This is a genomic window from Streptomyces sp. NPDC001450, assembly GCF_053597295.1.
The window spans coordinates 96,471-139,866 of the sequence record NZ_JBSFHY010000025.1 but is presented as its reverse complement, the minus strand read 5'-3'; the positions used below and the strand labels follow the sequence as shown (position 1 = coordinate 139,866).

Sequence of the window (43,396 nt, the reverse complement as noted above, 5' to 3'; positions counted from 1 at the left end):
AACGGTCGCTTCCTTTGTACTCACCCTCTCGGGCTTTCCTCCGGGCTTCCCTTCGGTGTTTCCGACTCTATCAGATCTTTTCTCGATCCGATTTCCTCGGTGCTTTCCAGGTTTCCGCTCTCGCGGTTTCCTTTCCGGCGGTTCCGACTTTATCAGAAGTTCTGAGCCGGATTTCCCACCCGCTCCGGGGCACCGTCGTCCAGTGCGTGAGGCACTGGGGTTCCCGGTTGGGCGGAGCCGTAAACGTACTGGAGCGGGGCTCCCCGATGCAAATCGAGGGGCCCCGCTCCAAGTTCATACCGACGAGGCGTCAGACCTCCACCACGACCGGCAGGATCATCGGCCTGCGGCGATACGTGTCGGAGACCCACTTGCCGAGGGTGCGCCGGACGAGTTGCTGCAGCTGGTGGGGCTCCACCACGCCGTCCTGGGCCGAGCGCTCCAGGGCCTCAGTGATCTTCGGGAGGACGTCGGCGAAGGCGGAGTCCTCGATGCCCGAACCGCGGGCCTGGACGTGCGGGCCACCCGTGATCTTGCCGGTGGAGGAGTCCACCACCACGAAGACCGAGATGATGCCCTCGTCGCCGAGGATCTTGCGGTCCTTCAGGGCCGGCTCGCCGACGTCGCCGACGGAGAGACCGTCGACGTAGACGTAACCCGCCTGGACCTTGCCCGAGATCTTGGCCTTGCCCTCGATCAGGTCGACCGCCACGCCGTCCTCGGCGATGACGATCCGGTCGTGCGGGACACCCGTCAGCGCGCCCAGCTCGGCGTTGGCGCGCAGATGGCGCCATTCGCCGTGGACCGGCATCAGGTTCCTCGGGCGGCAGATGTTGTAGAAGTACAGCAACTCGCCCGCGGAGGCGTGGCCGGAAACATGCACCTTGGCGTTGCCCTTGTGGACGACGTTGGCGCCCCAGCGGGTCAGGCCGTTGATCACGCGGTAGACCGCGTTCTCGTTTCCGGGGATGAGGGACGAGGCCAGGATGACCGTGTCGCCCTCGACGATGCGGATCTGGTGGTCGCGGTTGGCCATGCGGGACAGGGCCGCCATCGGCTCGCCCTGGGAGCCCGTGCAGACCAGGACCACCTCGTGGTCCGGCAGGTCGTCCAGCGTCTTGACGTCGACGACCAGACCCGCCGGGACCTTCAGGTAGCCGAGGTCGCGGGCGATGCCCATGTTGCGGACCATGGAGCGGCCGACGAAGGCGACCCGGCGGCCGTACTCGTGCGCCGCGTCCAGGATCTGCTGGATGCGGTGGACGTGGCTGGCGAAGCTCGCCACGATGATCCGCTTGCGGGCGCCGGCGAAGACCTGGCGCAGGACGTTGGAGATGTCCCGCTCGTGCGGGGTGAAGCCCGGGACCTCGGCGTTCGTGGAGTCGGTGAGCAGGAGGTCGATGCCCTCTTCGCTCAGCCGTGCGAACGCGTGCAGGTCGGTGAGGCGGTTGTCCAGCGGGAGCTGGTCCATCTTGAAGTCGCCGGTGTGCACCGCCATGCCGGCGGGGGTGCGGATGGCGACGGCCAGGGCGTCCGGGATGGAGTGGTTGACCGCGATGAACTCGCAGTCGAAGGGGCCGATGCGCTCGCGGTTCCCCTCCGCCACCTCCAGGGTGTACGGGCGGATCCGGTGCTCCTGGAGCTTGGCTTCGATGAGGGCGAGGGTCAGCTTGGAGCCGATCAGCGGGATGTCCGGCTTCTCGCGGAGAAGGAAGGGGACGCCGCCGATGTGGTCCTCGTGGCCGTGCGTGAGGACGATGCCCTCGATGTCGTCGAGGCGGTCCCGGATGGACGAGAAGTCCGGCAGGATCAGGTCGATTCCGGGCTGCTCCTCCTCGGGGAAGAGCACTCCGCAGTCGACGATCAGGAGACGGCCGCCGTACTCGAAGACCGTCATGTTTCGGCCGATCTCACCGAGACCGCCGAGCGGGGTGACTCGCAGGCCGCCCTCGGGGAGCGGCGGGGGCGTGCCGAGTTCAGGATGCGGATGACTCAAAAGACTCTCCTCACCATGCGCGCCACGTACCGGTCGGGCACGTGGCGCGCATGACGTTCGTGCAGAAGCAGTTGTCGTTGTGGGGTGCGGGCACCGGTGGCCCGCTTATGCGGTTGTGGATTCAGTTGTGAAGCTCGGGTGGTGCCAAGTCTGTTGTCAGAGCTGTACCCCGCCGGCGGCAAGATCGATCTTGAGCTGGGCGATCTCCTCGGCCGAGCACTCGACCATGGGGGCGCGCAGGGGACCGGCGGGGAGCCCCTGGAGGGCGAGCGCCGCCTTGGTGGTCATCACGCCCTGGGTGCGGAACATGCCGGTGTAGACCGGGAGCAGCTTCTGGTGGATCTCGGTGGCCTTGACGACGTCGCCCGAGGTGTACGCGTCGACGAGGGCGCGCAGGTCGGGGGTGACGAGGTGGCCGACGACCGAGACGAAGCCGACCGCGCCCACGGAGAGCAGGGGCAGGTTCAGCATGTCGTCGCCGGAGTACCAGGCGAGGCCGGACTGGGCGATGGCCCAGCTGGCGCGGCCGAGGTCGCCCTTGGCGTCCTTGTTGGCGACGATCCGGGGGTGCTCGGCGAGGCGGACGAGCGTCTCGGTGTTGATCGGGACACCGCTGCGGCCGGGGATGTCGTAGAGCATGACCGGCAGCCCGGTGGCGTCCGCGACGGCCGTGAAGTGCCGGTACAGGCCCTCCTGTGGGGGCTTGTTGTAGTACGGCGTGACGACCAGCAGGCCGTGTGCGCCGACGCGCTCGGCTTCGCGGGCCAGCTCGATGCTGTGGTGGGTGTCGTTGGTGCCGACGCCGGCGACGATGTGGGCGCGGTCGCCGACCGCCTCCAGTACGGCTCGTACGAGGTCCGATTTCTCCGCGTCGCTGGTGGTGGGGGACTCGCCGGTGGTGCCGTTGATGATCAGGCCGTCGTTGCCTGCGTCCACCAGGTGGGTGGCGAGCCGCTGCGCGCCGTCGAGGTCGAGTGCGCCGTCCGCCGTGAAGGGCGTGACCATGGCGGTGAGGACCCGCCCGAAGGGGGTCTGCGGAGTCGAGGTCGGAGCCATGGGTAACACGCTACTCGGTGCTCCATGCGTGGTCTGCCCGTGGGGTGCCGGGAAAGTAAGGACAAATGCGGAGCCCGGCACTGCCTGCTCGGGGGTTCAAGCAGTGCCGGGTCCGTTTGATCAGGCTAGATGAACTTCTCTAAATGCCGCAATACGGACACTTCGCGCGGCTGATCCGTACATCCGTTCCGCGTGGGGGAACAGGGCTTCGTTACGGGGCCACACGGCCGTTCGCATTGAAGGCGGCGTAGGTGAGCGGCATGAGCCTGGCCCACTCCGCCTCCATCTTCTCGCCGACCATCTCGATCTCCCGCTGCGGGAAGGAGGGCACCTTCGCCAGCTCGTGCTGGGTGCGCAGGCCGAGGAAGTGCATCAGCGAGCGGGCGTTGCAGGTGGCGTACATCGAGGAGAAGAGGCCGACGGGGAGGACCGAGCGGGCGACCTCGCGGGCGACGCCCTCGGCGAGGAGCTTCTGGTAGGCCGCGTACGCCTGCTCGTAGGACTCCTCGAGGGTGCCGCGCACGGTCTCGTGCTGCGCCGGGGTGCCCTCGACGAAGACGTACTTGCCCGGGCGGCCTTCCTGCACGAGCTTGCGGGACTCGTCGGGGACGTAGAAGACCGGCTCCAGCTCCCGGTAGCGGCCCGACTCCTCGTTGTACGACCAGCCGACCCGGTGCCGCATGAACTCGCGGAAGACGAAGATCGGGGCGCTGATGAAGAAGGTCATCGAGTTGTGCTCGAACGGGCTGCCGTGCCGGTCGCGCATCAGGTAGTTGATCAGGCCCTTGGAGCGCTCGGGGTCCTTCTTCAGCTCGTCCAGGGACTGCTCGCCGAGCGTGGAGACTCGGGCGGCGAAGAGGACGTCGGCGTCCGAAGCGCTGGATTTCACCAGCTCGACGGTGACGTCACTGCGGAGCGTGAGCTGCTCGGGGGTGGTCACGGGGGTCCTTCCCATCACTGCTTGAGGTTCGCGCCCACTGTACGGGGGACCACTGACAGACCCGAACGGTGACCTCGTCGTGGATTTTTTCGGACATGGGCACCTTTTGTGTCACTCGAGCGTCTGTATAGGTGAGGTCTGCACATTCGACCCCGACTTACACGTTCGGCACTGATAGGAGACGTACCCCCATGTTCCGTCGGCGTGAGCCCGTGCCCTTCGCCTTTGTGGCCGAGGCGGACAGGTTCCGCAGCAATGTCGCTCCACCGCCCCGCCAGCGGGCGTCCGCCGGCCAGATAGCCGGGGGCTGGCTGCTGGGCCTCACCATCGTGGCCGGGCTCGTCGGCTCGGTGGTCCTCGGCATGCCGGCCCTGTCCACGCCGTCCAGCACGCCGGTCCAGCAGTCCCAGGCCTCGCAGGGGCGCTGACCCTTCCGGCCGCCCTAGGGTGGTGAGCGGGAACACGGCCGGATAGCCTCACCGGGCACAGCCCCAGCAAGGATTGAGTGAGGACCAGCCGTGCCCCTGCCCTTCCTGACGGCCGACCGCACCTTCGAGGCGGCTTCCGAGAGCCCGCTGCCCTTCGACGACCGGGAGCGCTGGCGACGCCCCTACCGGCCGGGGCCCGGACGCGTGGGCGGGGCGGCCCTGGGGCTGCTGCTGTCCTCGTTCGTGCTGTTCGCGGCGGTCCTGATCGCCCTGACCGGCACGGTGTCCTCGGCCGGCGTGGTCCTCGGCGTGGCGCTGACGGCCATCGCCTGCACGCTGCGGATGCTGCGCATGGGCGTGTGGGTGAGCGAACACGGACTGCGCCACGTCGGCTTCCTGGTGACGCGTACGGTGCCCTGGCAGCGGGTGATCTCGGTGCGGACGGCTCAGCAGCCGGTGCGCTGGCTGGGGCTGCCCCGCACGGTGCAGGGACAGGCCCTGACGCTCGTACGCAAGGACCGGCCCACCGAGGACACGTCGCCCCTGCTGACCACGCACGGCCTGGACTTCCTGAACCGCCCCGCGGCCTTCGACCGGGCGGCGGACACGGTGGAGGCATGGGCCGCGGAGTACGGGCGCCGCTGACCGAAGCAGACATGCTGGAGGGGCCGGTCCGCTGTGCTGCGGACCGGCCCCTCCGGCGTACGGGCCTCTTCGGCGTCCTGCCGGTACGGCTCAGGCCTGGACGGGTCTGCCGTCGTGCAGGGCGATGGCGCGTTGCATCGCCTTGCGGGCGCGCGGGGTGTCCCGGGCGTCGTGGTAGGCGACGGCGAGCCGGAACCAGCTGCGCCAGTCGTCCGGGGCCGCCTCCGTCTCGGCCTTGCGCTTGGCGAACACCTCGTCGGCCGAGTCACGGTCGATACGGCCGCCCGGGGTGCGTTTCAGCTCGTCGACGGGCAGCCCGCCCTCGGCGTCGAGTTCGGCGGCGAGCTGGTTGGCCTTGCGGACGAACTGGGTGTTCTTCCACAGGAACCACAGGCCGATGACCGGCAGGATGAGCACCGCGATCCCGAAGGTGACGGTGAGGACCGTGCCGGACTGGATGAGCATGACGCCGCGGCTGCCGACCAGCACGAAGTAGAAGAGCAGGACGGCGGCCGTGACGAGGTAGGTGATCTTCGCGCGCATGACGTCTTGGGGCTCGGCTCGGGTCTCAGCTCAGGTCCAGGAAGTGCTCCAGGCCGAAGGTCAGGCCCGGAGTCGACACCACACGACGGGCGCCGAGCAGGATGCCCGGCATGAAGCTGCTGTGGTGCAGGGAGTCGTGGCGGATGGTGAGGGTCTCGCCCTCGCCGCCGAGCAGCACCTCCTGGTGGGCCAGGAGGCCGCGCAGGCGGACGGCGTGCACCGGGACGCCGTCGACGTCGGCACCCCGGGCGCCGTCGATGGCCGTCACGGTGGCGTCCGGCGCCGGGGCCGTGCCGGCGGCGCGGCGGGCCTCGGCGATGAGCTGGGCAGTGCGCGTGGCGGTCCCCGAGGGGGCGTCCACCTTGTTCGGGTGGTGCAGCTCGACGACCTCGACCGACTCGAAGTACGGCGCGGCGATCTGCGCGAACTTCATGGTCAGGACGGCTCCGATGGAGAAGTTCGGCGCGATGAGCACGCCGGTCTCCGGGGACTGGGCGAGCCAGCCCTTCAGCTGCGCGAGGCGCTCGTCGGTCCAGCCCGTCGTGCCGACGACCGCGTGGATGCCGTGGCGCACGCAGAAGTCGAGGTTGCCCATGACGGACGCGGGGGTGGTCAGCTCGACGGCGACCTGCGCGCCGGTCTCCGCCAGCGTCTCCAGCTTGTCGCCCCGGCCGAGGGCGGCCACCAGCTCCATGTCCTCGGCGGCCTCGACCGCCCGTACCGCCTCGGACCCGATCCGGCCCTTGGCACCGAGGACCGCCACGCGCAGCTTGCTCATGTTTCCTGCTTCCTAACCGGTGGTGTTTCAGGCGACGGCGTCGTGCAGACGGGAGGCCTGCTTGTCCTTCAGTGGGCCGATGACCGACAGCGACGGGCGCTGTCCCAGGATGTCGCGGGCGACCGAGCGGATCTCGTCCGAGGTGACCGCGGCTATCCGGGCCAGCATGTCGTCGACGGACATCTGCTCGCCCCAGCACAGCTCGCTCTTGCCGATACGGTTCATCAGCGCGCCGGTGTCCTCCAGGCCCAGGACGGTGGAGCCCTGGAGCTGGCCTATGGCGCGGCCGATCTCGTCGTCGGAGAGGCCGTTGGCAGCGACGTGGTCGAGTTCGTCGCGGCAGATCTTCAGCACGTCGTGCACCTGGCTCGGACGGCAGCCGGCGTACACGCCGAACAGGCCGCAGTCGGCGAAGCCGGAGGTGTACGAGTACACGCTGTAGGCGAGGCCGCGCTTCTCCCGGACCTCCTGGAAGAGCCGGGAGGACATGCCGCCGCCGAGGGCGGTGTTGAGCACGCCCATGGCCCAGCGGCGCTCGTCCGTGCGGGCCAGGCCGGGCATGCCGAGGACGACGTGCGCCTGCTCGGTCTTGCGGGCGAGCAGTTCGACCTTGCCGGCCGTGCGGATCGTACGGCGGCCGTGGCGCGGGGCGATGGGCTGCGCGTCCAGGTTCTTGAGGGCGCCCGCCTTCTCGAAGGCCGCGCGGACCTGTCGTACGACCTTGTTGTGGTCGACGTTGCCGGCGCAGGCGACCACGAGGTGGGTCGGGTCGTAGTGCTTCTTGTAGAAGCGGCGGATGCGGTCGGCGGTGAGGGCGTTGACCGTGTCGACCGTGCCGAGGACCGGGCGGCCGAGGGCGTTGTCGCCGAACATGGTGTGCGCGAACAGGTCGTGCACACAGTCGCCCGGGTCGTCCTCGGTCATCGCGATCTCTTCGAGGATCGCGCCGCGCTCGACGTTGACGTCCTCTTCGAGGATGAGCGAGCCGGTCAGCATGTCGCAGACGACGTCGATGGCGAGCGGCAGGTCGGTGTCGAGCACGCGCGCGTAGTAGCACGTGTACTCCTTGGCCGTGAACGCGTTCATCTCGCCGCCGACCGCGTCGACGGCGGAGGAGATGTCCAGCGCCGACCTGCGGTCGGTGCCCTTGAAGAGCAGATGCTCCAGGTAGTGCGTGGCGCCGTTCAGGGACGGCGTCTCGTCGCGGGAGCCGACGTGCGCCCAGATGCCGAAGGTCGCGGAGCGGACCGAGGGCAGGGTCTCGGTGACGATGCGCAGGCCGCCCGGGAGGGTGGTCTTGCGGACCGTGCCGATGCCGCTGGTGCCCTTGATCAGGGTTTGGGTACGGGCGACGGCCCGCGCCTCCGAAGAGGTGCGGGCCGTCGCCTTGGAGCTACGGGACGTCACTGCTCGGCGTCGTCCTTCTTCGTCTCGTCGCCTTCTTCGCCCTCGATCACCGGAACGAGGGACAGCTTGCCGCGGGAGTCGATCTCGGCGATCTCGACCTGGACCTTCTGGCCCACGCCGAGAACGTCCTCGACGTTCTCCACGCGCTTGCCGCCGGCGAGCTTGCGGATCTGCGAGATGTGCAGCAGACCGTCCTTGCCGGGCAGCAGGGAGACGAACGCACCGAAGGTGGTCGTCTTCACGACCGTACCGAGGTAGCGCTCGCCGACCTCGGGCATCGTCGGGTTGGCGATGCCGTTGATCGTGGCGCGGGCGGCCTCGGCGGAGGGGCCGTCGGCGGCACCGATGTAGATCGTGCCGTCGTCCTCGATGGTGATCTCGGCGCCCGTGTCCTCCTGGATCTGGTTGATCATCTTGCCCTTGGGGCCGATGACCTCACCGATCTTGTCGACCGGGATCTTGACGGTGATGATCCGCGGAGCGTGCGGGGACATCTCGTCGGGCCGGTCGATGGCCTCCATCATCACGTCGAGGATGTGGAGGCGGGCGTCGCGGGCCTGCTTGAGGGCCGCGGCGAGGACGGAGGCCGGGATGCCGTCCAGCTTGGTGTCGAGCTGGAGGGCGGTCACGAACTCCTTGGTGCCGGCGACCTTGAAGTCCATGTCACCGAAGGCGTCCTCCGCACCGAGGATGTCGGTGAGGGTGACGTAGTGCGTCTCGCCCTCGATCTCCTGGGAGATCAGACCCATGGCGATACCGGCGACCGGGGCCTTCAGCGGCACACCGGCGTTCAGCAGCGACATGGTGGAGGCGCAGACCGAGCCCATGGACGTCGAGCCGTTGGAGCTCAGCGCCTCGGAGACCTGGCGGATCGCGTACGGGAACTCCTCGCGCGTCGGCAGCACCGGCACGAGGGCGCGCTCGGCGAGGGCGCCGTGGCCGATCTCGCGGCGCTTCGGGGAGCCGACGCGGCCGGTCTCACCGGTGGAGTACGGCGGGAAGTTGTAGTTGTGCATGTAGCGCTTGCGGGTCACCGGGGAGAGGGTGTCCAGCTGCTGCTCCATGCGGAGCATGTTGAGGGTGGTGACGCCCAGGATCTGGGTCTCGCCACGCTCGAACACCGCGGAACCGTGCACCCGCGGGATGGCCTCGACCTCGGCGGCCAGCGTGCGGATGTCGGTGACACCGCGGCCGTCGATGCGCTTCTTCTCCTTGATCACGCGCTCGCGGACCAGCTGCTTGGTGAGCGAGCGGTACGCGGCGGAGATCTCCTTCTCGCGGCCCTCGAACTCCGGCAGGAGCTTCTCGGCGGCGAGCGCCTTGACGCGGTCCAGCTCGGACTCGCGCTCCTGCTTGCCCGCGATGGTCAGCGCGGAGGCGAGCTCCGGGCGGACGGCGGCGGACAGGGCCTCCAGGACGTCGTCCTGGTAGTCCAGGAAGATCGGGAACTCGGCGGTCGGCTTGGCAGCCTTCGACGCGAGGTCCGCCTGGGCCTTGCACAGGACCTTGATGAAGGGCTTCGCGGCGTCCAGACCGGCGGCGACGACCTCCTCGGTCGGCGCCTCGGCGCCGCCCTCGACCAGCTTGATGGTCCCCTCGGTGGCCTCGGCCTCGACCATCATGATCGCGACGTCGCCGTCCTCCAGGACGCGGCCGGCGACCACCATGTCGAAGACGGCGTCCTCGAGCTCGGTGTGCGTCGGGAACGCGACCCACTGGCCGCGGATCAGCGCGACGCGGACGCCGCCGATCGGGCCGGAGAAGGGCAGACCGGCCAGCTGCGTGGACGCGGACGCGGCGTTGATCGCGACGACGTCGTACAGGTGGTCGGGGTTGAGTGCCATGATCGTGGCGACGACCTGGATCTCGTTGCGCAGGCCCTTCTTGAAGGACGGGCGCAGCGGGCGGTCGATGAGGCGGCAGGTGAGGATCGCGTCCTCGGAGGGACGGCCCTCACGGCGGAAGAAGCTGCCGGGGATCTTGCCGGCGGCGTACATCCGCTCCTCGACGTCCACCGTCAGCGGGAAGAAGTCGAGCTGGTCCTTGGGGTTCTTGGAGGCGGTGGTGGCCGACAGCACCATGGTGTCGTCGTCCAGGTACGCCACGGCGGAACCGGCGGCCTGCTTGGCCAGGCGGCCCGTCTCGAAGCGGATGGTACGGGTGCCGAAGGCGCCGTTGTCGATGACGGCCTCGGCGTAGTGGGTCTCGTTCTCCACTAGCGTTTTCTCCTCGTCTTCGTCCCTGGCCTGCCCGTGTGACAGGGGGACGGTTACGGAGAAGCGCGCCGTGCTGTGCGGGCCGGTCTTCGATCGAAGCACCCGGGGCTCGCTTCCCCCCGGGGGCCACTACCGAGGACCGGCGGCGGCTAAGGAGCGCTTCTCCTCGTTCTGTGTCGTGCGTACTGCGTTGTGCTACCACACTACAAAGCGTGAGTGACACTCCGCACGTTTCCGCACGTACGACGGGGGCTTGCCTGCATACGACAGGACTTCCCCGTATACGGCAAAGGGAGCGGCCCCCGAGTCCTTCCGGGAACCGCTCCCCTCACGGCGTCTTACTTGGCGCCCGCCGCACCGCGGCGGATGCCCAGGCGGTCGACCAGCGTACGGAAGCGCTGGATGTCCTTCTTCGCCAGGTACTGCAGCAGGCGACGGCGCTGACCGACCAGGATCAGCAGACCACGGCGGGAGTGGTGGTCGTGCTTGTGGGTCTTGAGGTGCTCCGTCAGGTCGGAGATCCGACGCGAGAGCATGGCGACCTGGACCTCGGGGGAGCCGGTGTCGCCCTCCTTGGTACCGAACTCGGTGATGATCTGCTTCTTCGTAGCGGCGTCGAGCGACACGCGTACTCCTCGTAGTCTTTGCGTGGCCACCGAGTGCCCCCGGTCTTTGTCTCGGGGGAGCTTCCGTTACTCGGGAGGCGGGGATCCGCTGGGCGCGGCCTCCAGAGCCTTCTGAGAGGGCTCCGGGGGTGCGTACACAAACGGCCGTCACACAGCGTACCAGCCAGTGGCGGGAACCCTCTCCCGCCTTTCGGAACGCCCAGGGCCCGCGGGAGGCGGCCACTAGGGTGAGCGTGCTGATCGTAAGTACGTCGGGAAGGGGTCGCTTCGGGATGGCGGAGACGGAAGCGGAGATCAAGGCGCGCAAGGAGCGCGAGCGCGACGAGCTGTACGCGCTCGACATCTCGGACGTCGAGTGGCACTGCGCCCCGGGTACGGAGGAGCACGAGGAGCGGGTGGAGATCGCGTACCTCCCGGAAGGGGCGGTGGCGATGCGGTCCTCGCTCGACCACGGCACCGTGCTGCGGTACACGGAGGCGGAGTGGCGGGCGTTCGTCCTGGGTGCCCGGGACGGGGAGTTCGATCTGAAGCCGATGCCGCACCACGGCGGGCTCGCGGCGGAGTGAGCGGAACGTGAGAAAGGGCGGCACGCGCGCGTGCCGCCCTTTCTCGTTCCGTCCAGGGCCGGGGCGCGCTGGCTAGGACTGGGGCGCGCCGGCGCTCCCGATGCCCAGTTCCGCCGACACCGGCGACTTCGGGTGCTTGGGGTCCGCTGTCAGCTCCCGCTTGGCGAAGAAAACCCTACCCTTTTCCACCACAATATCCGAATCTTCCGGATTGCCGAATGCTGCGTCGTCTCCGTCCGGGAGGTTGAAGATCAGCAGCGGGGTCTCCTTGCCGGTGTGCGGGTTCCAGCTGACGATCGCGGCCGGCTCGATGTCACTGTAGGTGCGCCGGTACACGAGCAGCTCGTCGCCGCTCATCCGCAGGGGAACGATCGGCGCCTGGGGACGCCCGTCGATCTTCCGTGCCGTCCTGCCGGTCTTCAGGTCGAACGCGACGACCCAGTTCTCCGGCTGGTCGATCTCCGGCTGGTCCTTGCTCGTGACATAGACCTGGGTGCGTCCCACGACCAGTCCGTCACAGTTCTCCACCTGGCCGAAGAATCCCATCGAGCGCTGACCGCACTTGGGTTCGTAGGCATCGCCCGCCATGGAGATCGTGGTGAGGTGCCTGCCGTGGGCATCAAGGGAGATCAGGTCGGTCACCGAGGTGTCCCCGGCCGCGACGGCAAGCACGGGCGGGTCGGACGAAGGCAGGTAGACGTCCTGGACCCCGTCGGCCACCTTGTACGTCCACTGCGCCTTGCCCGTGCGGGGGTTGAGCTTCTGCACCTGGTAGTTGGTGTCGGGAGCGCTTCCGCAGCGTTGCAGGGCGAGAAGTACCCTTCCTCCGGCGAAGCCCTCGTCCTCGCATCGGGAAACGGTCGTACTGTTCCAGAGCTGCTTACCGCTCTTCATGTCGTACGCCACGGAGCCCTGGCCCCAGGCGACGGCGACCACGCCTTTGGTGAGCGTCAGGTTCGTGTCCGTCACGAAGGCGGAGTTCGCCGAGGGCATCTGGGCCTGCCACAGTTTCCTGCCGGTGTTCAGATCGAAGAACACCACCTCGTCGCAGATACCGGCTCCCTTGGTTCCCTTGCGCCTCGCCGGCTGCACCACGACCGCCGTGCGGCCGTCGGCAGTGACGTGCCTGCTGGTCGCGCAGATATGACCGTCCAGCTTGAGGGTCCAGGCCGTTTCGTCGTAGTGCGCCTCGATCTTGATGCCCACGATCCTGTTGGCCACGCCCTTGGCGAGGATCTTGCTCGTCGCCCAGGTGCCGGGCGCGTAGCGCGGGTTCGTGTCGGTGACCCCGGCGAGCCCCTCCTCGTTGTGGTCGACCACCACCTGTCCCTGGGGCGTGACCGGAGGCTTCTCGACGGTGTCCCGGACCTCGTCCGGCGCCTGTACGGCTGTCACCGGCTCGGCGTCGGCCTGACCGTCGTCGGCGCGGGTCAGGAGCCAGCCGCCGACGCCCAGGGCTGCGGCGACGGCGACCGCAGTGATGCCGAGCAACCGCCTTCGATGCTTCTTCCGCCGGTCGCCCGATGCCAGCGTGGACTGTGTGTATACGGAGGGAGGTGGGCCGAAGCTCACGCCGAGGTGCCTTTCTTCGCTGTCTGCGGGATGGTGACCGGACCGGTGGAGCTGTTCGGGGTCACTTGCCGGTCATCGCCCGCGCCGTCGCGTACACGTCGAACACCGCGAGGGTCAGCGGGATCAGCGTCAGCAGGACGAAGCCCTCACAGATCTCCAGGAAGCGGCCCCAGAAGGGGGTCAGGCCACCGCGCGGCAGGATCAGGCCCAGGGCCGTGACCAGCGCGGCGGCCGCGGCGATGACGGCGATCAGCCAGATGGTCCGGATGTCCAGGTCGGTGCGATCGCCGGCCAGCGCCGCACGCATCACCGAGTGCGGCGGGTTGAGGGCGAGACCGAGGCCCAGCAGGACCAGGGCGCCGAGGCCCGCGGCCAGGACCGAGGCCACCTGGGCGGTGTAGCGGAAGAGGCTCGCGCGCATCAGCATCGCCACACCGGTGGCGAAGGCGAGCAGCTGGGCCCAGATGTCGTCGGAGAAGCCGAGCACCGCCGCGGCGCCGACGGCGAGGAGGGCACAGCCGCCGACGAGGCCGACGAGGAGTTCGTGGCCGCGCCGGGCCTGTGCCTCGATGCGCTCGCTGTCCACGGGCTCGTGAGTGGCGGCGTCGGTGCCGTAGGCGGGACGGGGCGCACTGCTCGGGGCCTCGAAGCCGATCGGCAGCCGAGCGAAGCGCATCGACATCCCGGGCAGGAAGGCGAGACCGCCCACGGCCACAGGGGCGCACAGGCCGGCCATCTCGGTCGGGGACCAGTGGACCAGGGTCGCGACGAAGACGACGACCAGGGCGACGGCCGAGGCGAACACGAAGGCGACGAACGGGCCGTCGCCGTGCGGGGAGCACAGGGTGAGGATCAGGGCGGCAACAAGGACGGCCGCGCACGCCAGCAGGAACTGCAGCCTGCCGATCCCCTCCCCATTGGTCAGCGGCAGCAGGCCGCTGCCCGCGACACCCACGTTGGGCAGGGCTCCGAGGCCCAGGGCTACGGCCGAGCCACGGTCGTCGTAGATGCGTGCCCGCACGGCGGACAGCACGACCAGCAGGACGCCGGTGACGCCCGCGAGGATGCCGGCCAGGCCGTTCATGTCGTGGCGCGGATCGGCGGTCCAGGCGACGAAGGCGAGCAGCGCCGGCAACACCCCGCCACCGATAAGGCCCGCGGTCCGGGTCAGGTCGCCGCCCCAAAGTGTGTGCTGCTTGGTGACGGCGGACGCGACGGCCTCGGATACGTCGTCGAAGACGGCAGGCGGCAGTGATTCCGCGAAGGGGCGCAGGGTGAGGAGTTCGCCGTCGAGAATGCGCTGGGCGGCGAACGAGCGGGAACTGTCCAGCACCGTGCCGTCGGTGCGGACCAGGTGGTAGCCGACCGGAGCCCCCGCGCCGGGGCTCTGCTGGGACAGCCGGAGGATCTCCGGGTAGAGGTCGGCGACCGGGACGTCGTCGGGCAGTGCCACGTCGATGCGACTGTCCGGCGCGACGATGGTGACCCGGCAGAAACCGAGTCCCGTGCCGGATCCGGAAGGGGCTCCCGTCCCGGGTCCGCCGGTTGCGGTGGCCGTCATGCTCACCTGCTGCTCCCCCTCAGTGGTGGTGGTGCGTCTTCTTCGTGAAAGTCTCGTGTCGGTTCGCCCTGCGCGTGGCGACACGGGCGCCGAACGGCGGGATTCCGGCGCCAATCCCCGCCGATTCAGGGCGGGTTGTCCCGGTGTGTCCAGCCTGCTCGGCGTGTGCTCACGCGAACATTCGGCACCCTACCGCTCACCCGTGCTCCGTGAACTCAGTAGGATCACGCGGCGGCCTGCGCCCGCCAGACACGGGGCGGTGGGCGGAAAGCCTGGGTCGGGCAAGGGAATTGGTGAGCTGTGAGCCAGATTGTCGTCAAGCGCCCCCCTAGGGCGCTTCCGTCCGAAGTGCCCACGGAGGAGGTCGCTGTCCAGCCGCCGCCCGAGCTGCCTCGGGGGCACCAGGAGAGCGTGCTGATGCAGTTGCTGCCCACGCTCGGCATGGGTGGCTCCGTGGTCTTCTTCTTCACGAACGGTCAGCCGTTCATGAAGATCATGGGCATGATCATGATCGCCTCGACGGTGGGGATGTCCATCGCCATGGTGGTCCGCTTCCGCCGCGGCTCCCAGGGTCAGCTGGCCGACATGCGCCGCGACTACCTCAGCTATCTGTCGCAGACGCGCAAGTCCGCCGTGGAGACAGCGAAGGCGCAGCGCGACGCGCAGTACTATCTGCACCCCGCCCCCGAACAGCTGTGGGCGCTCGTCGCCGAGGGCAGCCGGGTGTGGGAACGGCGGCCCGGCGACGAGGACTTCGCGCATGTCCGCATCGGCCTCGGCCCGCAGCCGCTGGCGACTGCGCTGGTGCCCCCGCAGACGGGTCCGGTCGAGCAGCTCGAACCGCTGACCGCGGGCGCGATGCAGCGGTTCCTCGCCACGCACAGCACGATCGGCGATCTGCCGATGGCGGTCTCGCTGCGTGCCTTCTACCACGTCACGGTCAGCGGTGAGCAGCAGTCGGTACGGGCCACGGCCCGCGCCCTGGTCGGCTCGCTCGCCTCGCTGCACTCCCCTGAGGACCTGGTCATCGCGGTCGCCGCCGGGCGGGAGGCGCTGCCGCACTGGGACTGGGTGAAGTGGCTGCCCCATGTGCAGGCGCCCGGTGTGCTGGACGGTGCGGGCAGCCGTCGGCTGATCAGCGCCGACACCCGCGAGCTCGAGGACCTGCTGTCCGCCCGGCTGACCGGACGCCCGCGCTTCCACCCCGGCGCGGCCCCGCTGCTCGACGAGCCGCACATCGTGCTCGTCCTGGACGACCTGTCCCTGCTGCCCGACTCCGTGCTCGCCAATCCGGAGGGCCTGCAGGGCGTCACCGTGGTCGAGGTGGTGCCGGGCGAGCTCACGACAGCCGGCGGCGACCTGTCCGTCGTCGTACAGCCGGGATCCCTGAGCCTGGAGTCCGGGCACGGGGAGGTCTACGAGGGCACGCCCGAAACGATGTCCTACGAGTCGGCCGAGGCGCTGGCCCGGCAACTGGCGCCGCTGCGCATGGTGTCCGGCGGGGACGACGACGAACCGCTGCTCGCCAACCTGGAGTTCACCGACCTGCTGGGCCTCGGTGACGCGGCCTCCGTCGACACCAAGCGGACCTGGCGGCCGCGCGCACTGGCCGAGCGCCTGCGCGTGCCCATCGGCCTCGGCGAGGACGGCCGCCCGGTCATGCTGGACCTCAAGGAGGCCGCCCAGGAGGGTATGGGCCCGCACGGCCTGTGCGTCGGCGCGACCGGTTCCGGCAAGTCGGAGCTGCTGCGCACGCTGGTTCTCGGCCTCGCCGTGACCCACTCCTCCGAGACCCTGAACTTCGTCCTTGCCGACTTCAAGGGTGGCGCCACCTTCGCCGGCATGGCGCAGATGCCGCACGTCGCGGCCGTGATCACCAACCTGGCCGACGATCTGACGCTGGTCGACCGTATGGGCGACTCGATCCGCGGTGAGCTCAACCGGCGGCAGGAGATGCTGCGCGACGCCGGCAACTACGCCAACATCCACGACTACGAGAAGGCGCGCGCGGCGGGCGCCCCGCTGCAGCCGATCCCCTCCCTCGTCCTGGTGATCGACGAGTTCAGCGAACTGCTGACCGCGAAGCCTGACTTCATCGAGATGTTCGTGCAGATCGGCCGTATCGGCCGTTCACTGGGCGTGCACCTGCTGCTGGCCTCGCAGCGCCTCGAGGAAGGCCGGCTCCGCGGCCTGGAGACGTACCTCTCCTACCGGATCGGTCTGCGCACCTTCTCCGCGGCCGAGTCGCGCGCCGCCCTCGGTGTTCCCGACGCCTACGAGCTGCCCAACGTCCCCGGCTCGGGCTTCCTGAAGTTCGGCACGGACGAGATGGTCCGCTTCAAGGCGGCGTACGTCTCCGGCGTCTACCGCACGGGTTCGCAGCGGTCGGCGCTTCCGGGCGGCCCGCTGCCGGTGGACCGGCGGCCCGTGCTGTTCACGGCGGCGGAGGTGCCTGTGCAGTACACCGTCGTGCCGCAGCAGCGCACGGAGTCCGCGCCGGACGTGGACGACGCGCTGGCCGACACGGTCCTCGACGTGATCGTGCGCCGCCTAGAGGCCCAGGGCCCGGCCGCGCACCAGGTGTGGCTGCCGCCGCTGGAGAGTCCGCCGTCGCTGGACGCGCTGCTGCCCGGCCTCGCTGCGGTCCAGAGCCGCGGCCTGACCCAGCCCGGCTACGAGGGCGCGGGGCGCCTGGTCGTACCGGTCGGCCTGGTCGACAAGCCCTACGAGCAGCGCCGTGACCGCCTGCTGCTCGACTTCTCGGGCGCGGCCGGCCACATGCAGGTCATCGGCGGCCCGCAGTCCGGCAAGTCCACCTTCCTGCGGTCCCTGATCTGCTCCTTCGCCCTCACGCACACGCCGCACGAGGTGCAGTTCTACGGCCTCGACTTCGGTGGCGGCGGTATGGCCGCGGTGGCCGACCTGCCGCACGTGGGTGGCATCGCGTCCCGCCTGGACCCGGAACGGGTGCGCCGTACGGTCTCCGAGGTGTACAGCGTCATGACGAGCCGCGAGGAGTACTTCCGCTCGGCAGGCATCGCCTCCATCGCCGACTACCGCGCCCGCCGCGCACGCGGCGACATCTCCGTGACGGACCAGCCCTGGGGCGACGTCTTCCTCGTCATCGACGGCTGGGGCAACTTCCGTACGGACTACGAGGCTCTGGAGACGGCCGTCATCGACATCGCCGCCCGGGGTCTCGGCTACGGCATCCACGTGGTCATCACGGCGTCGCGCTCGATGGAGGTCCGGGCGAACATGAAGGACCACCTCATGAACCGCCTGGAGCTGCGGCTCGGTGACGTGATGGACTCCGAGATCGACCGCAAGGTGGCGGTGAACGTCCCCGCCGGCGTCCCCGGCCGCGGCCTCACTCCCCAGAAGCTGCACTTCATGGCGGCGGTGCCGCGGATCGACAGCCTGACCTCCGACACGGACCTCGCCGAGGCCACGGCCGCGCTGACCACCGAGGTCGGCCGGCACTGGCAGGCGCCAGGCGCGCCGAAGGTACGTCTGCTGCCGCGCCAGCTGGAGGCCGTCGAACTCCCGCCGGGCGACCGCTTCCCGAAGCGAGGCGTCGCCTTCGCGCTCGACGAGGACAACCTGGAGCCGGTGTTCGTCGACTTCGACCAGGACCCGTTCTTCCTGATCTTCGGCGAGAGCGAGTCCGGCAAGTCCAACCTGCTGCGGCTGCTCATCAAGCAGCTGACGCTGCAGTACGGAGGCGACGAGGCCAAGTTCTTCGTCGTCGACAACCGCCGCTCCCTGCTGGACATCACCCCGGCCTCGCACCTGGCCGAGTACATCCCGATGTCGAGCCAGATGGACCACCACATGGCGGCCCTGGCCGACCTGATGCAGCGCCGGACACCGACGGCCGAGGTGACCGCTCAGCAGCTGCGGGAGCGGAGCTGGTGGCGGGGCCCGCAGGTCTTCGTGGTCATCGACGACTACGACCTCGTCTCGACGTCCAGTGGCAACCCGCTGAGCGGCCTCACGGAACTCCTCCCGTTCGCCCGCGATGTGGGCGTCCGCTTCATCATCGCCCGCTCGTCGGCGGGGGCGGGGCGGGCTTCGTATGAGCCGTTCATGCAGCGGATGAAGGAACTGGGCGCGCAGGGGTTGATCCTGGCGGGCGATCCCCAGGAAGGGGATGTGCTCGGCGGGGTGCGGCCGCGGCCTATGCCGGCGGGGCGGGGTGTGTTCGTTTCCCGGAAGCGGGGGAAGCCGTTGGTTCAGACGGGGTTGGTGGACGTGGAGTACTGAGGCGCGTTGGCGGCGGTAGCTTGACGACGCTCCCGCCTCCGGGCGGGTCACGGGGACAACGGGGAGGAACCGCGCATGGCGTGGGACGAGTGGGAGCAGTTGAAGGCCGAGGCCGCAAAGGGTCAGTCGACGCACATGCGGCTGAATCAACTGCCTGCCGACGGCGGAGGCGGCGGGAACACACGCGGTGACCTCACGGTCCACCAGAAGGATCTCGCCGCAATCGGCTCAGCAGCGCACGAACTTTTCGAGGACTTCGGCCGGTACAGCGACCATGCCCGGATCTCCTCCATGAAGGCGGCGGGAGGGCTGAAGAGCGAGGGCTTCGCCCTCGGGGCCGCCCTCGATCATGTCGCCGAGCATTGGGTGGACCAGGTGCGGACGCTGCTCGACGCCTGCGCCCACATCTCCAACCATCTGCGCTACACCAAGAACCAGCACGCCGCCGACGAGTCCTACATCGCAGGCACCCTCAGCAGTATCTCCCAGCTGGACCAGGGCTTCGACGAGCGGAAGGACAGCTGACGGCGATGGATCTCAACGCACTGCGCCACGGCAACTTCTCTCAGCTCGGCGAGGCCATCACCGACTGGGAGGAGATGACCAAGAAGCTCGCGACTCTCAAAGAAGACGCCCAGAGCAACCTCAAGGTGAAGGCAGACAGGGCCCACTGGGCCGGTGTCAACGCACAGGTGAGCCGCGAGTTCATCGACAAGACCGCAAAAGAGTTCGCTGACGCCCACACCCAGGCGGACTCCATCACGAAGATTCTCAAGGACACCCGCGGCGAACTCATCGACTACCGCACCCAGCTGAACGAGGCCATCGCTCGAGGGTCGAAGAAGAACCTCACCGTCGTCGACACCGGCGACGGCACCTTCACCGTCGCCGGCAACACGCGCCCCGACTGGGGTTCCGACCCCAGTGGCAAGACGAGCGCGACCAACCAGAAGGACGTCGACGACCTCCGCGACGAGATCCAGCGCATCCTCAGCAAGGCCACCGAGAGCGACAACAGCGCAGCGAAAGTCCTCACGCTCCTTGTGGATCAGACCAAGTACGGCTTCTCCGATGCCCGCTACAAGGACCGGGACTCCGCCGCCGAGGCTGTAGATGCGGCCGACAAGCTGGCGAAGATGGCCAAGCACCCGGACCAGATGTCCGCCAAGGACATCGCCGAGTTCAACCGATACCTCGAGAAGTACCACAATGACCCTCTGTTCTCGGAGCGGTTCGCAAAGGGTCTGAGTGGCAAGGGCACACTGCAGTTCTGGACGGACATGGTGAACACCCATGCCGGCGCCAGGGGCACGGAACTCGAAAGCCTGGAGAAGCTGCAGACGAACCTGAGCCTGACGCTGGCCACGGCGTCGTTCTCCGACTCGGACGACATGAAAGCCTGGAAGACTGACCTCCTGAAGGAGATGAACACCAGTTTTCGGTCCGAGTCCAAGGACCCGTTCCAGAGTCCTGTCGGTGCGCTCGGTTCCCAGGTACTCAGCAGCCTCATGCGGCAGGGCGAGTTCGACACCGAGTTCCTTGACGACTACCGGACCAAGCTGTTCAAGCAGGACAAGGGCGCGGGCGAATCCAACACCGACTCGCTCTGGGTGAAGGGCTACGACCACATCGACCTGGTCTTCGGCGATGGGAACGGTCGCGACCCATTGGAGGGGCTCTTCGACGCCCTTTCTCACAATCCCGAGGCAGCGACCCATGCCTTCGAGTCCAAGTCGGACCTGGACCACATGCTCGGCACCACCGTGTTCACGGACCGGGGAGAGTCTCTCGGGCGGGCCCTGGAAAGTGCCGTTACCGGAGTCGCCGACGGTGACACCACTTCAGCGGCCCCGCCGCACAGCGCGGCCCAGGTCAAGATCATGGCCAACATCATGCAGGCGGTGGCCGATCCCAACGGGGGCGCGGACCTGGTGACCAAGGGCATGGGCGAGAGCTTTGGAGACATGGCGGCTGCTTATATGCCGGAGATCAGCCAGGCCCTGGCCGGTCCCAACTCGGGACCCGCTTTCCTTACGAACAGTGAAGATCCCGACGCCTTCCAAGGCGAGCGCGTCCGCGATGTGGTGAGATTCCTCTCCGCAACATCCGCAGACCCAGCGGGCAGGGCCGGGATCATTTACGGCGAGAGCATTTACACTGGCGGCCTCCTCGAATCACACCTCTCTGACCCATCTTTGTTCCACGGCTCCCGTGAGCACGTCCTCCAGGATATCGGCAGGAATGCGGGAATCATCGAAGGTATCGTCGGGCATTCCGTCGCAGACGGCGAAGTGAAGGCCGCTATCGACGGAGAGACGGACTACAACAGTGCCCTGAAGGACAAGGGAGATGCTGCCAAGAGCTGGGTCTCGATCGCTTTCAGCGGGCTCGAGCTGCCCGCAGAATATGGCGGCAAAATCATGGGATCCGTAGTCGGGGGAACAGCCGGAGCTGTCGCCAATGGGGCCGTTGACCGGCTGATCGAGGCCCAGCAGATGCACGGCGCCAAGGATCAGGGGTTGTACACGAGCGCCAAGGACCTGTATGCAATGCGGGATTCCGTCAACCAGCAAACACAGTGGTCGACTGAAGATGCGCTCGCTCGACACCATGTGAACCTGCCCAAGAACGATACCGACGATCTCATCCGCAACGCTGTCAACGCAGGCTGGGACGCCAGCAGTGAGTACTTGAGCAATACGAAGGAGCGTCCCTAATGGAAAAGTCTCAGAAGAGCCGAACGCAACTCGCTTCCTGGCGGAACGTGAGGGTCATCCTTCTGTTCTTCGTGGCTCTCGGGCTCTTCTGCGGCGCTGGATGGCTTTTCCTGAACAAAGGTCTCTATCTGCTCCCGGACAAGATGTGCGAAGGAACTCTCGAACGGGACATGGTCAAACAAGTGCTGCCCCGAGCACGATCGGCCGACAGCGGCTCCGACAGCCAGGGCGCGGGGGACGACCTCACTTTCTGGTGTCACGTCACCACCAGCGATGACGTGTCCCTCTCCGGGGAAGCGCGGGTCCAGCCCGCCTCCCGCGAGGAATGGCTCGAACACTATCGGGGGTCCGGAGTCCGGCATCAGATCATCCGCGTCTCCGTGGGCGACATAGAAGCTCTGGCCCAGATCGATCCCAGTGCGGACACGTCGTCGGTGTACGTGCCCTGTGCCCCGCCCGGCCTCCCCGAGCACGACGCCTCCCAGCCCTACGCGGTCATCGGTGAGACCCGGATCTACGGACGCTCCAAGGCCAAGGGCGTGCCATTGCGGCAGACATTGACCGACTTCGCCTACCAGCTCACCGAGCACGCATACGAACTCGCCGAGTGCAAGGATTCCCGCGACTTTCCCAAGGAACTGCCCCGCTACAAGAACAGCCAATGACGAACCAGGAGATCGTCGCGCAACGTCGACGTTCGTGGCCGGGTGCACTTGCGGTTCGGCCACACGGTCGCCGGTGACACGCCGACGAAGGTCAGTCCCTGCCCGTGCAGGATGGCCAGGGTCTCGGCCAGGGCCACACCCAGCGCGCGTACCGTCCGCTCGGGCAGCGGACCGCCATGTACGCCGAGGGCGGTCGGCAACGGCAGTATGGGCAGGTACGGGCGGGATTACCAGGCGGGCTCGCCCGGGCCGGCAAGAGCGATGGCGGGCGCGGCACAGGGGCCGAGGAGATAGCGAGAGATCTCAGCTTCCGCCATGAAGCACTTGGGGTCACATACCGACTACGGGAGAGAGCAGGGCGGTGTGCTGTCCGTCAGCGCTGCGGGCGAGGTACCGACGCTCGGGAACCGGGACCTTGGCACGCGAGTCGTCCAGCGCGGTGATCAAGGTGTACGGGCCCACCTGTCTCCGCGACTTGGCGGCTCTGCCCGGCCCTTCGCCGGTGGCCACCCCTGTGCCACCACCTGTGGCGTGCATTCCCAGTCCCGAATCCTCGTTCTTCGTTCTTCGTTCTTCTCTCTTCGTTCTTCTCTTCCGGCCGGGGGCAAGACTGGGGGTGGGCACCTCCCGTGCGTGTCCACCCCGCCACCGCGTCCTGCCGTCAGCCCGGCACGCGGGCCTTACATGTAGTAGCTGGCGGCCTTCCGGTCGCCACCCTGGTAGTCACCGCCGGCCGCGTGGACGACCTTGGAGATGGCCATCAGGGCCTCGTGGATGCCGGTGGCCTCGCGGTCCCAAGCGGCCTGCTGCTCGGTGTACGTGTGGTGAGCCTCGCCCTCCCACATACCGGAGACCCTGGCCACCTCGTGCTTGATGTCCCGGAGGCTGTCCTCGAGCTTCTTGGCCTGGTCCGCGAGCCTGGTGGCCGTCTCGTCGAGTCCGGCGTAGTGGACTTCCATGTCGCCGTTGTTGACATTACCCATGATTACTCCGTCGCTTTGAGGGGTTGGACCGGCCGTGATCAGTAGTTGGTCAGGGCGGAGTGAGAGCCGCCGAGATCCACGTCGATGCTCTGGACCTTGGCGCGGACCTCGTCTTCGGTACTGTTCTTGATCTTCCGGGTCTGGCTCATCGCCTCGATGAACTTGGCCAGGATGTTGCCGATCTTGACGACGCGCTCGTTGATCTCGGTCTGCTTGGCGTTGAACGCGCCGGCGCCGATGCCCTTCCAGTGGCCTTCGAGCGTGTCGATGATGTGCTGGAGTTCCCTCAGCTGCGTCTTGGTGTTCTCGAACTTGGTGACGAGGGTCTTTTCAAGGTGGATGATCTCGTCATCGCTTACCTTCTGGCGCTGCGCCATTTCCATGCCTTTCTTTGTGAACTGACCTTGCCGGGCGCTGAGTCAGGCGTCAGCACTGATGGCAAGCGGACCCCTGCGCACTCGGTGAGTGAGCAGGTATGGGGAAAGCACTCAGGCGTTACGACGTGCCCGCAGCACGGCGAAGCCGGCGCCTCCGATGACTAGTACGGCTGCTGCGGCGCCGATGATCACCCAGGTTTGGGTGCTGCTGCTGGAGTTGGAGTCCTTTGCGGCGGCGGAGGTGGGGCCGCTGGAGGAGCCGGTGTCCTTTGTCGGCTTGGTGGACGGGGTCTTGGCCGAGGGGGTGGCGGTGGCCGAGGTGCCGTCGTAGTTTTCGTCGGCCAGGGGGTCGACGTTGGCCTGGCCGGGGTTGATGTCCTTGTTGATCAGCACTCGCCGAGGTCGGATGCCGCCATAGCCGAGGTACGTGCTGGGCTTGTTCTTCGGCCAGGAGCGACCGGCAGTGTCGATCAGGGTGCGCAGGACCTGGTTGCTCGTCCAGTCCGGGTGAGCGGACCAGACCAGGGCGGCGGACGCGGAGGCGATGGCAGAGGAGGGGCTGGTGCCCCGACTGTCGCAGTACTCGGTGAACTTGTTGTCGCACCAGGAGGGGATGTGCAGGCCCGGGGCTGCGAGGTCCACGTAGTCACCGTGTGTCGAGAACTTGGCCACCGTGCCGCTTTTATCGAGAGCGGCCACACCGATCGCATAGGGGTAAATAGCTGGGTAAGATGGCGTGTTCCCTTCGTCACCGTCGTTACCAATGGAGACAAACATCAACTTCCCCTTGGACGCAGCGTATTTCATGGCAGCCTTCATATCGTCGTCGGGGACGATACCGCCGAAGGACATGTTGATGACCTTGGCATCGCTGTTGGCGGCTGCTCGTATCGCTGCGGCTTTGCTGGGTGTATTTCTCTCTTCCTCCGCGCCCTTCAGCCCTTCAAGGGCAATACGAAAAGGAATGATCTTCGCACCTGGAGCAAGGCCCTTGATCCCGCCGCTGGCACCTGTGCCTGCAATGACCTCGGCCATGGAGGTGCCATGCCCCGTGTAGTCCCGGGTGACGTGGTAAGCCACCGACTTGGGTACTTCGTCGACAAGCACTTGGCCCTTGAGAGAGGAGGTGGCCGGATTGACCCCACTGTCGATCACGGCAACCTTCACCCCCTTGCCTGTGCTGATCTTCCACATCTCCGGGGCACCCATCGCGTCCAGGTACCACTCCTTGGACTGAACGTCCACAGCAGCGGCTCCCGGAGCAAGAGTGGCCGATGTGACGACCAATGCACCTAGTGCCGAACACACAGCAGACAGCCGTCTCGCATTGCGCCTCGACAGGAGGGCAGTCTTCATGCCGCGCCGGCGGGTCCCTGGCTTCATGCCTGTGTACGTCCTCGCTCGTGTTCAGTCGCTCTTCTGTGGCGCGTCGCGCCGCTGTTTCTGGGTCTGACGGCGATGATCCTTCTCGGCCGGCTCACCCGCGCGACCGGACCCACCCTCCGAGCCTTGTCGGTCGCCGACAGCACCACGTCCGAGTCCGGAGTCGCCGCCGTTGCCCGCAGAGCCTCTGATGGGCGAGGCGGCAGGGTTGCGCGGGGCTCCGATCACGCCTTCTGGGTTGGCCGCAGAGCGCAGCACCTCCTGTGCGGTGCCCCGTTCCGCCTTGGCGGCAGGTGCACCCACGACCCCCCGTTGGCCGACGGTCCCCCTCGGCGGCGTGGAGGAGACTGGTTCCTCGGCACCGACGACCGTACCGCGCGGCATACGCGGATTGGAGCCAGCACTCGTCGAACGACCTGTGACGGGCTTGCCACCCACAACTCCATTGCGCACGGGACCGCTGGAGCCGGTCGCTCCGGTACGCCCGGTCGGCGTGTTGACCGGCCTCGGGGTGCCGCCAGTGACACCACGGCCGAGAGGCGAGCGTCCCGCCTGCGTCGCACCCCTCATACCTGGCTGACCGGTCGGAGTCGCGCGACCTGCGGCACGGGCCGCCTGTCCCAAGGGACCCTGTGGCACTCGGCCGCTGGCAGTGGCACGCCCCGTTTGTCCCTCAGGCTCCTGCGGTACTCGGCCAGCCCCCTGCGGGACTCGGCCGCTTGAGGTACCTGACGGGCCGGTACGGCCTTGCGCGGACAGGGGCAGCCGGGGTGCTGGGCCATAGCCGGTGGAACGTCCGACGGTCGGCGCGACGGGAGGCGCCATCGGGCCAGTGGGCAACGGAGGCGTGTGCCCGCCTCCTCCGCCTGTCGTCGGAAGAGTCGGCATCGGAGTGTCGTGCGGTGCGGGCGCCGGGGGCAGGGTGCCGACCGTGTTTATTTCCGTACCGACGTCGTGACCGTGACTCGCGACGGGCTCGTGCACCTCTTTGAGGGGTCCTGCATGCCCGCCGACCTCTGTACCGCTCGGCACATTCGCCGCATGGTGCCCTGCCGTAACGTCCCCTCGGACGGCAGACGTCGGCGCCGACGACGTCCCCGAACCGTAGTGTTGATTGGTGCCCTTGTCGTATCCGGCCGACTTCGACGGCTCGGGAACTCCCACATCCGTAATGGGCTTGAGCGGCGTCGGCTCCTTCTGCTTACTCAGGTCCGTCGCCGCAACCTTGTAGTACGAGGCCAACCGGTTCATCTGGTTGATGGCCTCTTGCCGGTTCTTCTCGACCTGCTTGGCAAGGACGTAGTCCGGGTTGCTGTCGACCTGCTTGGCCTCGGGCAGCTCGGTGGGCTTCTTCTGCTCGCCGGCCGGTCGGGTATCCCTGGACGGCATGGAAACGCGGGCGTCGGCCAGACCTGTGGCCGCCACAGAGAGGTGAGTACCGGCCTGATCGGCGTAGTGAGCGAGGCCGTGAGTGTATTCGAGCAGAAGTGTTGTCCAGCCGTGGAAGGACTCGGCGCCCTGGCCCTCCCAGTCGACCTTGAGATGCTGCTCCAACTCCGTCGCGGCTTTACGGATGTCCTTACCGGCGTCGAACAGAGCCTTACTAGTCAGTTCGAGGTGCTCGGGGTTGGCATGCTCGACCAGGTCGATCATGTCGTTGAGGCGGTGGTCCTCGAAGTTCGTCGATCCGACGAGGTTGACCCGGAAACCGCCGAAGAACGGCATGTTCGCCAACACGTCCTGCGCGGTCGTGATGGGCTTGACCTCTTTGTCGACCGTCTTGTCGACCTGCTGCACATCGGACGTGTACTCAGGCTGCTTCTGCCAGTCGTCGCTCACGTGAAGTCCGCCCCCGTCGACTTGTTGTTGCTGCGTGCAGGATGCGGCGCCGCCGGCTTCTTGTGTCCGTGCCCCGCCTCCGACTTGTCAGCGGCAGCAGCCTTCTTCACTTCTTCCTGGTACTGCGCGTCGAGCTTCGCCCGGATCTGGTAGAACCGGCGCCGGACCTCGTCCTCGGTCATGTCGTACGTTGCATCGGTCGCATGCGACGCGAGCTGCAGAGCCTGGATGTGCAGACCCAGAGTCTGCGAAAGGTGGATGAGGCGCGAGTGGACGGTGCCGTACTCGGTGTGCAAGTCACCCGCCTCATCGAACGGCGCGTTCGTACCGCCGAACGACGAACGACCGAGCTGCTGCTGCGCGATCTTGGATGGACCGCCGTGTCCGTCGTCGAAGTCGGACAGCACGCCGTCGAGTTTGTTCTTGAACTCCTTCAGCGCATCGATGCCGCGCCTCATGCCCGAGCCGCTACCGCCGCTCACCGCGACCCCTTCCCCGTTTCCCCGTTCATACAGCTGTCAACAGACCAGGGCAGCGGGGACCCGCACCCCCGGATCTATCGCTGACCACTGTAGTCACTGTGTAAATCGAGGCCAACTGAACTCTGCGACAGTTCAGTTGCAGTGGTGTCCCGAAGTGACCGACTTCAGACCTCGCATGACCGACAACCGGGTCAATCAAGACAGATGCATCCCGACATCTGCGCAGAAGATTCACATCCGTCTCGCGTACCGGACGCTCCGCTACAACCACACGAGAACTTTGCAACCACAAAACCTACCCCCGAGGAAGCGATTGTTACGTTGCCGAGCGTTCGGCCGAGCCCGGGCGATGACAACGGGGAAGGGGTCCACGCATGGCGTGGGACGAGTGGGAGCAGCTCAAGACGCAGGCGGCTGAGCGGCACTCCACCAAGATGGAACTCAATTCGATTCCGGCGGATCCTGGTGGGAGCGCCAGCGGCGACAGCCCCCAGGGCGATCTGCGGGTGAGCCAGAAGGACCTCGCCGCCGTCGGCGACGCCGCCTACCAGCTTCACCAGGACTTCTCCCGCTACAGCGACCACGCCCGCCTCGCCTCCATCAAGGCGGCCGGCGGACTCAAGGACCAGGGCTTCGCGCTCGGGGCCGCGCTGGATCACGTGGCGGAGCGCTGGGTCGACCAGGTGCAGTCCCTGCTCGACGCCACGGCGCACATCTCCAACCACCTCGACTACACCAAGGGCGTGCACGCCCGCGACGAGGCCTACATCGCCGGGACGATCAGCAGCATCTCCACGCTCGACGAAGGATTCGACCAGAGGACCGGACAGCACTGATGGATCTCGACACCCTCCGGTTCGGCAACTTCTCCCAGCTCGAGGAGGCCATCACCGACTGGGAGCAGATGACCAAGCATCTGGCCGACCTCAAGCACGACGCCGAGCACAACCTCAAATCCAAGGCGGACAAGGCCAACTGGGCTGGCCTCAACGCGACGGTGACGCGGGAGTTCGTGGACAAGACCGCGGGTGAGGTAGGCGACGCGCACACGCAGGCCGACTCCATCACCAAGATCCTCAAGGACACCCGCGGCGAACTCATCGACTACCGCACTCAGCTGAAGGAGGCCATCGAGCGCGGGCAGGGGAAGAACCTCACCGTGATCGACACCGGCCACGGCACCTTCACGGTCACCGGCAACACCCGCCCCGACTGGGCCTCCGATCCCAGCGGCAACACCAGTACGACCAGTCAGAAGGACGCCGACGACCTCCGCGACGAGATCCAGCGCATCCTCAACAAGGCCACCGAGAGCGACAACAGTGCCGCAAGGGTCCTCACCCTCCTCGTCGACCAGGCCAAGTACGGCTTCTCCGACGCCCACTACGCGAACCGTGACGACGCGGCCAAGGCTGTCGAGGAAGCCGACAAGCTGGCGAAGATCCTGAAGAAGGACCCGCGCGAGGTCACCGACACCGAGCTGAACTCGCTCAACTCCGCCCTGGCCAAGTACAAGGACGACCCACTCTTCGCCGAGCGGTTCGCCACCGACGTGGGTCCGAAGCGAACCCTGGAGTTCTACGCCGGCATCACCGACGACTCCCAGTTCGCGGTGAATCCCCGCTCCCGGGAAGGCCTTTCGGCCGCCCAGAAGCAGCGCATGCACCTGATCGAAGGCCTGGAGAAGCAGCTGGGAATGACACTGGCCACGGCCAGCCACTCAGACAGCCCCAGGATGGACTCCTGGAAGAGCCAGGTCATCACCCTGGGCGGCACGGACCTCCGCTCCAACGGCGAGAACCCGGTCTACGGCTTCCAGGTCATGAGCAACCTCATGCGCAACGGGGAGTACAAGACCGACTTCCTCCACGACTACGGCGACCACCTCATCGCGTACGAGAAGTCGCATACCTCGGACGAGTACGGCGGCCTGCAACGCAGGGTCACCCGCAAGGACGTCCTTCCGTGGGACCACTCGGGAGAGTGGGAGCAACTGCATTACGGCGACGCGAACGACGCCGGCCGCGATCCCATGACCGGGCTCATGGAGGCGCTGGGACACAACTCCGAGGCGTCCACCCAGTTCTTCAACGAGGGCGACCACTTCCACTACCTCGCCGACAAGCGCGAATGGCCCGAGGACTTCGCCGGGGACCATGCTAAGACCATCGCCGGGTACAACTCACTCGGCCACGCGCTCGAGTCGGCGACGACGGGTGCTCCGTACGACGCCCATCCGCCGCAGCTGCATCGAGACCTGGACACCGCCAAGGTCGCCGAGAAGGTGATCCACCTGTACGGGCGGCCCGCCGAGGGGACGGAGGCGGAGCGGACCCAGTTCAGCGGTGCCGAGCTGATGAAGAAGCAGGACGGGATCCAGGACAGCCTCAGTCGTATCGGCTCGGCCTACATCGACGATCTGGACTGGTCCATGGACGACGACGACACGCGTTCCATCTTCGCGCAGGACGGTACGGGGCGCTTCAGCGACGAACGCGCGCACATCCACGCGTCGGACGCCCGGGGCTTCCTCGGCACTCTGGGGCAGGACCCGAAGGCGTACGCGCAGATCGGGGCCGCCCAGCAGGTGTACACGACATCGGTGCTGGACGCCCATCCGCCGATCGTCGACCACAACGGCGTGGTGCACTCGGCCGCGGCTGAGACTGCGGTACGGACCGGGGCCGAGGTCCAGGGAATCATCGACCAGTCCCGCGCCGACCAGGTGACGGCGGAGGGCCAGGCCAAGGAAGCGGAGTACAACAAGGCCGTGGACGAGCGCATCGCGCGGCAGAAGGAAATTGCCGGGGCGCTCGTCGGCGGAGCCTTCTCATTCGTCCCCGAGCCGGAAACAGGTCTGGCCTCGACCATCGTGCCCCTCGCGTCTGAGAACGTCCAGGACCAGGTGTCGAGCCACATCGAGGACAACCTGGACAAGTACGGCGAGAGTCAGCACCGTCAACTCGCTGACGTCCGGCAGGGGGACCGCAAGGCCATCTACGACGCCGGGTACACGTCCTCGTGGGAGCCAGGACGCCGGGTTCTGGAAAACCTGCACGGCAGCGGATGGAAGAGCGACGACGCCTACTACCAGATCAGGGACAACCTCAAGTCCGCACAGGCGACCGGTTACAGCGCTGGCAGCCAGGCCCAGCAGGAGGCCGGGAACCTCCCGGTCACGGAATGAAACGGATCGACGAGCTCAACATGGTGACCTTCGGACTGCCCGCTCGCCCCGCCCGGGTCGCCGCGGTCGGGCTCATCTGTGCCCTCTCTCTGGCCGGCTGCTCGAAAGACGGCGACTCCGGGCAGCCCAAAAAGGGCGCCGACGCGTCCTCGATATGTGACGGCGCCTTCGACACACAGGCGGCACGGAGTCTCGAGTCCGTCAGTGGAGCACGCAGGTTCGACGAGATCAAGCAGCCTGCCGACATGGTTACTTTCGCACGACTGCTCAAGGAGCTCGGCGCCTCGGCGGACAACTCCGATGCTCAGGTGGGCAAGTACCTCTGTCAGTTCTCAGCAGTGGGCGGAAAGCTCCACTCCCCGGTCGATGTCTCGTTCGACTGGACCTCCACCGACCAGAGCCCCAGCCCCGCCACCACGTCGTCCAGGAAGGCGACCGCCTACACCTTCGCCCGCTATACCAAGGCCACCGACAACTACGCCTGGATCACGATCCGCTGCACGCCAAAACAGGACGACACCGTCTCAGTGAAGACCAGTTATCTGACAGCGACGGTCACCACATACCCACCCGACACATCCGACCCCGCCAAGTCCAAGACGTTCCGCGAGGACAACATCCGCCTGGCCTACTCGGCCGCAGCCAAGGCCGCCCGCACGGCCGGTTGCTTCAAGGAGAGCGAACTACCGGAGATGCTTGGAGAGTTGAGGGCTCGGCCGACCGCAGCCAAGTAACTCCCACCAAGAGCATCCCGGCTCCAGCATGTGGCCGCGGGTGAGCACTTCGCCTGTGGCCACCCAGTCTGAACCGCCGATTCCGGCGTCGGTCACAGGTGCGTACTGCACTTGCGGGTAGCGCGGCGGAGGTGACGTTGGTGCGGCCGTCCTGGCGGTGACGCTGCTCGCCAGGTTGCGTGCAACGGGCCGTCCCACATGGGTGCGGGTCGCAGAGGAAGCGCCCACGGCCTCGCGGGTCTCCGGTACCTCCTCGGCTTGGCCGAGCCGGTACCGGACAGAGCGGATTTCGACAGTGTCAACTGCGGCTCGACCAGGAGACCGCGCAGACCTGTGGCCAGGTACCACATCCACCCGGCGACAGGCAGACGCCGGCAGGTGATGCGCATTGGGTTCCTCCGCCCGGCCCCCACTTCTCCGTTCAGCCCTCGCCCGCCACAAGCGCGTATCTCCTTCGAACCTTCACGCCTGACAAATCATGCACAACGGACGTGACGTAAATTTTCCATGGCCCTGGTTGCTATTTTGACCGGACACCGGGATATCGGCACAGCGCTGGCCGCCCGACGCGATCACCGACCGTCGGGCACGGGGGAAGGGGTCCACCCATGGCATGGGACGAGTGGGAGCAGCTCAAGGCACAGGCAGTCGAGGGTCAGTCGGCGCACATGCAACTGAACCAGGTCGACGGTGGCGGCGGCTACACCGCACAGCCCAGTCAGACCGGTGACCTCAAGGTCGGACACGCCGATCTGGTGAGGATCGGCGGCGCCGCACACCACCTGTACAACCAGCTGTGGGACAAGGCCCGTGTCGCCGTCCCCGGCAGTGACTCCGCGGCCGGCGACCTCTCGAAGCAGGGCTTCGCGGTCGGGTCCGGGCTCGAGCACGTGTCGAACCGCTGGGACGAGCAGCTGAAGTCCCTGATGGACGCGTGCGCCCAGATCTCCAACCACATGCAGGTCACCAAGAGCATCCACGCGAACGACGACAATTACATCCAGCGGCAGATGAGCAGCATCGACGCGCTGGACGCCGGGTTCGACGAGCGGGTGGGGGCTCCGGGCGAGAAGAACCCCGTCTACGGGGAGAAGGACCAGAGCAAGAAGAAGGAGTAGCGGCGGATGGAGACGACGACGCGCGCCATATCCGCCTGAATCCGCTACTCCTGGGAACGAAGACAACCAATGGACTTCAACGCTCTGTTCCACGCCAACTTCAAGCTGCTCGACGACGCCGTCACCGACTGGTCGACGCTCGTCAAGCACCTGGAAGAACTGAAGAAAGACGCCGAGGACGGCCTGCACAAGGCCGCGAACAAGGCCGACTGGGTCGGCGTGAACGCGCAGGTGTCCAAGGAGTTCATCGGCAAAACCGCCGGCGAGTTCACCGACGCCCACACGCAGGCCACCACGATCCACAACATCCTGAGCGACACCCGGGACGAGCTGAAGAACTATCACCGGCAGCTGACGGAGGCGGTCTCACGGGGGGAGGCGAAGAACCTCACCGTGATCGACACCGGCCACGGCGGCTTCACGGTCACCGGCAACACCCGCCCCGACTGGTCCTCCGACCCGAGCGGCAACACGAGCACGACCAACCAGAAGGACGTGGACGCCCTCCGCGACGAGATCCAGGGCATCCTCAGCAAGGCCACCGAGAGCGACAACTCGGCCAAGACGGTCCTGACGGCGCTCGTGGACCAGAGCGCTATGGGCTTCTCCGACGCCAGCTACAAGAACCGGGACGAAGCCGCGAAGGCCGTCAAGGAGGCCGACGAGCTGGCCAAGCTCGCGAAGAAGGACCCCGACGACCTGTCGGTCGCGGACTTCGACCGGCTGAACGCGGGTCTGAAGAAGTACCACGACGACCCACTGTTCTCCGAGCGCTTCGCGAAGGATCTCGGCCCGGAGAAGACGCTGTCGTTCTGGGCCAACGTCGCCGACCCGGCCGTCAGCCCCGACATCACCAGGGAGCGGCGCGAGCAGCTCGGTGAGCTGCAGAAGAACCTCAGCCTCACCCTCGCCACCGCCAGCCAGAGCGACACTGCCGACATGACCGAGTGGAAGCGGCAGATGATCGACCTCGGGGACCAGCCCGTCAACGGCAAGCGCGGCAACATCCTCGGGTTCCAGGTCATGAGCAACCTCATGCGCGCCGGCGACTACGACGACGACTTCATGACGCAGTACGGCAAGAGCCTCATGGAGACCGAGCGGAAGTTCACGGACGACGGCAAGCACACCGCGTGGCAGCGGCTCGGTTTCGACCCGTACCTCAACCACATGTCGGGCGACTCCGGTTGGGACCCCATGTCGGGTTACCTCAAGGGACTGTCCAACAGTCCCGATGCGGCGACCGAGTTCTTCAACGATGACTTCATCCCGAAGGACGGGGACCACAAGAGCGCCGTCTCCAACTTCAAGTACCTCTTCGAGGACCGGCACTGGCCGCACGAGAGCAACAGCGATCTCAGCCAGGGCGAGAGCATCGACGGCCGCAACAATCTCGCCGCGGCCCTGGAGGCGGCCACCACCGGGCATCCCGCCGGAGAGCTGCCCACGGTGGACACCCCCGCTCACAACCCGGGGCAGACCAAGCTGTTCGAGAGCATCGTGTCCTCGATCTCGGACGACAACGAGCGCCTCACGAACCACAGTTTCATGTCGGACAGCATGGGTCAGATCGCCTCCGAGTACCTGCCCGACATCGACCGTGCGACAACCGACGTGGATCAGCATCCGGACAAGGGCGACGAGGACGGCCAGGCGGCCTGGGACCGCGCCCGGAAGCTCTATCCCGTCGACGGCTCGGCGGCCGATCTGGACCACCGCGAGGTCTCCCGATTCCTCTTCGCCGTCGGTCAGGATCCCGACGGCTATGCAGCCGTCGAAGTGGGCCAGAAGCGGTACATGGGCAAGCTGATGGAATACCACCTGAACCCGGATCTGCCGGCGAGCGAGCGGCCGAATGACGACATGGAACTCACCATTCGGGACATCGCGCGCCACTCGGGCCAGGTTTCGGGAACCCTGGCCATGGGCCGGAACGAAGCGGTCGCGGGCCCTGCCGACCTCAAGGACAAGGAATTCGACCACTCGGTTTCCCAGTGGAAGAACGTCCTGTCCGGAGGCATCGGCACCGGCGTGGGTGTCGGTACGTCCTTCATCGCGTCCCCTGCGGTCGGTGCCGGAGTGGGTGGCGCTGCCGGAACCGCGACCAGCGTGATTCTGGAAGAGCTGTTCAAGGACGCCGAAGGCAGCGCCAAGGACGACGCCGGTGCCAAGATGGGCGAGAACTGGCAGAACGGCTCCGTGAACAACCAGAAATACACCCGAAGGGCCGCTTTCGAGGCAGCCCAGGCCTACCATCTCGCCCACCATGGCGATATAGCCACGTGGGCGGAGGAATCCTCCTCCCAGGGATTCATGGAGGGCGGCACCTACATGGACCGAGTCGGACCCGAACTCGTCACGGACATCTGACAACTGGATCATCCGGACAAGGAAGCTTGATATTTGATGTCTCGGCAAGTCGTGGAAGCGACAGTGATGCTGGCGGTGTTCGGCATGCTCGTCGGCTGCTCGGGATCCGATGAGAAGAAGGCCTACAACGTGCCCACAGAGTTGTGCGGCGTCTCGGTCGACCCGGACCTGATCTCCCCCTTTCTTCCCTCGGGCGAGGAGGTCGGGGTTCGGGGTACGCATCCGGTACCCAGCCGGCAACTCTGCCAGGTGGACGTCGGCGGCAAGTGGGCACTGATGGCAAATCAGGAGTGGTGGGCGCAGGACGTGTCCATCGCCACGGTGGCCTCCGGCAATCCTCAGCTGGGTTCGGCCGAGACGTCTGCCAGCGGCGGCTTCCTCTACAGCGGGACCGGCGCCGTGGCGCGCGTCAAGGACTGCCACAGCCCTGATCACTCCAAGCAGGTGCTGTACACGTCGTTGCGGGTCCGGGCCTCGGACCTCGGGGATGCGGCTGCCATGAAGAAGCTGGCCACTGCGTACACGAAGGCTGTGGAGAACGCCGATGAGTGTTCGTAAGACTGCTCTGGCCGTCAGTGCCTCCCTCGCTCTGCTGAGCGGGTGCGGCGGCGGAACAGGAGAGGCAGCCGCTCTCGACGCGAAGCAGGCTGAAGGAGTGCTCCCGGATGCCAAGTCCCTCCCCGGCTGGGAGGTCTCGTTGGAGCCGGTCGGCTATTCCTTGAAGAAGGCGCTGTCGATGGGCCTGGCCCGTTGTTACGGGGAGGCGCCGGATTCCTGTGCGCGTGTTCGCTTCACCGGAGTATCGGCCTTTCGCAAGGAGGGAAGGCCTGACATTTCCTTCATGATCCAGACGTACCAGGACTCGGATACCGCGAAGTCCGCGTACCCAGCCGTCTGGAATGCGTGGAAGGGGCGAGTCCCCTCACCGCGGGCCGTGAACCCCGGCAAGCTCGGTGAGCAGCGTGATGCCGTGGCCGGTTTGAGTGCCTCGATGGCGAAGGGTTCGAAGGGCCGACTGGTTCAGGTCCGGGTCGGTAGCGTCATCATGCTGAGCTTTGCCGAAGCCGGGTCCCGCGTCGACGCGGCGGATTCGCTCCTGACCGAGTTCGCCAATGTCTTCGCGCAGCGGGCTGAACAGGTTCTGGACGGCAAGAAGCCGTCGGCAGTGTTGACGGGCACCTGAGGTCCGTTCAGCACTCCCCCGCCCGGCTGGTCACAGCGAACACGAACTTCGGCACCGTGACCGTCCTCCCGGCGATCCCCGGCTCCTCGCGGTCACTGTCCTTGTCCCGCCTGCGCTCGACTTGCATGCAGAAGGCCGAATCCGCTCCGTCGGCCGTTATCAGGTAATAGGCCTCGTTCGACTTGGAACCGCTGAGGGCGGCGTCCACACCGAACTCCGGGGCGTCGCCGCCACCGTGCTCGGTGATTTCGTCCTCGATCTTCATGGCGTATTCGCCTTCGAAGTCGGCAGGCATGTCCTCCTCGTGGGGGCCGCCGTAGGTGAAGCCACCGTCCAGGGCGTCCGTGGCACCCCGTACCGCGCTGGTCAGTTCGTCGCTGCTCCACTTCGCGTCGTCGGCGACGGCCAGGGTCTGGAAACCTACGAAGACCCCGGCCGCGGCCATCCCCAGCAGCAGGACGCGGGCGACCGCGAAAGCGGAATCCGGGATGTCGGGGGTCGAGGAGTTGAGTGCCCCCCGCCAGGCACGTACGCGGTCGGCCCTGACGCAAGCCATCAGCGCCAGCAGGGCGGACCCGACGAAGATCAGCACCGACATCGAGGTCACGCCATCCCCTCCAGCCCCCGACGCCTCCTCCGCGCGTCCCGCAACGCCACCGCTCCCCCACCCAGCCCCGCCACCAACACCGCCACGCCGACCGCGACATACGTGGCCAGGCGGGCGTTGTACTCTGCCGGGGTCTCGCCCAGGGTGAGTTTCGCGGGGGTGGGTGCCTCCGCATGGGTGAGGCCTGTGTCGGGGTGGGGGGACTCGATCGGGTGGTCGTCCTCCGTGAGGGCGCGGACCGGGTCGACAACGCCCCAGCCGACCAGGCGGTCGTGGCCGGCGATGGAGCGTTCCGCCGTCTGCTCGATCTGGGCCACGACCTCGCGGGCCGTCCAGGTCGGGTGCTTGGCCTTGATCAGCGCCGCAACGCCGGCCACGTAGGGCGCGGAGAAGCTCGTGCCGTTGTCCGGGCAGTGGCCGCCCTTGGGGACCGTGGAGATCATGTCGACGCCGGGGGCGGCGACGCCGACGAAGTCGCCGGACTGGGAGAACGCCGCGCGTTCGTTGTTACGGTCCGAGGCCGCGACGGCGAGGACCCCGTCGAACGACGCCGGGTACGTCTTCTTGACGTTGCCGCCGACGCCGTCGTTGCCCGCGGAGGCGACGACCACGATCTGGGCGGCGAGGGCCTCGTTGATCGCCCGGCGCAGGTCCTCGTCCGGCTTGACCGCATTCGTTGTGTCCTGGGAGATGTTGATGACCTGGACTTTGACCTTGATCGCGTGCCGGATCGCCGCGGCCAGGGTGGCGGACGTTCCGTGGCCCTCCGCGTCGTTCTGTTTGATCGGGACGATCGTGGCCTTGGGGGCGAGGCCGACGAAGCCCGTGCCTTTCATCGGGCGGGCGGCGATGATGCCCGCCACCCGGGTGCCGTGGCCCACCGTGTCCGTCGTGGGCTTGGACTTGGCGCCTTCGACCGGCTGTCCCTTGCTGTCCTTCGGGGGCAGCAGGTTTTCGCCCAGGGAGCTGTCCACCGCCCCGGTGAGCTGCGGGTTGGTCGTGTCGACGCCCGTGTCGATCACGGCCACCTTGACATTCTGGCCCTTCGACTGGCTCCACAGCTCGTCCAGCATGACCCGCTGCAGGGCCCAGGGCGTCCCGGCGTACTTGTGGTTCGTCTTGGAGAACGTGCACTGGTCGGAGCCGGAGTCGTCGGCAGCCGCCACCGGTGCCGTCAGCAGGGTGCCAGCGGCGGCGGCCGTGGCCAGGGCCGCCGCCAGGGTCGTACGGATGCGGTGGGTGGACGTCATCGGCTTGCCCCTCACGAACCCTGCGGCTGGCGTGCCGCTGCCGTCGACAGGCGCGGGCCCGTCGGCAGGAACTTCGACCAGGCCGCGGGAACCGGCGCGGGATCCACGCCGCCGTACCCGAGGTGGGTCTGGGCCAGCTTGGCTTCCTGCTGGAGTTGCTGGCGCTGCTTGGCCGTGGTGCCGATGCCCGCGTCGTCCGTGGCGCTGTCGTCGTTGGACTGCAGGGCGTAGCGCAGGCCGGTGTCGGTGACCAGGAAGACCGGGCCCGCCTTGGTCTCCGTGCCCTGGAACTGACGGTAGAGCTGGCCGGAGCCCGCGGTGACGTACGCGCTGGAGGAGCCGGTGGGCAGGACCGCCGGGAAGTCGGTGCCCGCCCAGGTGCTCAGCGTCGTGCTGCCGTCCTTGGCGTTGACGTCGCGCAGGACGTTGCAGACGGTGTTGCGGCTGCCGCTCGCGGTGGAGGCCTCGTTGACCGCACTGGGCGCCTCGGTGGGCCACTTGTGCTCGGCTCCGAACGGCTGCCCCTGCTCGAAGGCGCCGGAGCTGACCTCCTGGGCGTGCCCGGCCTGGCCGAGCTTCACGAGGTCCTTGCTGGCCAGGAGTAGCTGGGCGACGAAATCGGAGATCGGAGCGACCTGGCCCTGCAGGACGACGAAGTACTTCTCCTTGCCGTTGACCGGGGCCCTGAGCACCATGCCGACGCGGTTGGCCTGGCTGTCCAGTTGGCCGGAGACGCCCGCGGCCGCGCCCGGCGTGCCGGTGATCGAGGGAAAGCTGATCGGGTCGCCCGGGTGCAGGGTGTCAATCCACTGCCGGGTCACGTGCTGGGGGACGCGGTTGGCGCCCACGAGGGTCTGCAGGAGCAGGCTGTCCGTGCTGTCAACCTTGTACGCCCAGCCCTGCGCGTCGACGACGTATCGGGTCTTCTCGGGCGTGACGACGTAGAGCAGTTCACCGCCGTGCAGCTTCTGCTTGGCGCCCTCGGTCCGGTCCTGGTCGCGCTTGGCCAGGACGAACGCGGCCTTCTGGATGGAGTCGCCGCTGCCGCTGGGGCGTTCGCAGACGGCCCAGCGCTTGCCGGCGCCCGCCTCCGTGTCGGACGGCAGCCGGTCGGGCGCATAGGGGATGCCGATCGTGACGCCGTGCGGGATCTTGCCGCTGTCGAGGATCGACTCGTCGACGGTGACGACGTCGACGCCGTTCTCGGTGTCGAGGACGAGCTTGGCGGACGCCATGTTGAGCACCGGGTGGAGCTGAACCTTGCCCTTGGTCTTCAGCACCACGTACCGCGTGGTCGACTTGCTGGCGATGATCACCTTCTGCCCGGGTGCGTCCCAGCCCTGCGGGGCCGTCGGCTTGAACATGCCCCAGGCCCCGAAGGCCGCCAGGACGACCACGCCGACGATCGCGCTGGGCAGCACTGCGCGCAGCGGCCGTGGCGCGCCCTCGTCCGAGGCGTCCGGGGACGACTGGACGAACGACGCGAGCATGCGGCGCTTCGCGAAGGTGTAGGCGTTGAGTTGGTCCCGCCGAGATGCCATCTGTGCCCGTTTCTCCCCGTGTCTCACGCAGAGTGCGCCCGGGGAACACGCTCCCCCGCCCTCCGTTGTCGGACCCGGCCCCTACTATGCCTGGTACGGGGCGAGTCCTGTGGAGCGGGTAGGGTACCTGGGCCCTCCAGGGTCTTGTGCAGGCGCCTGGTTCCAGCGAGTTGTGAGCAAATCGGGGGGATGGAGTGATGGCTTCCGGAACGCGGGCGCGATCGCGCGGCCGGTCGGCGACACGAGGCCGGACGAATGCGTCGGCCCCGGCGGCGAGTGGGGCGTCCGCTCAGCGCGGTGCGCCGCAGCAGTCGGTGACGCTCGGCCTCAGGCCCCGACCGGGTCAGCCCGGTTCGTTCCGGTTGCAACGGCTCGTGCTGGTGGAAATCGCGGCCGCCGTCCTGCTGGCCGGCTGGGTCGTCGGTTCGCTGGCGCTGGTACCGGCCGCGGTCGTCGCCGTGGCTCTGCTCCTGGTGGCCTTCGTCCGGCGCCGGGGCCGTTGGCTCCCGGAGTGGCTCGGTACCGCACGGGAGTTGAAGGCCCGTCGACGCCGGGCGGCGAACACCTTGATACCGCCGGGTACGGAACCGGCCCTGGTCCCCGCCCTGGAGTGCGAGCCCGCGCTGCGGACGTACTCCTACGGGGCGCGTGACCGGCGGCCGGTCGGCATCGTCGGGGACGGGACGTTCGTCACCGCCGTGTTGCAGGTGGAGGCCGACGCGACCGCGCTGCGGGCCGAGCGGAGCCGGCAGCCGCTGCCGCTGGGGCTGGTGCGGGACGCGCTCGAGGTGGACGGGATCCGGCTGGAGTCGGCGCAGATCGTGCTGCACACGCAGCCGGCGCCCGCGCTGCATCTGCCCCAGCAGTCCGTGGCCGTCGCCAACTACCTGCCGCTGCAGGAGCAGACGGGTGCCCCGGCGGTGCGCATCACCTGGATCGCGCTGAAACTCGACCCCGAGCTGTGCGCGGAGGCGGTGGCCGCGCGCGGGGGCGAGCTGCTGGGGGCGCAGAAGTGCGTCGTGCGGGCGGCCGACCACCTCGCGAGCCGGCTGACCGGCGCCGGGTTCCGGGCCCGGGCGCTCGACGAGGAGGAGCTGATCGCCGCGCTCGCCACCTCAGCCTGTGCCAACCCGCTGGTCACCGCCGAGGCGGGGCGCAGCGAGGCCCGGGAGCGGCGCACGGAGGAGTCCGGGCGCAGCTGGCGCTGCGACAACCGGCGGCATACGACGTACTGGGTCAGGCGATGGCCCCAACTGGGCGGTGGCCGGGGCGAGTCGCTGCCCCAGTTCGTCGCCCGAGTGACGGCCGTACCGGCGCTGGCCACCACCTTCAGCCTCACGCTCACGCGCGGTGAGCGGCAGGAGGTGTCGCTGTGCGGGCATCTGCGGGTGACCGGGCGCAGTGACGACGAACTCGTGGCCGCGCGGCGCGCCTTGGAGGGCGCCGCGCGGCAGGCCGGGGCGGGGCTCGCCCGGCTCGATCGTGAGCAGCTGCCGGGCATGCTGGCCACGCTGCCCCTTGGAGGTGCGCGGTGACGACCTTTCCGACTTCGACGGCGACGCCCGCGGCTCCGAATGCCGCGGGGCCGTCGGTGGCTTCCGGGCTGCAGGCGGTGGGTGAGCGGCTGCGGCACGGGCTCGGGCTGATCGGGCCCCGGCACGGCCGACACGGACTGCCCGTACAGCAACTGGACGCGCTCGCCCTGCCCATCGGGGACGACGGGGTGGTCGCCGGTGTGGATGCCGAGGGGCAGCCGGCCGTGCTGGGCATCAACCGGCCCACGCCGTACGACGTCGTGCTGATCGGCGGCCTGTGGACGGCCCAGGTGCTGGCGCTGCGTACGGCGGCCACGGGGGCGCGGGTCGCCGTGGAGACCGGTCGGCCGCAGGCCTGGATACAGATGGTGCATGCCATGGGCGGCGGGCAGAACGGCCTCGCCGTCTACGAGGTGGGGCGGGTGCCCCCGCAGGGTGCGTCGGCCGGTACGCCGGTGCTGGTGGTGCGGGACTGCGGGATGCGGCCGCCGCGCGGGCGTACGGTGTCGGGACCCTGGCAGTCCGTGCTGACCCTGCTGCCGTATCTCAGTCCGGTCGCTCCGCGGCTGCTGCGGCAGGCTCGGCTCGCCGGTATCCAGCGGGTGTCGCCGGACGAGGCCGCGGAGCTGGGGCGCACCATGGGGCTGCCCCGGACCGAGGTGGAGTCGCTACCCGCGCTGCCCGACGGTGTGACGCTCTGGTGCAGCGACCGTGACCGGCAGTATGTGATGACCCAACCCACCGACGCCGAGATCGGATTGTTGGGTACACCGCGCCGGATGGACTGAATTGGTCTTTCTCGTCTCATTTGTTCAATACTTACTCGTTGCTTGTACACGATTTGTTCGTGATTTGTCGGCGACTTGTGCCACTGGGCGGGAGCCGAGAGGTGGGCGGGCCTGCCGAGGCGTGCCTCGTGGTGATTAGGCTGGGAGCGGGCGCGATGCCAGACCCGTGGACCAGGCGTCGTCGCCTCAGGGGGGAGAGCCGGTGGATCGGACTGCCTCGAACGACTACGGACGACGTGAACGACACGACATGGTCGCCCCGGCACGGCACAAGGGTGTTCGACCACACCAGGAGGAACTGTGAACAGCGATCGGGACGGGATCCGCGGGGGCTGGGACACACCCGACGACGACCAGACCGACGCGGAGTCCGGCATCGAGATGACGGGCGAGTTCACGATCGACTACGCGCCGCCCGCCTGGTACACGCAGAACGCGTCGGGTGGCGCGTCCGGTGCGCCCGCTCCGGCTCCGGTGCCGCCCCCGGCGGCCACTCCCGCCGTGCCTCCGCCGCCGGTCGGCCAGCCCTTCGGGGTTCCGGACGTGCCGCCCGGGAGCGGCTTCCAGCCGGCCTGGTCGACGGGGCCCGCCCCTGCCGCCCCGCCTGCGGCACCGGCCACGCCTGTCGCTCCGCCCGAGGCCCCGGCCACCCCTGTCGTCGCGCCCTTGGTGCCGACCGAGGGTGACAGCGGAGACCTCGTCAGCGGCGCGACCATGCGGATCTCCTCCTCCGCGCTGAAGCGGGAGATCGCGGAGCGGTCGGCCGCGGCGGCCGCTGCCGACCAGGCCGTTGCGAACGCCGAGACCGGCAGTCAGGCGCACGGCAGCGAGCCCTCCGCCGAACAGCCGGTCGGTGCGCCCGAGTCGGCGGCCGGCGGGGACGGTGACGGCGGTCCGGAGACGGACGCGGACCCGGACACGGGTGCGGGGGACAAGTCCTCAGCTGCGGCCACGGCGCACGACGGCGAGGCGCAGGACGGCGGCGAGGCCGCGTCCGAGGGAACGGAGCCGGACGCCCACGAGGACGCCGCGAACGCCGACCTCCCGGACACCGGCGACGAGTCCGTGCCCGTCAGCGAGCACGAGCACGAGCGTGGTGAAGGCGCCGCGGCCGGCGCGGACGCCACGCAGGCCGACGGCGCGTCCCCGGCCGCCTCCGCACCGAGCGCGCAGACACCGGGTGCTGCCCCGGAGAACAGCGACGCCCAGAGGGAAGAGGCTCCCGGCGCGAGCACGGACGCGCAGGGCGACCGCCCCGCCGCCGTGAGCGCCGAAGCAGCAGGGGGCACCGCATCTCCCGCCGCAGGCCCCGAGGCCGCACCGGACGCCGGATCCGCCCCCGCAGGCCCCGAAGCCGCACCGGGAGCCCAGCCCGGCTGGGCTCCCCCGCCGGCGCCGCAGGGCAACGTGCCCCCGCTGCCGCCCTCCTACCAGCCCGCCGCCCCGGCCCCGGCCGCGCAGTGGCCCGCGCAGCCTCAGCCGGCCGACCCGTCCATGCCGCAGCCGAACGCCGCCCAGGCGCAGCCCAACGCCGCTCCGACGCACCCGGCCGTGCCGCCCCAGCAGCCGCCGTTCCAGCCGCAGGCACCGCAGTCCGCGCCCGCCGCCTGGAACCAGCCCGGCATGCCCACTCCGCCGGCTCCGGTGTCCGCGCAGCCCGCACCGCAGCCCGGCCAGCCCTACACCCCGGGCGCGCCCGGAGTCCCCGCCCCCGCGGCCGAGCAGCCGGCGGCACCCGCACCGGCACCGCAGCCGACCCCGCCGGGCGGTTACGGCTTCCCCCAGCCTCCGGCGCCGCAGCCGACCCCGAACGGACCCAACCCGCAGTCCGGCTACGGCTTCCCGCAGCCCGGCACCCCCATCCCGCCGGCCCAGCCCGGTGGCTACGGCTTCCCCCAGCCCGGACAGCAGCCCCAGCCCCCGCAGAACCCCGACTCCGCTCAAGGCTCCCCGCAGCCCGGCACCCCGACCCCGCCGGCCCAGCCCGGTGGCTACGGCTTCCCCCAGCCGGGACAGCAGCCGACCCCCGGCGGACCC

Annotated in this window: 36 protein-coding genes; 17 read left to right on the top strand and 19 right to left on the bottom strand. The window is 68.2% G+C overall.

Annotated features, from left to right (window positions below; genetic code table 11):
- Positions 1-310 precede the first annotated feature (310 nt).
- The 3 genes from ACWC5O_RS26460 to thyX form a co-directional block, all read right to left on the bottom strand.
- Positions 311-1,996: a ribonuclease J gene (locus ACWC5O_RS26460; RefSeq protein WP_450589547.1), complete on the bottom strand. Its 1,686-nt coding sequence runs from the start codon at positions 1,994-1,996 to the stop codon at positions 311-313.
- A 156-nt stretch (positions 1,997-2,152) separates the two neighbouring features.
- Positions 2,153-3,052, bottom strand: a complete 900-nt coding sequence (gene dapA, locus ACWC5O_RS26455) for a 4-hydroxy-tetrahydrodipicolinate synthase (protein WP_450589546.1) — start codon at positions 3,050-3,052, stop codon at positions 2,153-2,155.
- Between the two features lie 211 nt (positions 3,053-3,263).
- Positions 3,264-4,007 (bottom strand): FAD-dependent thymidylate synthase, encoded by a 744-nt coding sequence (gene thyX, locus ACWC5O_RS26450; RefSeq protein ID WP_450589545.1) that lies wholly within the window; start codon positions 4,005-4,007, stop codon positions 3,264-3,266.
- A 176-nt stretch (positions 4,008-4,183) separates the two neighbouring features.
- Here thyX and ACWC5O_RS26445 point away from each other — a divergent pair, with 176 nt between their 5' ends.
- Together ACWC5O_RS26445 and ACWC5O_RS26440 are read left to right on the top strand one after the other, a co-directional pair.
- A complete protein-coding gene (locus ACWC5O_RS26445) occupies positions 4,184-4,420 on the top strand; it encodes a hypothetical protein (protein WP_450589544.1) in 237 nt (78 codons plus the stop codon).
- Between the two features lie 90 nt (positions 4,421-4,510).
- A complete protein-coding gene (locus ACWC5O_RS26440) occupies positions 4,511-5,065 on the top strand; it encodes a hypothetical protein (protein WP_450589543.1) in 555 nt (184 codons plus the stop codon).
- A 90-nt stretch (positions 5,066-5,155) separates the two neighbouring features.
- Here the strand turns inward: ACWC5O_RS26440 and ACWC5O_RS26435 are convergent, their stop codons facing one another.
- From ACWC5O_RS26435 to rpsO, 5 genes are all read right to left on the bottom strand, one after another.
- Complete coding sequence (locus ACWC5O_RS26435; RefSeq protein WP_403961733.1) at positions 5,156-5,608, bottom strand: tetratricopeptide repeat protein; 453 nt, start codon at positions 5,606-5,608, stop codon at positions 5,156-5,158.
- A gap of 25 nt (positions 5,609-5,633) precedes the next feature.
- Positions 5,634-6,386, bottom strand: a complete 753-nt coding sequence (dapB, locus tag ACWC5O_RS26430) for a 4-hydroxy-tetrahydrodipicolinate reductase (RefSeq protein ID WP_450589542.1) — start codon at positions 6,384-6,386, stop codon at positions 5,634-5,636.
- Between the two features lie 27 nt (positions 6,387-6,413).
- Positions 6,414-7,793 (bottom strand): M16 family metallopeptidase, encoded by a 1,380-nt coding sequence (locus ACWC5O_RS26425; RefSeq protein WP_450589541.1) that lies wholly within the window; start codon positions 7,791-7,793, stop codon positions 6,414-6,416.
- On the bottom strand, positions 7,790-10,009 hold the full coding sequence (locus ACWC5O_RS26420) for a polyribonucleotide nucleotidyltransferase (protein WP_450589540.1): 2,220 nt from the start codon (positions 10,007-10,009) through the stop codon (positions 7,790-7,792). The genes ACWC5O_RS26425 and ACWC5O_RS26420 overlap by 4 nt, the downstream gene beginning before the upstream one ends.
- A 338-nt stretch (positions 10,010-10,347) precedes the next feature.
- On the bottom strand, positions 10,348-10,635 hold the full coding sequence (gene rpsO / locus ACWC5O_RS26415; protein WP_020138875.1) for a 30S ribosomal protein S15: 288 nt from the start codon (positions 10,633-10,635) through the stop codon (positions 10,348-10,350).
- Positions 10,636-10,907: 272 nt separating this feature from the next.
- Here rpsO and ACWC5O_RS26410 point away from each other — a divergent pair, with 272 nt between their 5' ends.
- Positions 10,908-11,201: a DUF397 domain-containing protein gene (locus ACWC5O_RS26410; RefSeq protein ID WP_450589539.1), complete on the top strand. Its 294-nt coding sequence runs from the start codon at positions 10,908-10,910 to the stop codon at positions 11,199-11,201.
- Positions 11,202-11,273: 72 nt separating this feature from the next.
- Here the strand turns inward: ACWC5O_RS26410 and ACWC5O_RS26405 are convergent, their stop codons facing one another.
- Both ACWC5O_RS26405 and eccD read right to left on the bottom strand, forming a co-directional pair.
- Positions 11,274-12,692: an outer membrane protein assembly factor BamB family protein gene (locus ACWC5O_RS26405; protein ID WP_450589538.1), complete on the bottom strand. Its 1,419-nt coding sequence runs from the start codon at positions 12,690-12,692 to the stop codon at positions 11,274-11,276.
- Positions 12,693-12,834: 142 nt separating this feature from the next.
- Positions 12,835-14,334, bottom strand: a complete 1,500-nt coding sequence (gene eccD / locus ACWC5O_RS26400; protein WP_450589537.1) for a type VII secretion integral membrane protein EccD — start codon at positions 14,332-14,334, stop codon at positions 12,835-12,837.
- 300 nt (positions 14,335-14,634) lie between these two features.
- Between eccD and eccCa the strand changes: the two genes are divergently transcribed.
- The 4 genes from eccCa to ACWC5O_RS26380 all read left to right on the top strand — a co-directional run bounded on the left by eccCa (position 14,635) and on the right by ACWC5O_RS26380 (position 21,982).
- Positions 14,635-18,600 (top strand): type VII secretion protein EccCa, encoded by a 3,966-nt coding sequence (eccCa, locus tag ACWC5O_RS26395; protein ID WP_450589536.1) that lies wholly within the window; start codon positions 14,635-14,637, stop codon positions 18,598-18,600.
- Positions 18,601-18,675: 75 nt separating this feature from the next.
- Positions 18,676-19,125, top strand: coding sequence for a hypothetical protein (locus ACWC5O_RS26390; protein ID WP_450589535.1), 450 nt, complete (start codon positions 18,676-18,678; stop codon positions 19,123-19,125).
- A gap of 5 nt (positions 19,126-19,130) precedes the next feature.
- The gene (locus ACWC5O_RS26385; RefSeq protein ID WP_450589534.1) at positions 19,131-21,317 is read left to right on the top strand and encodes a hypothetical protein; all 2,187 of its coding nucleotides are present in this window, start codon (positions 19,131-19,133) and stop codon (positions 21,315-21,317) included.
- A gap of 170 nt (positions 21,318-21,487) precedes the next feature.
- Positions 21,488-21,982: a hypothetical protein gene (locus ACWC5O_RS26380; RefSeq protein ID WP_450781084.1), complete on the top strand. Its 495-nt coding sequence runs from the start codon at positions 21,488-21,490 to the stop codon at positions 21,980-21,982.
- Here ACWC5O_RS26380 and ACWC5O_RS26375 read toward each other — a convergent pair.
- From ACWC5O_RS26375 to ACWC5O_RS26350, 6 genes are all read right to left on the bottom strand, one after another.
- A complete protein-coding gene (locus ACWC5O_RS26375) occupies positions 21,964-22,182 on the bottom strand; it encodes a hypothetical protein (RefSeq protein ID WP_450589532.1) in 219 nt (72 codons plus the stop codon). The genes ACWC5O_RS26380 and ACWC5O_RS26375 overlap by 19 nt on opposite strands.
- Positions 22,183-22,662: 480 nt before the next feature.
- A complete protein-coding gene (locus tag ACWC5O_RS26370) occupies positions 22,663-22,965 on the bottom strand; it encodes a WXG100 family type VII secretion target (RefSeq protein ID WP_450589531.1) in 303 nt (100 codons plus the stop codon).
- 38 nt (positions 22,966-23,003) lie between these two features.
- Positions 23,004-23,342 carry a WXG100 family type VII secretion target gene (locus ACWC5O_RS26365; RefSeq protein WP_450589549.1) on the bottom strand — a complete coding sequence of 113 codons (339 nt, stop codon included), beginning with the start codon at positions 23,340-23,342 and terminating at the stop codon, positions 23,004-23,006.
- Positions 23,343-23,453: 111 nt separating this feature from the next.
- Positions 23,454-24,698 carry a S8 family serine peptidase gene (locus ACWC5O_RS26360; protein ID WP_450589530.1) on the bottom strand — a complete coding sequence of 415 codons (1,245 nt, stop codon included), beginning with the start codon at positions 24,696-24,698 and terminating at the stop codon, positions 23,454-23,456.
- 51 nt (positions 24,699-24,749) lie between these two features.
- Positions 24,750-26,564, bottom strand: coding sequence for a hypothetical protein (locus tag ACWC5O_RS26355; protein WP_450589529.1), 1,815 nt, complete (start codon positions 26,562-26,564; stop codon positions 24,750-24,752).
- Positions 26,561-27,046 (bottom strand): hypothetical protein, encoded by a 486-nt coding sequence (locus ACWC5O_RS26350; protein ID WP_450589528.1) that lies wholly within the window; start codon positions 27,044-27,046, stop codon positions 26,561-26,563. Before ACWC5O_RS26350 ends, ACWC5O_RS26355 begins: the two co-directional genes overlap by 4 nt.
- 374 nt (positions 27,047-27,420) lie before the next feature.
- On the opposite strand from ACWC5O_RS26350, the gene ACWC5O_RS26345 reads away from it, so the two are divergent.
- The 7 genes from ACWC5O_RS26345 to ACWC5O_RS26315 all read left to right on the top strand — a co-directional run bounded on the left by ACWC5O_RS26345 (position 27,421) and on the right by ACWC5O_RS26315 (position 35,638).
- Entirely contained in the window at positions 27,421-27,882 is a 462-nt protein-coding gene (locus ACWC5O_RS26345; protein ID WP_450589527.1) for a hypothetical protein, read from the top strand.
- Entirely contained in the window at positions 27,882-30,233 is a 2,352-nt protein-coding gene (locus ACWC5O_RS26340; protein ID WP_450589526.1) for a hypothetical protein, read from the top strand. Before ACWC5O_RS26345 ends, ACWC5O_RS26340 begins: the two co-directional genes overlap by 1 nt.
- Positions 30,230-30,967: a hypothetical protein gene (locus ACWC5O_RS26335; RefSeq protein ID WP_450589525.1), complete on the top strand. Its 738-nt coding sequence runs from the start codon at positions 30,230-30,232 to the stop codon at positions 30,965-30,967. Before ACWC5O_RS26340 ends, ACWC5O_RS26335 begins: the two co-directional genes overlap by 4 nt.
- Positions 30,968-31,575: 608 nt before the next feature.
- On the top strand, positions 31,576-32,085 hold the full coding sequence (locus ACWC5O_RS26330; protein ID WP_450589524.1) for a hypothetical protein: 510 nt from the start codon (positions 31,576-31,578) through the stop codon (positions 32,083-32,085).
- Between the two features lie 69 nt (positions 32,086-32,154).
- Entirely contained in the window at positions 32,155-34,455 is a 2,301-nt protein-coding gene (locus ACWC5O_RS26325; protein ID WP_450589523.1) for a hypothetical protein, read from the top strand.
- A 63-nt stretch (positions 34,456-34,518) separates the two neighbouring features.
- Positions 34,519-35,013, top strand: coding sequence for a hypothetical protein (locus tag ACWC5O_RS26320; protein WP_450589522.1), 495 nt, complete (start codon positions 34,519-34,521; stop codon positions 35,011-35,013).
- The gene (locus tag ACWC5O_RS26315) at positions 35,000-35,638 is read left to right on the top strand and encodes a hypothetical protein (protein WP_450589521.1); all 639 of its coding nucleotides are present in this window, start codon (positions 35,000-35,002) and stop codon (positions 35,636-35,638) included. The genes ACWC5O_RS26320 and ACWC5O_RS26315 overlap by 14 nt, the downstream gene beginning before the upstream one ends.
- Positions 35,639-35,645: 7 nt before the next feature.
- Here the strand turns inward: ACWC5O_RS26315 and ACWC5O_RS26310 are convergent, their stop codons facing one another.
- The 3 genes from ACWC5O_RS26310 to eccB are packed head-to-tail and all read right to left on the bottom strand — an operon-like array spanning position 35,646 to position 39,036.
- Positions 35,646-36,236, bottom strand: a complete 591-nt coding sequence (locus ACWC5O_RS26310) for a hypothetical protein (RefSeq protein WP_450589548.1) — start codon at positions 36,234-36,236, stop codon at positions 35,646-35,648.
- A gap of 5 nt (positions 36,237-36,241) precedes the next feature.
- The gene (mycP, locus tag ACWC5O_RS26305; protein WP_450589520.1) at positions 36,242-37,495 is read right to left on the bottom strand and encodes a type VII secretion-associated serine protease mycosin; all 1,254 of its coding nucleotides are present in this window, start codon (positions 37,493-37,495) and stop codon (positions 36,242-36,244) included.
- 11 nt (positions 37,496-37,506) lie between these two features.
- Positions 37,507-39,036, bottom strand: a complete 1,530-nt coding sequence (gene eccB / locus ACWC5O_RS26300; RefSeq protein ID WP_450589519.1) for a type VII secretion protein EccB — start codon at positions 39,034-39,036, stop codon at positions 37,507-37,509.
- 197 nt (positions 39,037-39,233) lie between these two features.
- Here eccB and eccE point away from each other — a divergent pair, with 197 nt between their 5' ends.
- The 3 genes from eccE to ACWC5O_RS26285 form a co-directional block, all read left to right on the top strand.
- The gene (gene eccE, locus ACWC5O_RS26295; protein WP_450589518.1) at positions 39,234-40,571 is read left to right on the top strand and encodes a type VII secretion protein EccE; all 1,338 of its coding nucleotides are present in this window, start codon (positions 39,234-39,236) and stop codon (positions 40,569-40,571) included.
- Between the two features lie 56 nt (positions 40,572-40,627).
- A complete protein-coding gene (locus ACWC5O_RS26290; protein WP_450589517.1) occupies positions 40,628-41,359 on the top strand; it encodes a hypothetical protein in 732 nt (243 codons plus the stop codon).
- 300 nt (positions 41,360-41,659) lie between these two features.
- The coding region (locus tag ACWC5O_RS26285; RefSeq protein ID WP_450781083.1) for an SCO5717 family growth-regulating ATPase at positions 41,660-43,396 on the top strand (1,737 nt) is incomplete at its 3' end.

Bases quoted from the DNA above. Each gene is read 5' to 3' on its own strand.
- ACWC5O_RS26340 (WP_450589526.1), top strand. From the start codon at position 27,882: ATGGATCTCGACACCCTCCGGTTCGGCAACTTCTCCCAGCTCGAGGAG.
- ACWC5O_RS26435 (WP_403961733.1), bottom strand. From the start codon at position 5,608: ATGCGCGCGAAGATCACCTACCTCGTCACGGCCGCCGTCCTGCTCTTC.
- ACWC5O_RS26335 (WP_450589525.1), top strand. From the start codon at position 30,230: ATGAAACGGATCGACGAGCTCAACATGGTGACCTTCGGACTGCCCGCT.
- ACWC5O_RS26445 (WP_450589544.1), top strand. From the start codon at position 4,184: ATGTTCCGTCGGCGTGAGCCCGTGCCCTTCGCCTTTGTGGCCGAGGCG.
- ACWC5O_RS26315 (WP_450589521.1), top strand. From the start codon at position 35,000: ATGAGTGTTCGTAAGACTGCTCTGGCCGTCAGTGCCTCCCTCGCTCTG.
- ACWC5O_RS26345 (WP_450589527.1), top strand. From the start codon at position 27,421: ATGGCGTGGGACGAGTGGGAGCAGCTCAAGACGCAGGCGGCTGAGCGG.
- thyX (WP_450589545.1), bottom strand. From the start codon at position 4,007: ATGGGAAGGACCCCCGTGACCACCCCCGAGCAGCTCACGCTCCGCAGT.
- ACWC5O_RS26380 (WP_450781084.1), top strand. From the start codon at position 21,488: ATGGTCAAACAAGTGCTGCCCCGAGCACGATCGGCCGACAGCGGCTCC.
- eccB (WP_450589519.1), bottom strand. From the start codon at position 39,036: ATGGCATCTCGGCGGGACCAACTCAACGCCTACACCTTCGCGAAGCGC.
- ACWC5O_RS26310 (WP_450589548.1), bottom strand. From the start codon at position 36,236: ATGTCGGTGCTGATCTTCGTCGGGTCCGCCCTGCTGGCGCTGATGGCT.
- ACWC5O_RS26365 (WP_450589549.1), bottom strand. From the start codon at position 23,342: ATGGCGCAGCGCCAGAAGGTAAGCGATGACGAGATCATCCACCTTGAA.
- eccE (WP_450589518.1), top strand. From the start codon at position 39,234: ATGGCTTCCGGAACGCGGGCGCGATCGCGCGGCCGGTCGGCGACACGA.
- dapA (WP_450589546.1), bottom strand. From the start codon at position 3,052: ATGGCTCCGACCTCGACTCCGCAGACCCCCTTCGGGCGGGTCCTCACC.
- mycP (WP_450589520.1), bottom strand. From the start codon at position 37,495: ATGACGTCCACCCACCGCATCCGTACGACCCTGGCGGCGGCCCTGGCC.
- dapB (WP_450589542.1), bottom strand. From the start codon at position 6,386: ATGAGCAAGCTGCGCGTGGCGGTCCTCGGTGCCAAGGGCCGGATCGGG.
- ACWC5O_RS26370 (WP_450589531.1), bottom strand. From the start codon at position 22,965: ATGGGTAATGTCAACAACGGCGACATGGAAGTCCACTACGCCGGACTC.
- ACWC5O_RS26325 (WP_450589523.1), top strand. From the start codon at position 32,155: ATGGACTTCAACGCTCTGTTCCACGCCAACTTCAAGCTGCTCGACGAC.
- ACWC5O_RS26390 (WP_450589535.1), top strand. From the start codon at position 18,676: ATGGCGTGGGACGAGTGGGAGCAGTTGAAGGCCGAGGCCGCAAAGGGT.
- ACWC5O_RS26360 (WP_450589530.1), bottom strand. From the start codon at position 24,698: ATGAAGACTGCCCTCCTGTCGAGGCGCAATGCGAGACGGCTGTCTGCT.
- ACWC5O_RS26385 (WP_450589534.1), top strand. From the start codon at position 19,131: ATGGATCTCAACGCACTGCGCCACGGCAACTTCTCTCAGCTCGGCGAG.
- ACWC5O_RS26410 (WP_450589539.1), top strand. From the start codon at position 10,908: ATGGCGGAGACGGAAGCGGAGATCAAGGCGCGCAAGGAGCGCGAGCGC.
- ACWC5O_RS26330 (WP_450589524.1), top strand. From the start codon at position 31,576: ATGGCATGGGACGAGTGGGAGCAGCTCAAGGCACAGGCAGTCGAGGGT.
- eccD (WP_450589537.1), bottom strand. From the start codon at position 14,334: ATGACGGCCACCGCAACCGGCGGACCCGGGACGGGAGCCCCTTCCGGA.